General features: G+C 64.7%; 48 protein-coding genes, 1 tRNA gene and 1 pseudogene (2 of these 50 cut by a window edge). 20 read left to right on the forward strand and 30 right to left on the reverse strand.

Going from position 1 to position 57,671, the window contains the following annotated elements; all coding sequences use genetic code 11:
- The 7 genes from M4J39_RS14935 to htpX form a co-directional block, all read right to left on the reverse strand.
- Window positions 1–581, reverse strand: the 5' portion of a protein-coding gene (locus M4J39_RS14935; RefSeq protein ID WP_251729200.1) for a response regulator transcription factor. Its footprint begins 121 nt before the window's first position; 581 of the gene's 702 nt are visible here — the first part of the coding sequence; its start codon is at window positions 579–581; its stop codon lies off the left edge, out of view.
- Complete coding sequence (locus M4J39_RS14940; RefSeq protein ID WP_251729201.1) at window positions 581–1,126, reverse strand: cytochrome b/b6 domain-containing protein; 546 nt, start codon at window positions 1,124–1,126, stop codon at window positions 581–583. The genes M4J39_RS14935 and M4J39_RS14940 overlap by 1 nt, the downstream gene beginning before the upstream one ends.
- Window positions 1,127–1,130: 4 nt before the next feature.
- Window positions 1,131–1,415 carry a PepSY domain-containing protein gene (locus tag M4J39_RS14945; protein ID WP_251729202.1) on the reverse strand — a complete coding sequence of 95 codons (285 nt, stop codon included), beginning with the start codon at window positions 1,413–1,415 and terminating at the stop codon, window positions 1,131–1,133.
- A gap of 100 nt (window positions 1,416–1,515) precedes the next feature.
- Window positions 1,516–3,105 (reverse strand): bifunctional phosphoribosylaminoimidazolecarboxamide formyltransferase/IMP cyclohydrolase, encoded by a 1,590-nt coding sequence (gene purH, locus M4J39_RS14950; RefSeq protein WP_251729203.1) that lies wholly within the window; start codon window positions 3,103–3,105, stop codon window positions 1,516–1,518.
- A 116-nt stretch (window positions 3,106–3,221) separates the two neighbouring features.
- Entirely contained in the window at window positions 3,222–4,967 is a 1,746-nt protein-coding gene (locus M4J39_RS14955; RefSeq protein WP_251729204.1) for a heparinase II/III family protein, read from the reverse strand.
- Between the two features lie 148 nt (window positions 4,968–5,115).
- Window positions 5,116–6,411 carry an RsmB/NOP family class I SAM-dependent RNA methyltransferase gene (locus M4J39_RS14960; RefSeq protein WP_251729267.1) on the reverse strand — a complete coding sequence of 432 codons (1,296 nt, stop codon included), beginning with the start codon at window positions 6,409–6,411 and terminating at the stop codon, window positions 5,116–5,118.
- A 143-nt stretch (window positions 6,412–6,554) separates the two neighbouring features.
- Window positions 6,555–7,535 carry a zinc metalloprotease HtpX gene (gene htpX, locus M4J39_RS14965; RefSeq protein WP_251729205.1) on the reverse strand — a complete coding sequence of 327 codons (981 nt, stop codon included), beginning with the start codon at window positions 7,533–7,535 and terminating at the stop codon, window positions 6,555–6,557.
- Between the two features lie 89 nt (window positions 7,536–7,624).
- Between htpX and M4J39_RS14970 the strand changes: the two genes are divergently transcribed.
- The 8 genes from M4J39_RS14970 to M4J39_RS15005 all read left to right on the forward strand — a co-directional run bounded on the left by M4J39_RS14970 (window position 7,625) and on the right by M4J39_RS15005 (window position 14,468).
- Window positions 7,625–7,822: a DUF1674 domain-containing protein gene (locus M4J39_RS14970; protein WP_251729206.1), complete on the forward strand. Its 198-nt coding sequence runs from the start codon at window positions 7,625–7,627 to the stop codon at window positions 7,820–7,822.
- Between the two features lie 293 nt (window positions 7,823–8,115).
- On the forward strand, window positions 8,116–8,616 hold the full coding sequence (locus tag M4J39_RS14975) for a disulfide bond formation protein B (RefSeq protein ID WP_251729207.1): 501 nt from the start codon (window positions 8,116–8,118) through the stop codon (window positions 8,614–8,616).
- A 91-nt stretch (window positions 8,617–8,707) separates the two neighbouring features.
- Window positions 8,708–9,307: an SCO family protein gene (locus M4J39_RS14980; RefSeq protein ID WP_251729208.1), complete on the forward strand. Its 600-nt coding sequence runs from the start codon at window positions 8,708–8,710 to the stop codon at window positions 9,305–9,307.
- A 4-nt stretch (window positions 9,308–9,311) separates the two neighbouring features.
- Window positions 9,312–9,482: a hypothetical protein gene (locus M4J39_RS14985; protein WP_251729209.1), complete on the forward strand. Its 171-nt coding sequence runs from the start codon at window positions 9,312–9,314 to the stop codon at window positions 9,480–9,482.
- Window positions 9,483–9,484: 2 nt separating this feature from the next.
- The gene (locus M4J39_RS14990; protein ID WP_251729210.1) at window positions 9,485–9,715 is read left to right on the forward strand and encodes a sulfurtransferase TusA family protein; all 231 of its coding nucleotides are present in this window, start codon (window positions 9,485–9,487) and stop codon (window positions 9,713–9,715) included.
- A 143-nt stretch (window positions 9,716–9,858) separates the two neighbouring features.
- A complete protein-coding gene (locus tag M4J39_RS14995) occupies window positions 9,859–10,788 on the forward strand; it encodes a metal ABC transporter substrate-binding protein (protein WP_251729211.1) in 930 nt (309 codons plus the stop codon).
- A 203-nt stretch (window positions 10,789–10,991) separates the two neighbouring features.
- Window positions 10,992–13,079, forward strand: a complete 2,088-nt coding sequence (locus M4J39_RS15000) for an alpha-galactosidase (protein ID WP_251729212.1) — start codon at window positions 10,992–10,994, stop codon at window positions 13,077–13,079.
- 123 nt (window positions 13,080–13,202) lie between these two features.
- Entirely contained in the window at window positions 13,203–14,468 is a 1,266-nt protein-coding gene (locus M4J39_RS15005; protein WP_251729213.1) for an AGE family epimerase/isomerase, read from the forward strand.
- A gap of 53 nt (window positions 14,469–14,521) precedes the next feature.
- On the opposite strand, the gene M4J39_RS15010 is transcribed toward M4J39_RS15005, so the two are convergent.
- The 3 genes from M4J39_RS15010 to M4J39_RS15020 are packed head-to-tail and all read right to left on the reverse strand — an operon-like array spanning window position 14,522 to window position 18,000.
- The gene (locus M4J39_RS15010) at window positions 14,522–15,472 is read right to left on the reverse strand and encodes an ABC transporter permease (RefSeq protein WP_251729214.1); all 951 of its coding nucleotides are present in this window, start codon (window positions 15,470–15,472) and stop codon (window positions 14,522–14,524) included.
- An 11-nt stretch (window positions 15,473–15,483) separates the two neighbouring features.
- On the reverse strand, window positions 15,484–17,013 hold the full coding sequence (locus M4J39_RS15015; RefSeq protein ID WP_251729215.1) for a sugar ABC transporter ATP-binding protein: 1,530 nt from the start codon (window positions 17,011–17,013) through the stop codon (window positions 15,484–15,486).
- A gap of 54 nt (window positions 17,014–17,067) precedes the next feature.
- Window positions 17,068–18,000, reverse strand: coding sequence for a substrate-binding domain-containing protein (locus M4J39_RS15020; RefSeq protein ID WP_251729216.1), 933 nt, complete (start codon window positions 17,998–18,000; stop codon window positions 17,068–17,070).
- 262 nt (window positions 18,001–18,262) lie between these two features.
- Here M4J39_RS15020 and M4J39_RS15025 point away from each other — a divergent pair, with 262 nt between their 5' ends.
- Complete coding sequence (locus M4J39_RS15025) at window positions 18,263–19,735, forward strand: FGGY-family carbohydrate kinase (RefSeq protein WP_251729217.1); 1,473 nt, start codon at window positions 18,263–18,265, stop codon at window positions 19,733–19,735.
- 48 nt (window positions 19,736–19,783) lie between these two features.
- On the opposite strand, the gene M4J39_RS15030 is transcribed toward M4J39_RS15025, so the two are convergent.
- Both M4J39_RS15030 and M4J39_RS15035 read right to left on the reverse strand, forming a co-directional pair.
- Entirely contained in the window at window positions 19,784–20,800 is a 1,017-nt protein-coding gene (locus M4J39_RS15030) for a carbohydrate kinase family protein (RefSeq protein ID WP_251729218.1), read from the reverse strand.
- Between the two features lie 2 nt (window positions 20,801–20,802).
- On the reverse strand, window positions 20,803–21,831 hold the full coding sequence (locus M4J39_RS15035; RefSeq protein ID WP_251729219.1) for a hypothetical protein: 1,029 nt from the start codon (window positions 21,829–21,831) through the stop codon (window positions 20,803–20,805).
- Between the two features lie 347 nt (window positions 21,832–22,178).
- On the opposite strand from M4J39_RS15035, the gene M4J39_RS15040 reads away from it, so the two are divergent.
- Window positions 22,179–23,390 carry an NAD(P)/FAD-dependent oxidoreductase gene (locus M4J39_RS15040; RefSeq protein ID WP_251729220.1) on the forward strand — a complete coding sequence of 404 codons (1,212 nt, stop codon included), beginning with the start codon at window positions 22,179–22,181 and terminating at the stop codon, window positions 23,388–23,390.
- A 256-nt stretch (window positions 23,391–23,646) separates the two neighbouring features.
- Here M4J39_RS15040 and M4J39_RS15045 read toward each other — a convergent pair whose 3' ends face one another.
- Together M4J39_RS15045 and tsaD are read right to left on the reverse strand one after the other, a co-directional pair.
- Window positions 23,647–24,630, reverse strand: coding sequence for an NAD(P)H-dependent glycerol-3-phosphate dehydrogenase (locus M4J39_RS15045; protein WP_251729221.1), 984 nt, complete (start codon window positions 24,628–24,630; stop codon window positions 23,647–23,649).
- Window positions 24,627–25,706: a tRNA (adenosine(37)-N6)-threonylcarbamoyltransferase complex transferase subunit TsaD gene (gene tsaD / locus M4J39_RS15050; protein ID WP_251729268.1), complete on the reverse strand. Its 1,080-nt coding sequence runs from the start codon at window positions 25,704–25,706 to the stop codon at window positions 24,627–24,629. Before tsaD ends, M4J39_RS15045 begins: the two co-directional genes overlap by 4 nt.
- A gap of 211 nt (window positions 25,707–25,917) precedes the next feature.
- On the opposite strand from tsaD, the gene hemC reads away from it, so the two are divergent.
- From hemC to M4J39_RS15080, 6 genes are all read left to right on the forward strand, one after another.
- On the forward strand, window positions 25,918–26,838 hold the full coding sequence (gene hemC / locus M4J39_RS15055) for a hydroxymethylbilane synthase (protein ID WP_251729269.1): 921 nt from the start codon (window positions 25,918–25,920) through the stop codon (window positions 26,836–26,838).
- A 3-nt stretch (window positions 26,839–26,841) separates the two neighbouring features.
- On the forward strand, window positions 26,842–28,947 hold the full coding sequence (locus M4J39_RS15060; protein WP_251729222.1) for a uroporphyrinogen-III synthase: 2,106 nt from the start codon (window positions 26,842–26,844) through the stop codon (window positions 28,945–28,947).
- 30 nt (window positions 28,948–28,977) lie between these two features.
- Window positions 28,978–30,648 carry a heme biosynthesis protein HemY gene (locus M4J39_RS15065; RefSeq protein ID WP_251729223.1) on the forward strand — a complete coding sequence of 557 codons (1,671 nt, stop codon included), beginning with the start codon at window positions 28,978–28,980 and terminating at the stop codon, window positions 30,646–30,648.
- A gap of 103 nt (window positions 30,649–30,751) precedes the next feature.
- A tRNA-Thr gene (locus M4J39_RS15070) sits at window positions 30,752–30,827 on the forward strand.
- 302 nt (window positions 30,828–31,129) lie between these two features.
- Complete coding sequence (locus tag M4J39_RS15075; RefSeq protein WP_256469776.1) at window positions 31,130–31,492, forward strand: type II toxin-antitoxin system RelE/ParE family toxin; 363 nt, start codon at window positions 31,130–31,132, stop codon at window positions 31,490–31,492.
- Complete coding sequence (locus M4J39_RS15080; RefSeq protein ID WP_251729225.1) at window positions 31,489–31,812, forward strand: DNA-binding transcriptional regulator; 324 nt, start codon at window positions 31,489–31,491, stop codon at window positions 31,810–31,812. Before M4J39_RS15075 ends, M4J39_RS15080 begins: the two co-directional genes overlap by 4 nt.
- Before the next feature lie 1,430 nt (window positions 31,813–33,242).
- Here the strand turns inward: M4J39_RS15080 and M4J39_RS15085 are convergent.
- From M4J39_RS15085 to M4J39_RS15155, 16 genes and pseudogenes are all read right to left on the reverse strand, one after another.
- Window positions 33,243–36,569: a hypothetical protein gene (locus M4J39_RS15085; protein ID WP_251729226.1), complete on the reverse strand. Its 3,327-nt coding sequence runs from the start codon at window positions 36,567–36,569 to the stop codon at window positions 33,243–33,245.
- Between the two features lie 9 nt (window positions 36,570–36,578).
- Entirely contained in the window at window positions 36,579–39,335 is a 2,757-nt protein-coding gene (locus M4J39_RS15090; protein ID WP_251729227.1) for a glycoside hydrolase family protein, read from the reverse strand.
- A gap of 53 nt (window positions 39,336–39,388) precedes the next feature.
- On the reverse strand, window positions 39,389–39,649 hold the full coding sequence (locus tag M4J39_RS15095; protein ID WP_251729228.1) for a hypothetical protein: 261 nt from the start codon (window positions 39,647–39,649) through the stop codon (window positions 39,389–39,391).
- 104 nt (window positions 39,650–39,753) lie between these two features.
- Window positions 39,754–40,407, reverse strand: a complete 654-nt coding sequence (locus tag M4J39_RS15100) for a class I SAM-dependent methyltransferase (protein WP_251729229.1) — start codon at window positions 40,405–40,407, stop codon at window positions 39,754–39,756.
- Entirely contained in the window at window positions 40,397–41,137 is a 741-nt protein-coding gene (locus M4J39_RS15105) for a hypothetical protein (RefSeq protein ID WP_251729230.1), read from the reverse strand. Before M4J39_RS15105 ends, M4J39_RS15100 begins: the two co-directional genes overlap by 11 nt.
- A gap of 75 nt (window positions 41,138–41,212) precedes the next feature.
- A complete protein-coding gene (locus M4J39_RS15110) occupies window positions 41,213–41,398 on the reverse strand; it encodes a hypothetical protein (RefSeq protein WP_251729231.1) in 186 nt (61 codons plus the stop codon).
- Between the two features lie 119 nt (window positions 41,399–41,517).
- Window positions 41,518–43,032 carry a YfjI family protein gene (locus tag M4J39_RS15115; RefSeq protein ID WP_371875459.1) on the reverse strand — a complete coding sequence of 505 codons (1,515 nt, stop codon included), beginning with the start codon at window positions 43,030–43,032 and terminating at the stop codon, window positions 41,518–41,520.
- A 150-nt stretch (window positions 43,033–43,182) separates the two neighbouring features.
- A pseudogene (locus M4J39_RS23095) lies at window positions 43,183–43,692 on the reverse strand (hypothetical protein); the annotation flags it as partial.
- Window positions 43,682–44,005 (reverse strand): hypothetical protein, encoded by a 324-nt coding sequence (locus M4J39_RS15120; RefSeq protein ID WP_251729233.1) that lies wholly within the window; start codon window positions 44,003–44,005, stop codon window positions 43,682–43,684. The gene M4J39_RS15120 and the pseudogene M4J39_RS23095, both read right to left, overlap by 11 nt.
- Before the next feature lie 7 nt (window positions 44,006–44,012).
- Window positions 44,013–44,222: an AlpA family transcriptional regulator gene (locus M4J39_RS15125; protein WP_251729234.1), complete on the reverse strand. Its 210-nt coding sequence runs from the start codon at window positions 44,220–44,222 to the stop codon at window positions 44,013–44,015.
- Window positions 44,223–44,383: 161 nt separating this feature from the next.
- Window positions 44,384–45,580: a site-specific integrase gene (locus tag M4J39_RS15130; RefSeq protein WP_251729235.1), complete on the reverse strand. Its 1,197-nt coding sequence runs from the start codon at window positions 45,578–45,580 to the stop codon at window positions 44,384–44,386.
- A 294-nt stretch (window positions 45,581–45,874) separates the two neighbouring features.
- Window positions 45,875–46,378, reverse strand: coding sequence for a rubrerythrin family protein (locus M4J39_RS15135; protein ID WP_251729236.1), 504 nt, complete (start codon window positions 46,376–46,378; stop codon window positions 45,875–45,877).
- A gap of 190 nt (window positions 46,379–46,568) precedes the next feature.
- The gene (secD, locus tag M4J39_RS15140; RefSeq protein ID WP_251729237.1) at window positions 46,569–49,103 is read right to left on the reverse strand and encodes a protein translocase subunit SecD; all 2,535 of its coding nucleotides are present in this window, start codon (window positions 49,101–49,103) and stop codon (window positions 46,569–46,571) included.
- 78 nt (window positions 49,104–49,181) lie between these two features.
- On the reverse strand, window positions 49,182–49,580 hold the full coding sequence (locus M4J39_RS15145) for a hypothetical protein (protein ID WP_251729238.1): 399 nt from the start codon (window positions 49,578–49,580) through the stop codon (window positions 49,182–49,184).
- Window positions 49,577–51,427, reverse strand: coding sequence for a YbaL family putative K(+) efflux transporter (ybaL, locus tag M4J39_RS15150; protein WP_251729239.1), 1,851 nt, complete (start codon window positions 51,425–51,427; stop codon window positions 49,577–49,579). Before ybaL ends, M4J39_RS15145 begins: the two co-directional genes overlap by 4 nt.
- 205 nt (window positions 51,428–51,632) lie before the next feature.
- The gene (locus M4J39_RS15155; RefSeq protein ID WP_251729240.1) at window positions 51,633–52,676 is read right to left on the reverse strand and encodes a LacI family DNA-binding transcriptional regulator; all 1,044 of its coding nucleotides are present in this window, start codon (window positions 52,674–52,676) and stop codon (window positions 51,633–51,635) included.
- Between the two features lie 301 nt (window positions 52,677–52,977).
- Between M4J39_RS15155 and M4J39_RS15160 the strand changes: the two genes are divergently transcribed.
- The 4 genes from M4J39_RS15160 to M4J39_RS15175 all read left to right on the forward strand — a co-directional run.
- Window positions 52,978–54,306 (forward strand): ABC transporter substrate-binding protein, encoded by a 1,329-nt coding sequence (locus tag M4J39_RS15160; protein WP_251729241.1) that lies wholly within the window; start codon window positions 52,978–52,980, stop codon window positions 54,304–54,306.
- A gap of 159 nt (window positions 54,307–54,465) precedes the next feature.
- The gene (locus tag M4J39_RS15165; RefSeq protein WP_251729242.1) at window positions 54,466–55,344 is read left to right on the forward strand and encodes a carbohydrate ABC transporter permease; all 879 of its coding nucleotides are present in this window, start codon (window positions 54,466–54,468) and stop codon (window positions 55,342–55,344) included.
- An 11-nt stretch (window positions 55,345–55,355) separates the two neighbouring features.
- The gene (locus M4J39_RS15170) at window positions 55,356–56,174 is read left to right on the forward strand and encodes a carbohydrate ABC transporter permease (RefSeq protein WP_251729243.1); all 819 of its coding nucleotides are present in this window, start codon (window positions 55,356–55,358) and stop codon (window positions 56,172–56,174) included.
- A 50-nt stretch (window positions 56,175–56,224) separates the two neighbouring features.
- Window positions 56,225–57,671, forward strand: the 5' portion of a protein-coding gene (locus tag M4J39_RS15175) for a TIM-barrel domain-containing protein (protein WP_251729244.1). 1,118 nt of this gene lie beyond the right edge of the window; only the first 1,447 of its 2,565 coding nucleotides appear in the window; it begins with the start codon at window positions 56,225–56,227; its stop codon lies beyond the right edge, outside the window.

Consider the following 57,671-nt stretch of genomic DNA (forward strand, 5'->3'; position numbering starts at 1 on the left):
ACCGCCAGATCGAGCGCATTGGCGGAAAGCTCGCTGTCATAGTCGGACAGCGTCGTCTCCAACCGGCGGCGCGGCACCACGTGGCCAACATCGCGCATGAGCGCTTCGCAAAGCGCCCTCTCGCGCGGAGGCAGCGCAACGGTTTCCTCGCCCGCGGTCAGAACGGCCGTGGCCGGATCATAGGCAAGACGGCCGGCAACCAGGACCGGCTGAAGCGCTGTCGGCGACCGCCGCAGCATGGCCCGGCAACGCGCCAGGAACTCGCGGTGATGGAATGGTTTGACCAGATAGTCGTCGGCGCCGGCGTCGAGGCCGGCGATGCGCTCCTCGACCGTGCCGCGCGCGGTGAGGATCAGCACGGGGGTCGCATCGACGGCCCGGCGGATGGCACGCAGCAGATCGAGCCCATCACCGTCCGGCAGGCCGAGATCGAGAAGGATCAGGTCGAAGCTTGTGGTGGCAATGGCGGCCTCCGCCTCGGCCAGCGAGCCGACCGCATCGAGGCGCCAGCCCGCCTCGCGCACGGCTTCCCCGAGCAAGGCGACAAGGCGGGCACTGTCTTCGACGAGAAGAAGACGCATCAGGCGCGCTTTCTGCCCGTAACCATCGACCAGACCAGATTCTCGCGGTGGCGCAGGCTTTCAACGATGGCAGCGGCCGCATGGACCAGCGCCAGCACCATGATGGCGTTGGCAAAGCCCTCATGCAACTCCTCCAACCACTCTTCTCCCCAGAAGGCGTCCAGTGTCATCATCCAGCCCGTTGCTCCGACGGCGAGCAGCAGAACCATCAGTGCCAGCATCATCACCGCTGCCGCTGGATTATGCCCGAGGAAGCGCGGCTCCTGACCGCGAAACAGCGCCTTGAGATAGCAAGCGAGGCGGCGAGGCGTCGGGAAGAAGTCTGCAAAGCGGGCATGGCGGGTACCGACGAAGCCCCAGACGAGCCGGATCAGCACGGCGCCGATCACCACATAGCCGGCATAGCGATGATAGAGGCGGCCCGGTTTCAGGACGAAGAGATTGAGAACGACGGCAATGACCACCGTCCAGTGAAACAAGCGGACGACCGGATCCCAGACCCGGACCGTCCGCGGCGGATTGCCGCCGGCGGACGTCTCGGACATGGGATCACTCAGCCGCTTCGTCGCCGGACTTCTCGCCGGTCGACGGATTGAACAGTACCTCGGCCTTGTTGCCGGCCTTGTCGAAGGCGTAGACCTCGTAGCAAGTCCCTTCGACCTTTACCTTCTTGATATCCTTGTAGCCGGCGGCCTCGGCCTTGGCCTTGACGGTGTCGATGCTGAGCCAGGTATCCTTGGCGGCGTCGGTGCACTTGGCATTCTCGTCGTCGGCCAAGGCGGCGACCGGCGTGAGAACGAGAGCGAAGGCGGCGGCGATCAGGGTGGTCTTCATGCTGGGTTCCTCGAAAAACGGGCCGACGCGTCGATCGCGCCGGCCCGCTCACCTTGGCTCGTGGAACCTGTCGGATACCTGTCGGGAGGGTAGATTACCCTCAGTGCCGGAAGTGGCGCATGCCGGTGAACACCATGGCGATGCCCGCCTTGTCGGCGGCGGCGATCACCTCGGCGTCATGGATGGAGCCACCCGGCTGGATGGCGGCGGTGGCACCGGCGGCGATCGCCGATTCAAGACCATCGGCAAAGGGGAAGAAGGCGTCGGACGCGACCACCGATCCCTTGGCGAGCGACTCCTTGAAGCCGGCCGTCACGGCCGCCTCGGCAGCGCGAATGGCGGCGATGCGAGATGAGTCGACGCGGTTCATCTGCCCCGCACCGATGCCGGCGGTGGCGCCATCCTTCACATAGACGATGGCGTTGGACTTGACGTGCTTGCAGACCTTGAAGGCGAACAGGAGGTCGGCGAGCTCGGCGTCGGTCGGCGCGCGCTTGGTGACCACCTTGAGGTCTGCGGCCGTGACGACGCCGTTGTCGCGCGACTGGACGAGCAGACCGCCGGCCACCGTCTTGGCGGTGATGCCGGGCGCCTTGGGGTCGGGCAGGCCGCCGGTGACCAGGAGACGCAGGTTCTTCTTGGCGCCGACGATGGCGATCGCCTCGTCGGTCGCCGACGGGGCGATGATCACCTCCGTGAAGATCTCGACGATCTTCTTCGCCGTGTCGGCGTCGAGCGTGCCGTTCAGCGCCACGATGCCGCCATAGGCCGACACCGGATCGCAGCGATGCGCCTTGACATAGGCCTCGAGCAGCGTCGCGCCGGTGGCAACGCCGCAGGGATTGGCGTGCTTGATGATGGCGACGGCCGGCACCGCACGGTCGAACTCGGCCACCAGCTCGAAGGCGGCGTCGGTATCGTTGATGTTGTTGTAGGAGAGCACCTTGCCCTGCAGCTGCGTCGCCGTGGAAACGCCGGGCCGGATTTCGGTCGAGCGATAAAAACGCGCCCACTGGTGCGGGTTCTCGCCGTAGCGCATGTCCTCGGCGAGCTTGCCGCCGACGGCGACGAAGTCGCCGGTCTTGCCGCCGAGCACGCCGGCGAACCAGCCGGAAATCGCCGCGTCATAGGCGCCGGTGCGCGCATAGGCCTTGGCGGCGAAGCGCTTGCGGGTCTCGAAGGTGACGCCGCCCTGATCCATCTCGTCGATCACCGACTGATAGTCGGCCGGCTCGACCAGAACCGTCACGTAGGCATGGTTCTTGGAGGCGGCGCGGATCATGGCGGGACCACCGATGTCGATGTTCTCGATGGTCTCCTCGTAACCGGCGCCACGCGCCACCGTTTCCTCGAAGGGGTAGAGGTTGACCACCAGGATGTCGATCGGCTGAATGCCGTGGTCGGCCATCGCCTGCTTGTGGCCGGCATCGTCGCGGACGGCGAGAAGTCCGCCGTGCACCTTGGGATGCAGCGTCTTGACGCGACCATCCATGATTTCCGGGAAGCCGGTGAAATCGGCGACTTCCGTGACGGGAATGCCGGCCTCGCTCAGGAGCTTCTTCGAGCCGCCGGTGGTGAGCAGCTCGACGCCGCGGTCCGCGAGGGCGCGAGCGAACTCGACGAGGCCCGTCTTGTCGGAAACGGAAAGCAGCGCGCGCTTGGGAGCGACGCGATCGGGATGGCCAGCCATGGGGATGTCTCCGGGAGTGGGGATGGCGGCGCGATAGCACGAATGGTCGCCGCGCGGAACCCGCGCCCAATCGATTTGGGTCGACAATCGCCGCTTTCTCCGCCGAAATCCGGCCCTCATCCCCCAGCGAAGAGATCCGGTCCCAGCCTGGGGTCGCGCCCGCGCGACCGACCGCGTTGTCCGTCGGCGGTACGGGTCATCGCCCAGGCCACTTCCGGCGTCACCCGCGCCCGTCCCGGCAGCACGATCTGCAGGCTCTTGCGACGGCCGAGCGTGTCGGACAGGAACACGCTGTCCTCCAGTTCGGGCGCGATCAGACCGCAGGTAAAGGTCCAGGCTTCGCCATCGGGAGCGACGAGCAGCACGTCGCCACCAGCGGTGCGGCTCGCCCGGATCAGCGGATGCAGGTGGAAGCGGATGGCGAACCGATCCTGGCGCGGCTTGCGGCCACCGAAACTCAAGCGGTCCGAGCCAACGATTTCGCCACCATCGATGCGGAGGACGAGACGCCGCTCGTGAATGGCGCCGAACCGACCCGAATAGCCGTCATGGCTTGCCACCAGGGCGATGACGTCGTCACGGTCCTCGCGGACCACCGGCACGTTACGCGGACCGTCGATCATCACCGAACCGAGCCGACGAACGAGGCGGGGCGTGTCGAGGAAGGCGCCCGAAGATACGTCCTCGAGCGACAGCGTCGAATGGGCGGGCGTCGAGCGAGCGGCCGAATGCCAGCGCGGATCGTCTGCCGCTCCGCAGTTGACGATGAAGCGGTTGGGACCGCTCGACATCTCGAACGACAGACAGCCGGCATGCGCCTTCTGGCTGACCCCGACCGGCGGAATGGGGCCGGCGTCCATCAGGATCACCGTGCCGCCCGCTTCGAGCCGCTGATAGCCGGAATGGCTGGCGTTCTCCACCGGACGGCCATGGGTATCGTCATAGGCGTTCAGCGTTGCCAGCTGGCCGGCGTGGCTGGCGCTCATGCCGTTGAAGTGCGGCAGGCTGCCGTCGGAATGACGGAAGAAGCGCAGCATCGGCATCATGCGGTCGATGGCGACGATCAGCGCCTGGGGCGGGTTGACGCCGCGATTGGAATAGGCCTGCCGCAACGGCAAGAGATCGGTCAGGAGGTCGGCGATCACCGACGGGTCGCGGCTGATATGACCGCCGTCCGGCAGGATCTGCCGGCGGAGTTCCTGCTCCAGACGCAGGCCGGCCTGGCGGGCGAGCCGCCCCTGATTGTCGGCGGACAGCGCGAAGACGCCGACGGCAACGGCGGCGAGAAGGCGCGGATACCCATCCACGGCGTCGCTCTGGCGGCCGCGCAGCCGGCGCACCTGCCGCACCAGCGACCGCAGGAAGCGACGATAGAAGGCACGATCGGCATCCCTCAGGATCAGCGGCGACTGGGTGATCCAGGCAATGACCCGCCGGGCCATGTTCTCCGTCTCGAAAGCTTCCGGCGGCGCATGCGCCTCCTGGGCGATCCAGTCGGCGACGAGAGCCCGGGCATTCTGGCGAGCCAGCGCATTCTCGGCGGCCCTGAGGTGCCTCAGCCAGGAGAAACCGTGCAGCGCCCGCGTCCATTCGGCCGACGGCGATGGCATGTCGAAGGGCGAGCGGCCGCCCGTCTCCACCATCTTGCCGGCAAATGCGTAGAGACCGGCATAGATGTCGGCAGCGATCGTCGGGTCGGTGGTGCGAATATCCTGCGGCGCAATCACCAACCGTTCGGGTGTCGATCCGGGCCAGCGCCAGCGCGAGAAGGGGCCGCGCTCTAGCGCCGTCACGGCGCGACGGAGGGCCAGTTCACCGGCGAACAGCACCAGCCGGGCCGTGCCGGCGACTTGTGCGCGCATCGTCAGGCCCCCTTTCAGTGCTGGAGCAAGAATCATTCGCCCTCCGGAAAACCGGAGGCGCTCATCACGGCATGAGACGCCCAGCTTGGTTACCAAGTGGTGAGCGGAGCCGATCAAATTTTCCGATGGCCGGGCCGACGGTCCGCCGTCACTGACGGCGGAGGCGGGCGGCGAAGAAGCCGTCGAGGCCGGAAAGCCGGGCATCGTCCAGCCTGAGGTGTGACGGCAGGGTACGAATGAACCCCTCGGGCGTGACGATCTCCGACAGACCGAACACCTCGTCCGCCGTCACCGGCACCAGGTCAAGCGGCGCCTCGATCAGCCTGAGGCGGCGAATCTGGTCCTGCCCTTCCTCCGGCTCCAGCGAGCAGGTGGAGTAGACAAGGAGACCGCCCGGCCGGAGCATGCGGATCGCCTGATCGATCAGGCGGCGCTGTACGGCGGCCAGCGTCGGCACGTCGGCAGGCTTCTTGCCAACCGCCCCGTCGGGATGGCGGCGCAAGGTGCCGGTGGCCGTGCAAGGCGCGTCGAGCAACACCATGTCGAAGGTGCCGCCAAGCCATTCGGTGGCGTCGGCCTTGACGAGGTTGGCCTTGAGACCGAGCCGATAGAGATTGCGCTCAAGGCGCTGCAGACGGTGGTAGGACACATCAATGGCGGTCACGTCGGCACCGAGCGCCGCCAGCTGGGCGGTCTTGCCGCCGGGCGCCGCGCAGAGATCGACCACCTTCTTGCCCTTGACGTCACCCAGAAGCTGGACCGGCAGCGTGGCGGCGGCGTCCTGCACCCACCAGCCGCCCTCCTCATAGCCGTCGATCTTCTCGACGGCACCGGTGACGGGAAGCCGCACCGACCCGTTGGGAAGCTTGACCCCACCCAACCGGGCGGCCCAGCCTTCCGGATCGGACTTCACGGTGAGGTCGAGCGTCGGCTCCAGGGCATTCATCGCTGCGATATCGCGGGCGGTATCGGCCCCATAGTTGGCGCTCCAGCGCTCCATCAGCCAGGCAGGGGTATTGAGCGTGATGGCGTCCTGTTCGGCCAGGATCGCCGCCTTGTTCTCGGACACGCGGCGCAGGACCGCGTTGACCACGCCCTTGAAGGGCGCGGACGCCTTGTCGGCGCCGGCAAGCTCGACCCCGAGCGCCACGGCGGCGTGATCGGCAACGTCCATGAACATGATCTGGGCGGCGGAAACGGCAATCACCGCCTTCAACGTGCCGGCATCGTCGGGGAGCGGCCGGGTCAGGAAGCGGCCGACCGCGTCATCAATCTGGCCGTGGCGGCGCAGCGCATAGCCGACGATGGCACGAGCAAGACCACGATCGCGCGGGTCGAGGCGCTGGTAGCGTTCGGCGGTCGCCCCCTTGTCGAGAAGCGCATCCAGGAGACGGCCCTTCTGCACCCCGTCGACAAGACCGACCGCGACGGCGCGGGCCTCCATGCCCTGCGGCCGTGGCGGCCGACGGCCGCCCTGGGGCGGACGCCCACCCTTGAACGCCGCACCCTTCTGGCCGTCATGAGGGCGTGCCGGCCTGAAGGTGCTGCCGGCTTTCCCGCCGCCCTTGCGGCCATTGTTGTCTGCGGTCATCCCCACGGTCCACGGTTCGAAGGCCGTCCGGCAGAGCCGCCCCCACCCCACGGCCCGCCCCGAGCGCCGCGCGGCGAGGTCCAGGGACCATCAGCCACAGGTTCGGAACTGCGCCGCCCGAAACCGCCGCCATCCGCCATCGCCATCAGGGCGCGGATGCGGTTGCCGGTATCCGGGTGGGTCGAAAACAGGTTGTCCATCCTGGCGCCGGACAGCGGATTGATGATGAACAGATGCGCCGTAGCAGGATTTTGCTCCGCTGTCATGTTCGGCACGCGATGCGCCGCGCCTGCGATCTTGTCGAGAGCCGAGGCAAGCGCCAGCGGATTGCCGGAAATCTCGGCGCCGCGGCGGTCGGCGGCATACTCGCGCGTCCGCGAGATGGCCATTTGCACCAGCATGGCGGCAAGCGGCGCCACGATCGCGGCCAGAAGTAAGCCGATGCCGCCAAGCGGGCTGCGGTTCTCGCTGTCGCGGCTCATCGAGCCGAAGAACAGGCCGAAGTTGGCGAGCATCGAGATGGCGCCGGCAATCGTCGCCGTCACCGTCATGGTCAGCGTGTCGCGATTCTGCACGTGGGCGAGCTCGTGCGCCATGACGCCTGCGATCTCCTCGCGATCGAGCATCTGCAGAAGACCGGTTGTGGCGGCGACGGCGGCGTGCTCGGGATCGCGACCGGTGGCGAAGGCGTTGGGCTGCGGATTGTCGATGACATAGACGGCAGGCATCGGCAGGCCGGCGTTGGCGGCGAGACGCTCGACGATACCATAGTACTCGGGCGCACTGGCCCGGTCGACACGGCGGGCGCGGTGCATCGCCAGCACCATCTTGTCGGCGTTCCAATAGGAGATGAGGTTCATGCCGGCAGCGACCACCAGCGCGATCAGCATGCCGCCCTGGCCGCCGATCAGGTAGCCGACGCCCATGAAGATCGCCGTCATCGCGGCGAGGAGGAGGGAGGTCTTGAAGAAATTCATCTGTCCTTCCGGTCTCCGGCTGATATGCTGCTCCGGATTTTGCCAAAGAGAAGATGGTACGCCATCCACCCGCCATCAAGGACGCGTCCATGGCCGACACTGAAAGCAATCCCAACGCGGCAACCGAGAAAAAACTGTCGCCCGCGGCCCGCCGCGCGCTGGCCGAAGCCGAGGAACGTCGCCGCGCGGCCGGCGAAAGCCGTCCGAAGGAGATCGGCGGCCGGGGCGGCCTTGAACCCGCCCGCTATGGCGACTGGGAAGTGAAGGGCATCGCGGCCGATTTCTAGCTTCATCACGAAGCCCTGATCGTCTTTCACAGTTTGGCCCCATTCCCGCCTTGGCCCTGCCAAGGGAAGCAAGCAGGATGCACTCGTCCCCCGGCAATGACGCTGCGGACGGGTTCCGGCTCAATCCAGCCCCCCAGCCCCCCGGAATTCGTTTCTGCCTGCGTTGCGCCTTACGAGGCGCGGCCGGGGGCGCTTTTCGACCGGCGGCTGCCCCCGAACAACCCAATCGTCGATTGCGTGGCTCGTTCCAAGCTGTTAGGCCGGAACCGCCGCAGTCGTCGTTCAGGTGTTCCATGTCCGCTCCCGCCGCCATTCGTGCTCCCGGTCTAGCCTTCCTGGCCGGCCTCTTCGCCATCATCGCCGCTTGGGGCTTCGAGATCATCGGCGGCTACCTGCCCTGCAAGCTCTGCCTGCAGGAGCGCGTTCCCTATTACGTCGGCCTGCCGATCCTGCTGGTCGGCCTGCTGCTGTCGCATCGAATGCCGCGCCTCGCGCGCCTCCTCTACTTCGTCGGCGGCGCCATCTTCTTCGTCGGCTCGGCGCTCGCCGGCTATCATGTCGGCGCCGAGTGGAAACTGTGGGAAGGTCCGTCCGACTGTGGCGGAGCGCCGACTGTCATCACCAGCGCCACGGACCTGATGGCGGCCGTGAAGGGTACCCGCCTCGTCTCTTGCTCCGAAGCGCCAATCAACCTCTTCGGCCTGTCGTTCGCCGGCTGGGACGTGCTGTCCACGCTGTTCGTCGGCATCATGAGCTGGCGCGGAATCTTCGCCCGGCGCGACGCTCTGATCTGACACTCACCCACGCCAGAAATTGGTTGTTTCGCGCGAAGTCGTTCTTCGCTAGGCTCGACGCGATCCGATGCCATCGACGTTGGGAGAAGAAGTGAAAGCTCTGCGCATCATCGTCTGGCTGCTCGTCGCGGTGCTGTTCGGCGCCACCGGCTGGCTCGTGTTCGGGGGTCGACTTCCCTTCATGGAAAACGCCAGCGTCGCGGCGAGCGACATCGGCGGCCCCTTCAGCCTTGTCGACATGAACGGCCGACCCGTCACCGACAAGACCTTTGCCGGCCGGCCGCATGTCATCTTCTTCGGCTACACGCACTGTCCTGACGTCTGCCCCACCACGCTCGGTGAGTATGCGGCACTGAAGGAACAGCTCGGGCAGGATGCGGGCAAGGTCGATCTGTTGTTCGTCACCGTGGACCCTGAGCGCGACACGCCGGAGGTGCTGAAGGACTACCTGTCGTCCTTCGGCGACATCGTGCTTGGCCTGTCCGGCAGCCGAGAACAGGTCGATGCCGCCATCAAGGCCTTCCGCGTCTACGCCCGCAAGGTACCCGGCACCGACGGCGACTATGGCATGGATCATACGGCGTCGAGCTTCATGTTCGATGCCGACGGTCGCTTCCGCGGCACCATCGCCTACATGGAAGAACAGGACGCCGCTCTCAAGAAGCTGAAGACCTTGATCTCCGGGAGCTAAGCTGATGTCCAGCCAACCCGACACCGAGAAGAACGCCACCAAGCGCACCCGACTGTCCGACCATCTGGCCTCGCTCGCCTTGCCGTTGGCGGTCATAGCCTTGGGGGTCGCCCTGTCGGCCGGGTCGGACGGCGTCCAAGCCTTTGTCGATCTTTGTCGCACCGCCCTGCCGTGACCATGGCCGAACCGCTGCGTCTTGACGTCAGGGGGCTCAACTGCCCGCTGCCCGTACTGAGAGCCGGCAAGGCGTTGCGTGGAATGGCGCCCGGCGACGTGCTGATCGTCGAGGCAACCGATCCGATGGCCGCGATCGACATCCCCCACTTTTGCCGAGAACAGGGCCACCGCCTGACGGCCGAAGAAAGAGACGGATCCATCCTGCGCTTCGCCATCGCCAAGGGCGATTGATTTCATTCGGGAATTTTGACAGGCGGTCCTGACTTTACGCTCCGGCAGGGCGCGCGGCGGGTCGGGCCATCGCGCTTTCGCCTTGACAGTTTGCGCGGCTCGGTCCAACCATGGTTATGTTATAATATAACATAGAGAACTCCATGAACCGCCTCCTGCTTGCCTCCGTCCTCGCCATGCTGACCGCTGGCCCCGCCTTCGCCGCCGACCGCATGCCGGTGGTCGCCTCGTTTTCCATCCTTGGCGACATGGTGAGCCGCGTGGGCGGCGACCGCGTTTCGGTCACCACACTCGTCGGGCCCGACAGCGACGCCCACGTCTACGAACCGACACCGGACGACGTCAAGGCCGTCGCCGGAGCCAAGCTCCTCATCGTCAACGGTCTCGGCTTCGAGGGATGGATGGACCGTCTTGCCGAAGCGTCCGGCTATGCCGGACCGGTGACCGTGGCGTCACAGGGCGTCGCGCCCCATGAAATGGCCGAGGAAGAGGATCACCACGATCACGCCGAGGCAGACCACGCCGAGCATGATCACCACGGCGTCGACCCGCATGCCTGGCAAGACGTCGCCAACGCCGTCATCTATATCAAGAACATCGCCGCCGGCCTCAACGCCGCCGATCCCGAGGGCAAGGCAACCTACGACGCCAATGCCGCCGCCTATGTCGCCGAACTCGAAGCGCTCGACGCCGAAGTCCGTACGGCCATGGCAGCCCTGCCGGCCGATCGGCGCAAGATCATCACCAGTCACGATGCCTTTGACTATTTCGGCGCCGCCTATGGGCTCGAGCTCCTGGCCCCGGAGGGCATCAGTACTGAGTCCGAAGCCACGGCCGCCGACGTCGCGGACATCATTCGCCAGATCCGCGAGGATGCCGTTCCCGCCATCTTCGTCGAGAACATCAAGGATCGCCGGCTGATCGACCAGATTGCCGCCGAAACCAACGCCGTGGTCGGCGGCGAACTCTACACCGACGCACTGTCGGCAAAGGATGGCCCCGCGCCGACTTACGTCGACATGATCCGGCACAACATCGGCACGCTTACCGAAGCCTTGGCGTCCAAGCGGTGACGGCGCTCATGCGGATTGCAACAGGGAAAGGAATTTTGTGCTAACGACAGGGAATCTCGGCTCAAAAGGTCTGTTTTCACAAAAAACCCTTGGAATGGCGGCCTAAGGACGATCTATATCGGCAGAAAGGTTGCGATGGGAGCGGCAAGGGGAATCCTGTGCCGCCCCTTCGCCCTCTCCTTGTTCACCAGCCGAGGCCGTCCATGCCGTCCACCGTCACTCTCACCGCCGGTCCGCTTTCGCTCTCGATCGGCCTGCCCGACCGGGGCATGCCGGAGATCCTCGGCTTCGGGCGCGGCGCGGCGACCCCCGATTTCTGGCCGAACGTGCCGCGTTCGAGCCGCATCAACGGCATGGACGTCGACGTCCCCTCGGCGGTGCTCTTGCCGGTGGCCGGACTTGGCGCCTTTGGATGGCCGGCCATCCTCGGCCATCGCGACGGCCGTGATTTTCTCCTCGATTTTTCCAGCTGGACCAGCCGACGTGACGGCGCGATCACCGTGCTCGCAGCTAGCGACGCAGTGGCCGGCATCGACATCGAGATTTCCATCCTGGCGAGCAAGACGGGCGTATTCGGCCTGTCAACTCGCCTGACCTCGGTCAAGGACGGTGTCTACACGCTCGATCGCTGCATGGCCGGCAGCTTCCTTCTGCCGGCAGGCGAGGCGACCGCCACCCGCTTCACCGGCATGTGGGGACGGGAGTTTCAGATCCAGCGCCACCGCCTCGCACCCGGCATCACGCTGCAGGAGAACCGCCGCGGCCGCACCAGCCACGACCGGCAACCCTACCTCGGCGTCACCGTTGGCGACGCCCGCTTTGCCTTCCATCTCGGCTGGAGCGGCAACCACCTGGTCGCCATCGACACGCTCGACGACGGCCGCCGCCTCGTCCACCTCGGCGCTCTGTTCGAGCCGGGCGAGATCCGCCTTTCGCGGGGAGACAGTTACCAGAGCCCAGTGGTCTATGCCGCCGAGGACGCGGCGGCGCTGCAGGCCTTCGTGCGATCGGAGATCCTGTCCTGGACAGGCGGTGCCATGAGCCCGCGTCCGGTGACACTCAACACCTGGGAAGGCAACTATTTCGACCACCGCCTCGAATCGCTGAAGGCGCAAGCCGATGCCGCCGCCGCCCTGGGCATCGAGCGCTTCGTTCTCGACGACGGCTGGTTCGGCCGCCGCGACGACGACACCACGTCGCTCGGCGACTGGATCGTCGACCGTCGCAAGTATCCCGACGGCCTGAAGCCACTCGTCGACCACGTCGTCTCGCTCGGCATGCAGTTCGGCATCTGGTTCGAACCGGAGATGGTCAACGAGGAGTCCGACCTCTATCGCGCCCACCCCGATTGGGCGCTGAAGGTGGACGGTCGCCCCTTCCTGCGGTCGCGCAACCAGCAGGTTCTCGACCTCACGCGCCCCGAGGTGTCAGACTATCTGTTCGAGAAGCTGTCGGCCGTGCTGTCCTCGCATGCCATTTCCTACATCAAGTGGGACATGAACCGCGACCTCACGCACGTTGGCGGCGTCGACGGCCGGGCCGTGACCACCCGCCAGACCCGCGCCGTCTATGCCCTGATGGCTCGCGTTCGCAGCGCCTTCCCCCATGTCGAGATCGAAAGCTGCGCCTCGGGCGGCGGTCGCACCGACTATGGCGCGCTCGCCAATACCCAGCGCGTCTGGACGTCGGACTGCACCGACGCCCTCGACCGTCTTGAAATCCAGCGCGGCGCCAGCCTGTTCCTGCCGCCGGAGATCATGGGCGCCCACGTCTCGGCCAATCCCAGCCACCAATCCGGGCGGACGTTGTCACTGACGTTCCGCGCCATGGTGGCGCTGGCCTACCATCTCGGCGTCGAACTGAACCCGCTCGACATGAGCCCGGCCGAACGGACGGAGCTGGCCGGCTTCATTGCCCTTCACAAGCGCCTCAGGCCACTGCTCCACGCGCCGGGCGCCAACTTCAATCTCGACCCGCGCGACGGTCGTTACGTCTGGGGCGCCATGACGTCCGAGCAAGCCGCCGTCTTCGTGGCGCAAGGGCCGACCATGGTCTCGGAACAGCCGGAACCGCTCGTCCTCCGCCTGCCGGGCTCACCCGAGCGGATGTGGCGGATCGCCGCCGCCCACGGCGACTGCCCTTCGGGCTTCATTCGCATGAGCGACGGCCAGAAAAAACTGCTGTCCGGGGAAATGGTCTTCAGCGCTGCGGCACTGGCAAGCGCCGGCCTGCCGTTGCCCATGCAGCGGCCGGAAACGGCCCTTCTGCTCGAACTGACGCCGGCCGGGTAAATCAACCATTTCAGTCGAAAGGCCGCGTTCGGTGATCTCCTGAGATTGTCCCCACGGCGGGCAGTGCTAAAAAAGAAAAGGAGGCTGGAGGGCCGACGCACCGCCGCCCAGGGAGGGAAAACAATGCTCAGGCAACTGAAATCCGCCGCGCGCAGCCGCTGGGTGGAGCGCGCGCCTCATCGCCTTTGGCTGCTCGGACGCGCCGACGCGCTGTTTTCCTTCTTCGAGGCGGGTTGCCGCAACCCGCTGGGCGGCTATTTCGAGCTCGACGAAGCCGGGCGGCCGATGGCGCCGGGTGCCGACGGAGGTCTGCCGCCGTCGCGCAATCTTCACATCACGACCCGCCTCGTGCATGCCTTCGGCATCGCCTCTCTGATGGGACGGCCGGGCGCCGCCAACATCGTCGACCAGGGCATGAACTTTCTCTGGAACGGCCACAGGGACGCTTCGAATGGCGGCTATCACTGGGGCGTCGGTTATGGAACCCTGAGCGACCCGACCAAGCAGGCCTACGGCCATGCCCATGTCCTTCTGGCCGGTGCCACCGCCAAGGCGGCCGGCCATCCCAACGCCGACCGGCTGATCGCCGATGTGACCGACATCCTGATGTCGCGGTTCTGGGAAGCGCAGCCAGGCGCCGTCGCCGAGGAGTTCACAGCCGACTGGCAGCCGATCGGAGATTATCGCGGCCAGAACTCCAACATGCACCTTACAGAAGCGCTGATGGCGGCCTTCGAGGTGACCGACGACGCGGAGTATCTCCGCAGGGCCGAAAGCATCGCCGAGCTGATCATCGATCGCTTCGCCTCACGCAACGGCTGGCGCCTGCCTGAACATTTCGACGCCCAATGGAACGTCACGCTCGACTATGTCGGCAACCCGATGTTCAAGCCTTATGGCTCGACGCCCGGTCATTGGCTGGAATGGGCGCGCCTGCTGCTTCAATTGTGGGAGCTCGGCGGCCGCAAGCTGCTCTGGCTGCCGGAAGCCGCGCAAAGCCTCTTCCGCCTCGCCGTCACCGAAGGTTGGGACAGCGAACGCGGCGGCTTCTACTATACGGTCGGCTGGGACGGCAAACCCTCGGTGCCCGACCGCTTCTGGTGGCCGTGCTGCGAAGGCATCGGCGCCGCCCACTTCCTGGCGTCGATCACCGGCGATCCATTCTATGAGAACTGGTATCGCCGCATCTGGGACTTTACCACGGATCACCTGATCGACCGGGCGACTGGCGCCTTCATACCGCAACTCGATGCCGAGAACAGGTCCGCCACCAACCCCTTCTACGGTCGGCCCGACATCTACCATTCGGTTCAGGCTTGCCTCATTCCGCTGCTGCCGACCTCCGGCAGCCTCGTGAACGGACTGATGAACGAAGGCATCCGGATCTGACGATTTCAAAATAACTGCGAACGCCGCCGGCCGTGCTGGCGGCGTTTTCCTGTTCAGCCCTTGGTCTTGCCCAGCGATGACGAGGCGACCGCGAGCACGATGATCGAGCCGATCAGCACCTCGCGCACGTAGCTGTCGATGCTCATCTGGGTAAGGCCATTGCCGAGCACACCGAGGATCAGCACGCCGATCAGGGTTGCCGCCACGTGAGGCTCCCCTTCCTCGCTCATGGTCATGCCGAGGAAGACGGCGGCGATCGCGTCGAGCATCAGGCCCGAGCCCTGCGTCGGATTGGCCGAGGCAACCCGGCTCGCATACATCAGGCCGGCCGTCGCCGCGCCGAGCCCGCTGAGACCGAAGGCGAGGAAGCGCAACCGTCTGACGCGGATGCCGGCAAGACGCGCCGCCTCCTTGTTGCCACCGATCGCATAAAGCCGGCGGCCAAAGGTCGTCTGCTCCAGCGTGAACCAGACGACCAGCAGCACCAGCGCCGCGACGATTGTCAGGCTCGGCAGACTCACCGTATCCGTTAGCGAGATGCCCGAGCGGGCAAAGCCGGAGAAGGCCGTGGGAATGTCGCGGCCGAAGATGGTCTTGCCGCCCGACACCAGGAAAGCAAGGCCGCTGTAGACGGTCAGCGTGCCGAGCGTCGCGACGAAGGGCAGAATGCCGACATAGGCCACGAGCGCGCCGTTGAGAAGGCCACCAACCAATCCGACGGCGAGCGCCAGTGCGACACCGACCCACACCCCGTGCCCGTCGCGAAAGGCCAGCGCCGCCACAATGCCGGCCAGAGACGCCATCGAACCGACGGAAAGATCGAAGTCGCCCATGACCATGACGATGGTCATCGTGAAGGCGACCACCGCCAGCATCGACACCTGCTGACTGATGTTCAGCCAGTTCTTCGCCGTCATGAACGTGTCGGGAATCTCGATCCAGAAGAACAGGACGACAAGGACGAAGCCGATCAACGTGCCGTAAGTCTTGAGCGCGGAAGCCACGAGTATTTCCTTCAGGCGGAGGGCGCGGTCGGCGTCCCGAAGCAAAGGGCGGCAAGACCGGCTTGGTCGAGGCCCTCGGTGGAAACGGTGGTCGCCACCTTGCCGTCCCGGAAGACGATGATGCGGTCGGCCATATAGACGAGTTCGGGCAGGTCGGAGGAGGCGAGCACAACCGCTTTTCCCTCAGCCGTCAGCTCGCGAAGCAGGGCGTGGATGTCATAGCGGGCGCCGACGTCGACGCCGCGCGTCGGCTCATCGAGCAGCAGCACGTCTGGAGAACCGGCGATCGCCCGAGCAAACACCACCTTCTGCTGGTTGCCACCGGAAAGCTCGCGAACCTTCTGCCTCGGCCCCTTGGACTTCAGCTTGACCTTCCGGCCAAGATCAACCGCCTGCTCCGCCTCCGCAGCCCGGTCGAGGACCAGCCCGAAGCGAACGAGATCGTCGAGATGCGGCAGCGACACGTTGCCGGCGATCGATGCCGACGAAACCAACCCCTCCTGACGCCGTTCGCGCGGCAGGAAGGCGAGCCCCTTGGCCCAGGCGGAGACCGGTTCCTCGATCTTGACCGGCCGTCCGGCAAGGCTGACGGCGCCATCATGGCCGCCGTCGGCGCCAACGATCGCCCGGATGACCTCGCTCTGGCCGGCGCCCTCAAGGCCGGCGAGACCAAGGATCTCGCCCTTGCGGACCTCGAACGTCACATCCTGTAGATAAGCTGTGGACAATCCCTCGACGTTGAGGGCCACTTCGCTCGAAACCGGCGCGAGGCGTGGCGGATATCCTTCGGCAAATCGCCGCCCGATCATCAGTTCGATCACTTCGAGCTTCTGAAGCCCGGCGATGTCGCGCGTCGCCACCGTGGCGCCATCGCGCAAAACGGTGAGACGATCAGCAAGCTCCATCACCTCGTCGAGCCGGTGCGACACGTAGATGATGCCGGCTCCCGCCGCGCGCAGACGCCGGATGACGGCGAAAAGACGTTGCGATTCCTCGGCCGACAGCGCCGCCGTCGGCTCGTCCATCACGTAGAGACGGGCCGGCGCGCCACCTTCGACGCTGGCGTCCTGGAAGGCGGTGGCAATCTTCACCAGCATCTGGTCGCCCACCGAGAGGCGAGCCATCTTGCGGCCAGGCGGAATATGGTTGACGCCGAGGCCGGCGAGCACCGCAGCAGCGCGGCGGTTGAGACCGTCCCAGTCGATCATGACGCCCCAACGACGGGGATAGTCACGGCCGAGGAAGATGTTCTCGGCTACCGAAAGGTGCGGCACCACCGAGAGTTCCTGGTGGATGAACCGTAGGCCGAGGCGGAGCGAATCGGCCGGCGAACCGATGGTGACCGACGCGCCGTCAATGGCGATCGCCCCGGCGTCCGGCTTCACCACGCCGGCCAGCACCTTGATCAGCGTCGATTTGCCGGCACCATTCTCGCCCATTAGGGCGTGCACCTCGCCGGCCCGTACCTCAAGCGAGGCACCGCCGAGCGCCCGAGCGCCCGCAAAGCTCTTGTCGAGGCCGTTAATCGAAAGCAGCGTCATGTCGGAAACCCGGTCGGGAGGGCGGCAGCGCCGCCCATCCATTGCGAAACGCCGTCACTCCTTGACGTTGTCGATGGTGATCAGCTTGGTCGGCACGTAGGTGACCGACGACTTCGGCGGCTTGCCGGAGAGCGTCTGGGCGACGGCCTCGGCCGCGGCAGCGCCGATGCCATGGAAGTCCTGCGCCATCGACGCCTCGAAGTTGCCGCCGGCGGCGATCGCCTCGCGCGCCTGCGGATTGGCGTCGATGCCGGTGATGACGATACCCTCGTCCTGCCGTCCTGCCGCCTCGATGGCCTGCAACGCACCGAGCGCCGGCTGGTCCCAGGCCGCCCAAACGGCCGAGATCGAGCCCTTGTCCGGGTTGGCGGCGAGGATCGCCTCCATCTTGGCGCGGCTGTCGGCGATGCCACCGTCGGACACGTCGGGCGTCACGCGGTCCAGCACCTTGATGTCGGGATTGTTGCCGAAGACGGCATCGGCGATCACGCCGCGCACCTGCACCGGCGGGAAGGCGTCGAACACGAACATGACGACGCTGCCCTTGCCCTCGATCCGATTGGCGACATAGGCGGCGGTGTCGGCCGCCATGGCATAGCCGTTCGACGTGACGTTGGTGACGAGATAGGGGCTGGCGCCCGCATCCATGCCGACCACCGGAATGCCCGCGTCCTTGACGGCGGCGAGCCCCGCCTCGACCTGTGCCGGATCGACGTTGATCACCACCGCGTCGACCTTCTGCGTCGCAGCGTCCTCGAGGCGGGAAATGACGGCGGCGACATCGCCCTTGGTGTCGATGACGTTGACGTCCCAGGCCTTGTCCTTGGCGGCCGCCTGGAAAGCTTCGACGTAGAACTGGGTGCCCGGCTGGGCGAGATAGGGCGTGATCACCGCGATCTTGCCGGCCGCCACGGCGGCGCCGGTGGCGAACACGGCGGAAAGAAACAGCGCGGCGGCCGGAAGCCGCATGCGGAGCGTAGCAGTCATGTGTGCGTTCCCCATTTTTCTCTGAGGCCGGTCGTCGGAGGCACGCGTCCCCCTTCTCCCCGCCGGCCTCAAAACAGTTATCAGCCGGATGGAGGCCATTCAACACGAAGCCTGCCGATGGCCCTCGATTCATGACGCGAAGACAAGGCCAAGCCACTCGCCAAGCGAGCTTTTTCGGACGAGAAATGACAAACCGCGATGGACAGGCCGCAGCCGGCGTGGTGATCTCGGCAGCGAACTATCTGCCTCCCGGACCTCTTACATGATGACGCCTCTTCTCGTCGGCATCGATGTCGGCACCACCTCCGTCAAGGCCACGCTGTTCGATGACAGCGGCACGGCGATCCGGACCTTCGCCGACCCCTACCCCATGAAGCGACCAGCACCGGGATTGGCCGAACAGGACCCCGCCGACTGGACGAGCCGCGTCGCAGCGGCGTTGAGGCTGCTGTCGGACGGTCTGCCGGAGGGAGCGGTCGCCGCCGTCGGGTTGACCAGCCAGGTCAACACCCACGTTTTCATCGGCATGGACGGCGCGCCATTGATGCCCGCCATCACCTGGCAGGACGGCCGCGCCGGCGCAGAGGCGGCCGAACTCGATGCACTGATCTCCGCCGAAGAGCGCATTGGCTGGTGGGGCGCCCCTCTGCCGATCGATGCCAGCCATCCACTGGCGCGCGCTCTCTGGCTGCAGCGACACCACCCCGACCTCTGGGCGCGCACGCGCTGGCTGATGGCGCCCAAGGATTATAGCATCCTTCAACTCACCGGCGAGGCCACCGCCGACCCGATGGCCGCTTTCGGCGTCATCGACCAGTCGCTGACCTACGTGCCGCGCCTCCTCGACCTCGTTCCGGGCGTTGCCGACCGTCTGCCGCCGCTTCGAGGCTTCACCCAGACGGCCGGCCGCATCCGGTCGGGCTTGCCGCTTGCCGGCGCTCCGATGGTCACCGGCGCCATGGACGCCTGGGCCGGCCTCATCGGCACCGGTGTCCTGCGCGACGGCGAATGCATGTATCTCTCGGGTACGTCGGAGATCGTTGGCCTGGTATCGAGCCTGCGCCATCCGGCCGCCGGCGTCATCGCTTTCCCGACCTGTGAGGGCATCACCATGCATGCCGGTCCGACACAGGCCGGCGGCGCCTCGCTCGCCTGGCTGTCGAACCTCACGGGACGCGCGCCGTCGGAATTATCGGCCCTCGTCGCTGCCGGCGATCCCCACCGCCCCACGCCCTTATTCCTGCCCCATCTCCAGGGCGAACGCGCCCCCATCTGGGACATTGGCGCACGCGGTGCCTGCATTGGCCTTGATGGGTCCATGGGGCCGGCCGAGCTGACGCGCGCCGTCTTCGAGGGCGTGGCGTCATCGGTGCGTTGGCTGCTGGAGGCGCTGGAGGCATCGGCCGGGCGGGCGGCGACGGGCTTTTCCATGGCCGGCGGCGGGGCTGCTTCCGACCCGTGGTGCCAGATCCGCGCCGACATGCTGGGCCGACCGATCCGCCGCCTCAAGACGCTCGATGCCGGGGTGCTGGGAGCGGCCATCCTGGCCGGCGTCGGCGCCGGTCGCTTTTCGTCCATCGGCGAAGCGGCGAACCGGCTGGTGGTGACCGACCGCATGTTCGAGCCCGACCCGTCGCGGCGCGAGCGGATGGACTTTCTCTACGGCGAGTACCGTACACTCTATTCGGCGCTGAAGCCGTTCAACGCCGCGCGCACCGCCTTCACCGCCTGGTAGCGGCAGCGGAAATCCCCCGGCAGGTCAATGCCCCGCCGGGGAGTATCGTCAGGTGCGCCAGCCCCAGCTAGCGGCCAATCGCAGCGTTTCCTGCCAGCCAACCACCGAACCGGAGGTGGTGACCGACCGCAAGGAACAAGCCGCCGTGGCGTGCGCCAGCGCCAGCGACTTCTCGAGCGGCCAGTCCTCATGAACGCCATAGATCATGCCGGCGGCAAAGGCGTCGCCGGCCCCGTTGGCGCCGACGACCAACTCGGCCGGGATGGAGACCGACGCCTTCCGGGCAACCGTACCATCGCGCGTCACGGCGATAGCGAGCTTCGGCCAGTGAACCACCACCAGTTCCATGGCGCCATCGTCGAGCACCTTCCGCGCCGCCGCTTCACAGAGATCGGCGTCGGTCATGCCATGGCTGACAGTGGGAAGCCCGGCCAGTGCGCCGATCTCCGCGTCGTTGACCACGACATAGTCGAGATGGCCGAGGCAGGGCATGACCGTGTCGGCGAGGATGCGCGGTTCGAGGCTGGCCAGCTCGATGTTGGTCTTGAGGCCAGCCGCATGCGCCTTCTTGAGGACCGTTACCCAGCCATTTTCGCCATCCGCCCAGACGCCGTCGAGCTGCTTGTGGAAGCCCGGCAACCCCAGGTGCAGGATGCGCCCGGTCGTCGCCGCGAGATCGAAATGATCGGGCGTGAGCGCCGCCGCCACCGCCTTGGCGAACAGGTGCGTACGGCGGTGGGTCGCCGCCGAGGCATAGGCGTCGGTGAACTGCGTCGGCAGCGAACCGTCGACGTGCATTTGTCGGTGATCGATGCCAGCTTCCTCGGCGATGCCGCGCAGAAACCGCCCGCCCTCGTCGTCACCGACGATGGCGATGGTCTCGACAGGCATGTTCGGATCGAGATGGCGGATATCGACCGCAAGGTTGCAGCCGGAACCGCCGCCGGCCAATTCCTGGGAGAGGATTTCGACAATGCCGTCTTCCTCGGGCCAGAAGCTGACCAAGCGGTTGTTATCGACGCACCAGGTCCCTCCGGTGACGATGCCGCGTCTTGCCGCTGCCATGGTCAGGCAAGCCCGGCCTTGAGCGGCTTCTCGGTCACTTCAAGGTCGGCGGCAAGCTCTCGGCTCGGCTTGATGCCGGCCTTGGCGAGATCGCCGTGATAGGACTTCACGGCCTCGGACGGCGAGAGATCGCCACTCGCCACCGCCCGCATGTGCTTGACCATGCTGAGCGGATCTTCGGCGAGGTTGATCTTGCGACCGAACAGGGCGACACGGGCGCCGTATTTCTCGGACTGGAAGAGCAGCTCGTAGCAATCGCGCGTCGTGCCCGCGCCACCGCCAAGCACGCCGACGATGATCGTCGGATCGTAGGAGGCCAGTTCCTCCATCGCCTTCGGACCGTTGTAGGCGATCTTAAGGAACTCCGGCCGGTCGGCCTTCGTCACGCCGGCTAGGCAGCGGGCGATGCAGTCGTTGATGTAGTGCGGCACGAGATCGGCGTCGATGCCGGTGTCGACATTGGGATTGAACACCTCAAGGAAGTACTTGAAGCCGTTCAGCGAGGCTTCATAGCGGAACTCGGCGAACGCCTCGAGAGAGGCGTAGTCGTGATCGAGGTCGTTGTTGAAGGTCATCGAATAGAGGCCGAGATCGGTGCCGACCAGCGGCGCGCCGGGCGCCGGATCGACAGTGCCGGTCGTCACGCGCGACAGCGACGCGGTACGGAACGGCCGCGACGGCTTCTTGGGGTAGACGCCACCACGCACGAACCAGATGTCGGTCGTGTCGTTGGCGCGGATGGCCGGCTTCACCTTCGAATTCTTGTAGACGCCCTGCTCGTTGAGCAGCTCGAAACTGGAGGCCGACGTCAACATGATGTCGACGATGTCCTGCTCGACGATCGCCTGAACGTTCTTCAGGAACTCCGGGCGCGTCTGGTAGCGGCCGAGCGTTCCATCCTTGGCCCTGAGCGGGCCGGCGCCGGGGATCGACGGCCCCATGTCCGGATCCTTGGCATCGGCGATGATGAAATCGGCGCGCGTATAGGCGCCCGCCCGGATGCGGGCAAGCTTCTCGTCAAGACGGAACATCGATCACTCCAATCCGCCGGTGCCAGGCCTCCCCGGCCGCTCGGCTCCACGTTTCCTCCCGCCATCCCGCCCAACGGCTGGGAGACGGCTCGTTTTCTTGCGTTCGGGCCACGCTTCGGTCCGGAGACCGTCGTACGCCCAATGCGCATGTTGTGACGGTTCAATGCAGGTGACAAGCCCCCGTCACGATCGCAAGGCGGCTTTCGAGCAGAGCTTGGCGGCCGATGCGACCAAAGACGGAAGACGCCCTCCTCGCGCCCAACCGCCTCCGCTTCCGCATAGGGCGCGATCCCGATATAGCTTGCCCCACAGCCCCGAAGCAGGCTCGGTCGAAGCGGGAGAAAACAATGAGCGATCCCATAGTCATCATTGGCGCCGGCCAGGCGGCCGCGGCCTTCGCAGGCAAGCTCCGCGCGCTTGGATCGGACCGCCCCGTGACGATCGTCGGCGAGGAGCCGGTGCTGCCCTACCAGCGGCCACCGCTGTCCAAGAAATACCTCGTCGGCGAGGCGACCTTCGACCGTTTGCTTCTTAAGCCGCCGGCCTGGTACGAGACCAACGCCGTGACGGTGCTGACCGGTCGCAAGGCCACAGCGATCGACAGGACGCGGCGGATCGTTACGCTCGATGGCGGCGAGGAGATTTCCTACGCCACCCTGGTTCTGGCGACCGGTGCCACGCCACGCCGCTTGCCGGCCGTGATCGGCGGCGACCTGCAAGGCGTTTACACCCTGCGGGACAAGGCCGACGCCGACGCGCTGATGGCGGATTTCCAACCCGGACGTCGCCTGCTGGTGATCGGTGGCGGCTATGTCGGCCTCGAAACGGCGGCCGTTGCCAGAACGCGCGGTCTCGACGTCACGGTCATCGAGCTCGCAGACCGCATCCTGAAGCGCGTCGCCGCGGCCGGGACGGCGGATCTGGTTCGTGAACTCCATCGAAGCCATGGCGTCGACATCCTCGAGAGCACCGCCATCGTTCGCCTCGTCGGCACTGAAGGTCGCCTTGCCGGCGCCGAGCTTATGGATGGCCGGACGATTGCCGCCGATCTCGCCGTTGTCGGCATTGGTGTCGCCCCGAACGCCGGGCTCGCCGAGGCATCGGGCCTAACCGTTGACGACGGCATTGTCGTCGACGAGTGCGCGCGCACGTCCGACCCGGACATTCTCGCCATCGGCGACTGTGCTCGCTTTCCCTATGGCGGCCGCCAGATTCGTCTCGAATCGGTGCAGAACGCCTTCGATCAGGGAGAGGCCGCAGGCGCAGCCCTCGTCGGCATGGACGGCGCCTATGCGCCGCAGCCTTGGTTTTGGTCCGACCAGTACGACGCCAAGCTGCAGATCGCCGGCCTGCACCACGGCTACGACGACACGCTGACGGTGGACGGCCCGCGCCCAGGCAGTCATGCCGTCTGGTATTTCGCAGAAGGGGCGATGATTGCCGTCGACGCCCTCAACTTCCCCGCCGCCTTCGTGACGGCGAAAAAGCTTCTGGAAGCGGGCAAGAGCATCTCCAGGCTCGACATCGAGACGAAGCCGCTCAAGGAGCTCTTGGGATAATCAGGGGATGGGGCTCGGGCCGCCCTCTACGCAAGAACATTACGAGGGCGGACCCGGTGTCCATTCGGACCGGCCGGCTACGCGCGACCTGATGCCGACGCAGAGGAGTTTCGTCGATCATGGTTGCGATTCGGTTTCCGGGCGCGATTTCACCGGCATCAACATGCAGCGCCGCTACAGACCACAAAAATCTATATGTTGATCATCCCGGCAGCACGGCTCCGCTCGCGTTGCAAAATGCAACGACCGGCCGATTTCAGATGATGTTTTCCCGCTTGAGCGGGCGCGCCATCAGCCGATCGACCGCATCCTCGACCGAAAGGTGGCCAGCGAGCACCTCGGCGACCGCTTCCATGATCGGCACTTCGACCGAAAAGTCGGTCGCCTTTTGAACGGCGATCCCGACGGTAGCAGCGCCTTCGGCCAGCTTGCCGAAGCTTGCCGGCGGCTCTCCCCGGCCGATGCCAAGCCCGAAAGAATAGTTTCGTGACTGGGTGGACGAGCAGGTCAACACCAGATCGCCGAAGCCGGAGAGGCCCATCAGCGTTTCGGCCTCGGCGCCGAAAGCGGCCGCGAGCCGGCGCATTTCGACAAAGCCGCGCGTAATGACGGCCGCCTGCGCCGAAGCGCCGAGCGCACGGCCGGCGACGATGCCGGCAGCGATCGCCAACACGTTCTTCAACGCGCCGCCCATCTCGACACCGGCGATGTCGGTGGCGGCATAGGGCCGGAACGTGGGACCGGCGAGCCGGCGGCAAATGGCGTCGGCGAGTGCCGCGTCCTCGGCGGCGATGGTCACCGCCGTCGGCAGGCCCCGCGCCACGTCATCGGCGAACCCAGGTCCCGACAACACGGCGACCGGTCGGCCGGGAAGTGCCGCCGCGATCGCGACTGACGGCCGCGCACCGGTCGCCTGTTCGATGCCCTTGGCACAGGACACCACCGTCGTTTTCAACCCGACGACATTGGCAAGCGTCGTCGCCGCACGTCGGCAGGATTGAGCGGGTACGGCAAGGAGCAGCAGATCAGTATCTGCCAAAGAGGCCGGATCGGCGTAAGCCGTTACCGATGGCGGAAACACGGCGTCCTGAAGATGCGAGCTGCGCCGCGTCGCGTTCAGTCTCTCGGCCTCTTCGGCGTCCCGGCCACAGAGGATCACCTCCGCCCCCGTCCGCGCCGCCGTCAAGGCCAGCGCCGAGCCCCAGGCGCCGGCGCCATAAATGCCGATCCTGTCGCTCATACCTTCGCCCCCAGCCGACCGTGACCGACCAGCGGCGCGGCAACGTCGTCGAGCGGCCAGCGCGGCCGCGCCGCCACGTCAAACCCGTCGGCGTAGCCAAGCGTCAGCCGTTCGGCGCCGGCCCAGGCGATCATGGCGCCATTGTCCGTGCAGAGGTTGCCGGGCGGTACGACGAGACGACCATCGAGACCGGTCATCAAAGCGTCCAGTCGGCTGCGGATCGCCTTGTTGGCCGCAACGCCACCGGCCACCACCAGCACCGGCGCATGACCGTCGGGGAGTGTTTCGGCAAACCGTCGCACCGCAAGGCCGACCCGATCGGCGACCACATCCGAAACCGCTGCCTGGAAAGAGGCGCAGATGTCTGCAACATCCTGGCGGGACAGCGGAGCCAAGGCTTCCGCTTCATGACGGACCGCCGTCTTGAGGCCGGAGAAGGAGAAATTCGGCTCGTCACGACCGATGAGCGGTCTCGGCAAGGCAATGCGGCGAGGATCGCCGTCGGCCGCCATCCGCTCGACGGCCGGCCCACCGGGATAACCGAGCTGCAACAGCTTGGCCGTCTTGTCGAACGCCTCGCCGAGCGCATCGTCGATGGTGGTGCCGATGCGCGTGTATCGGCCGACGCCATCGACCCTCAGGATCTGGCTATGTCCGCCGGAGACCAGCAGCAGCAGGTAGGGAAACGCGACGCCGTGGGTGAGGCGGGCGGTCAGCGCATGCCCTTCGAGGTGATTGACGGCGACGAGCGGCTTTCTCGCCGCATAGGCCAGCGCCTTGGCCGTGGTGAGGCCGATCAGCAAGCCGCCGATCAGGCCGGGTCCGGCCGTCGCCGCAACCGCGTCCATGTCGGCGAGTGCATACCCCGCCTCGGCGAGCGCCGCCTCCACAAGGCCATCCATCACCTCGACATGGGCGCGGGCGGCGATTTCCGGCACCACGCCGCCAAAGGCCGCATGTTCCTCGATCTGCGAGAAGACCACATTGGAGAGGATCTCGCCCGTACCATCGGCGCGGCGCCGCACGACGGCGGCGGCGGTCTCGTCGCAGGAGCTTTCGAGGCCGAGAACGACGATATCCCCAAGGTCGCCCATCCTGGTCAATCCCTCTTCGCCGATGTCGACGCGATCTCGAAAGACGAGACCCAAGAACACGTTGCCTCGCGCCGCCCCATGGTCCAAGTGTTGCCATGACAAGGCGAGACGTTTGGGACGATTCGCCGCCGTCTTCGACCGTCGGCCGGCCGACGCCTTCGTTTCACGGCTCTATCACACGGGGAGCGAACCGGTGCAACCAAAACCCATCCGCCTCGGCACGCGCGGCAGCCCGCTCGCTCTCGCCCAGGCCCATGAGGTCCGCGACCGCTTGATCGCCGCTTGGGGAGCTCGTGCGCCGGAAGTGGAGATCGTGCCGATCAGCACGGCCGGCGACCGCATCCAGGATCGACCGCTGGCCGAGGTGGGCGGCAAGGGCCTGTTCACCGAGGAGATCGAGGCCGCCATGCTGAGCGGAGCGCTCGACATCGCCGTCCACTCCTCCAAGGACATGCCGACGGTTCTGCCCGACGGCCTGGTGCTGGGGCACTTCCTGGAGCGCGAGGACCCGCGTGACGCCTTCGTTTCGCTGAAATACCGCTCGCTCTCCGAACTGCCCGAGGGGGCCGTGGTCGGCACGGCTTCGCTTCGACGCGCCGCGATCGTCCGCCGTCTCCGTCCCGATGTAGTCGTGATCCCCTATCGTGGCAACGTCCAGACACGGCTTCGCAAGCTGGGTGAAGGCGTCGCCGACGCGACGCTGCTCGCCATCGCCGGCCTGAAGCGCCTGGGCATGCCCGGCGTTGCAACCGAGATTCTCGATAGCGAGACCTTTCCCCCGGCGGTCGGTCAGGGCGCAATCTGCATCGAGAGCCGGATCGACGACGCGCGGGTGGCCGAACTGCTGGCACCGATCCATCATGCACCAACGGCCACCGCGCTTGCCTGCGAGCGAGCCTATCTCGCCCGGCTCGACGGATCCTGCCGCACGCCCATCGCCGGCTATGCCGTAGTGACGGACGGACGCGTCGATCTCCATGGCTTGATCCTGACGCCGGATGGGAGCGTTGCCCACGAGGGGCGGGAGAGTGGCACCGATCCCGAAGGTGTCGGAGACCGTCTGGGCGCCCGCCTTGCCGCGTTGGCCGGCCCCGGTTTCTTCAGCGGGAGCTGAGCCATGGTTCTACTCGTCCTTCGTCCGGAACCGCAGGCGAGCGACATGGTGGCCGCCCTCGCTGGCCGAGGTGTTCCGGCCCTTGCGGAACCGATGCTGAGCATCGAACCGGCGACCGATCCTGTCGATCGCGTCCGGGCGGCCGACCCCGACGCCGAAGCACTGATCCTGACCTCGCGCCAGACGGTGGCGATCCTGAAGGGCGCGGACGGCCTCGATACGCTCACCCGGCTGCCGGTGATCGCCGTCGGCGGCGGCACCGCCCACGACGCCCGCGCCGCCGGTTTCACCGATGTTCGGTCGGCCGACGGCAATGCCGATGATCTCGTCGACCTCGTCGCCCGCGCCGGGTTCCACCGGCTGGTCCACGCCGGTGGACGCGACAAGGCCGGCGACATCGCCGGACGGTTGGCGACGCTCGGCGTCACGGTCTCCGAAGCGGAACTCTACCGTGCCGAACCGCGACAAACGCTCGCGCCCGAAGTCGCCGACGCTTTTGCCCAGGAGCGCATTACCGGACTGATCGTCGCCTCGCGCCGCTCCGCGCAAGCTTTCCTTGATCTCATGGACACGATGGGCTGGACGCCGCGCCTCGCCCGTCTCGGCGTCGTGGCATTATCGGAGGCCGCCGCGGCGCCGCTAGCCGGCCGCGTCGCCGAACTCGTGGTGGCGGCGGAACCGACAGGCCCGGCTCTGGTTGACGCCAGCGTTGCGCTCGCCGCCCGGCTGCGCGAAACTGTCGGCGGCGAGCAAGAAGCGGAGGGACTTGAGACCATGACATCCGAAGACCACCGCAAGGACGCTGCCGGCCGGCGCAATCGCCCGAAAGCTCCGGTCATCGACCTTGAAGCGAAGGAGGTGGCAAAGGCTGCCCAGCCGCCCAAGCCACCCCAGGAACCGCCTCGCGAACCACCCGTTCCCGAGCCGCCAGCTCCCCAACCTCCGGAACCGGAGAAGCCGATCATCGAACCGCCCGGGCCGGACGTTCCTCCGATCGAGCCGCCACCGGGAGATCAGCCACCCATCGGCGATCCTCCGCAGCCGGACAGACCGATGATGGATTCGGAGGACACCGGAGCGAATGCGGCGACGGAAGCCGCCGCGCCACCGCGCACCGACCGTCCCAGCCAGATGAAGACGCTGCTGCCTCTTCTGGGCGCCGGTCTCGTCGGCGGCTGTGCGGCAGCCCTGGTACTGCTTGCCATTCTGCCGGTTGGCGGCAGCGGCGAGGACGCAGGCAGCATCGACCCGGCGACGCTGGAAACGCGCCTGGGCGAGGTCGCCGACAGGCTGGCGGCCGGACAGGCGGCAATGGAAACACTCGGCGACCGCATCGCCACTCTTGAAGGGCGCGAAACCCCGGCCGTCGACCTCGCCCCGCTCGGCGCTCGCGTTGACGAGCTTGCCGCCCGCTTGGATGCGGCCGAGAAAGCCACGGCCGACAGGCCGACCGTCGATCCCGCTGCGATCGCCACGCTGGAAGGCCGCCTCGCCGAGCTGACCACGGAGGCGGAAGGGCTGAAGGCCGAAAGCGCCGCACTGGCGCCTCGGCTCGCAGCCATCGAAGAGCGCCTCGCCAACGCACCGAAGGGCGGCGAGATCGCTGCCCTGTCGCTCGCCCTTACCTCACTGTCCGGCAAGATCGACGCCGGTCTGCCGTTTTCAGCCGACCTTGCCGTGATCGCGGCGGCCGCCCCCGATCTCCCCGGCCTCGACGATCTCAGGGCGGTGGCCGACCAGGGAGTGCCGACGCGCGACCGGCTTCTGGCCACGCTGCCGGTCGATGCCATGCTGGCCCGGCGACCGGTCGAGCCCGGCAAGGGCTGGATGGAGGGGGTCTTCGACAGCGCCAAGTCCCTGGTCAACTATCGCGAGACCGGGCCGGCCGCGACGGACCCGGCGTCCGGAGCCGTCGAAGCGATCCGTGACGCCCTGAAGCGCGGCGACGCGGCCGCGGCAAAAGCGGCCGCCGACACCCTGCCCGCCTGGGCCCGCCCTCCGGCCGAGAGCTGGCTCGCCGAGCTCGATGCGCGCGTTCGCGTCGACGCCGGCATCAAGGCCATCTCCGCCCGTATCGTCGACCGTCTGTCGGTGCCCGCCGCCGACTGACCCCGCCGCCCGCTTCGGAAAGGCTCCGAGATGATCCGCATTCTTCTGTCGGTCGCCGCGCTGTTTCTCGCCGTTCTTGCCTTCGACTGGCTGGGTGGCGTGCCGGTAGCCGTCTCGGTCAGCTGGCCGGGCGGCGCCGCAGCGCCGCCCTTGCGCGTCGTCGTGGTCGCGCTGCTGGTTCTCGCGGTTGCCCTTCTTGTCATCTGGAAGATTTCGTCCGGCCTTTGGCGTGCCCCACGCGGCCTTCGCACCTATTTCGCCGGCCGTCGGCGCGACCGTGGCTACCGCGCGCTGTCGCGGGGCATGATCGCCGTCGGCTCGGGTGACTATCGTCTTGCCCAGCGCGAAGCCACCGAAGCCAATCGTTTTCTGGAGAGCGAGCCGTTGGTGTTGCTGCTGGCCGCTCAGGCCGCCCAGCTCGAAGGCCGAAGCGATTCGGCCCGGCAGGCCTTCACGCGCATGCTGAAAGCGCCGGAGACGCGCCTGCTCGGTCTCCGAGGCCTCTATATCGAAGCGACGCGCGCCGGTGAGGTCGCGGCCGCCCGTCAGTTCGCCGCCGAGGCGCAGAAGGAAAACCCCGCCCTGCCGTGGGCCGGCGCCGCCATGATGGACTATCTCTCCGCCGACCGGAACTGGAGCGAGGCGCTGTCCGTGCTCGACCAGAGTGTCGCGGGGCGCCTGGTCGGCAAGGGAGACGCCAACCGCACGCGCGCGGTGCTGCTTACGGCACGCGCCCTGGAAATCGAGGATGGCGAGCCGGAAAAGGCGCGCGCCTTCTCCCTCGAAGCGCACAAGATCGCGCCCGATTTCGTGCCGGCAGCCACCGTTGCCGCCCGCACGTTGGCGCGCCAGCTTGATACGCGCCGGGCGGCCAAGGTCCTGGAGGCCACATGGAAGCTGAACCCGCATCCGGATCTTGCCATCGCTTATCTGCATCTGCGCCCGGGCGACTCGGCGCGCGATCGCCTGAAGCGCGCCCACATGCTGGAGAACCTGAAGCCGGTTCACCCCGAAGGCGCCGTGACCGTGGCCCGTGCCGCCCTTGACGCACGCGAGTTCACATTGGCCCGCGAAGCGCTTGCCAAGGCGCTCCGCCAGTCACCGACCGAGCGCGTCTGCCTGATGATGGCGGAACTGGAGGAAAGTGAGAGCGGCGACGTCGGTCGTGTCCGCGAATGGCTGGCGCGCGCCGTTCGCGCGCCGCGCGACGCGGCCTGGACAGCCGATGGTCTGGTGCTCGACGCATGGCAGCCTCTCTCCCCGCTGTCCGGCCGGCTCGACGCGGTGGAATGGCGTGTGCCCGCCGAGCGCGAAATCGGCGAGGCGATCGACGGCAACGACCTTGCCGTCATCGCGGCAACGCCGCACCCGCCAGCGCCCCCCGAGGCGCTACCGGTCACGGAAGCGAAGGAAACGCCCGAAGATCCATCCTCGGTCGTGGAGATCGAAGAGCGGTCGCCGGAACCGGACGCCGAACCCAAGGACGAGCCGGCCGTCGTGGCGGAAAAGGCCGAGGCTCCCCCTCTCCCGATCGTTTCCAAAGAGCAGGCGAAGCCGGCAGCGGTTGTCACACCACCCCCGGCAGCCGGCAGTGTCGCGGTCGATCCTCTGGCAGTATTGCCGCCGCCGCCCGACGATCCGGGACCGGCCAACGGAAAGGGCCTGGCGCGCAGCCTGACGCCGGAATCGCCCTTCTCGTGAGGCGATCGGCACCAGCTTCATTTTCTTCCGAAGCGGTGCTTGAAATTAGCCGGGGATGCCGGTATCAACGCCCCGTCGCGCGGGGGTCAACTCCCGCGCCGGCGCCGCACTAGCTCAGTTGGTAGAGCACGTCATTCGTAATGATGGGGTCGGCGGTTCGAATCCGTCGTGCGGCACCATTTTTATCAAGTAAATCTAGATAAAACAATAGATTGGCGGTGCTTTCGCCACTTGCCTCCCTCTTTTGCTCCACCTTTCGCTCTACGCTCAGATACCGCAAGAAAAGTGCTTCATACACACCGACCGCGAGCCGGGCGGCTCGGGATCTGGGGCGGGCGGTTTGAATTGTGCCGGCGCATTTCGCGAGAAGGCTCGCGGAACACCTCTTTGCGGCGGTTCCGCGCGTTTACGTGATATCAGCCATGTGCCACAAAATGTCGCCCTTCGGTTGACAGACTACGTAACTTGCGTATTTATATCCATGCACACGATCTGTGAAACCCATGCATTTCGGCGCGCAGCCGATCAAGCCGGGATGACTGAGGAAGAAAGATCAGAGCTGATCTCCTTTCTGGCCGACAATCCCATGGCTGGCGACGAGATCGTCGGGACTGGCGGATGTCGCAAGCTCCGCGTGGCAGGTCGTGGGAAGGGAAAGAGCGGCGGGTACCGCACGATCACGTTCTTTTCCGGGAACATGTTGCCGGTATTTCTTATTACGGTCTTTTCAAAAGGCGAGAGGGCTAACCTCTCTGCTAAAGAGAGGAACGAATTGAAGAAAGTGACGGCATTGATCGTCGAACAGTATGATGGCCGGATGGCGAGAGTAGGAGAGAACCGATGAGCAAAAAGGCATTCGACAAGATCAGTGAGGGTCTTACCGAAGCGCTGGCCATTGCGCGCGGTGAGGCCTCCCCGGCTAAGCTGCATGTCCCCGCCGAGATCAACGTGCGCGCAATCCGCCGCGCGATCGGAATGTCGCAGGACGATTTTGCGTCGGCTTTCGGGTTTTCTGTCAACCAAATCCGGGATTGGGAGCAGGGCCGGTCGCGCCCGCTGGGCGGCGTCCGCGCCTATCTGCTTCTCATAAAGAGCTGCCCGGATGATGTGCGCAAATTGCTGGTCGTTGCCGCCAAGGATGCCGAGGTAGAGGCTGCGGCATAAACGCCTGCGCACGCTCGACTGATCCACAAACCCCGCTTTGGCGGGGTTTCTATTTGCCTTCACGGCAGTCCCGCGCCGTGGGCTATGCGATCGATTGGCCGAAATATAGCAAAGGGCGATACACCGACGAGCAGGGCAGGGCACGCGTGGGCCGGCTTGGAATGTGGGCGATACTGTTCGATATGCCGTGTAAGTTCAGGCGTAGGGCTTGTTGAGTATAGACGGTTTTAATAGCATTCGAAATTTCGTGCTTGGTTTCGGATTATTTGGCGGAGAGAGGGCTTCATAATGAAGGTAAGATGTATTACAAATGTGTAGCAGTCTACAGCATCGTGTGTCTCTGCGCTTCGTCTTCGGCGATGGCTCAAGATACGCACGCTTTTGGCGGCGGCATAATGGCTGAGTATTGCAAAATCCTTATAAAAGATATGAAAGACTCGACAACGCCGACTAACAATGTGGTCGCGAGTTGGATGCTAACGTGGACCGAAGGCTATATAACCGGCATGAACGTCGAGCGGTCCGACAAAGGCGAGCCACTATACGACTTAGGCTCTCGGACAAGAATGGAACTATGGGCCTCAATATTCGGCGCCTGTAAACGGAACCCAGATCAGACAGGCGTGATTGCGGCAGTCGAAGCATCATCGACGCTTTCCATCCGACCACGCAATGAATGAGCTTTCCTTAGGCCTTCAGTAATGCAGCTACAACGAAAGCCACCTCACTGTGTTGTCTGCGGGACGTCGGGCGGCAGTTTATTTCCCGAGCAACTTATACCGTTTCCGTCGGGTTTCGACCTTTCGGGCGGAACCTGACAGAAGCGGAAGCGCCCGACTGGGCGCCGGCCGGTCAGGCCGAAACCCGCTTGAGCCGGATGAGTCCGGATCAAGCGGAACGCGTATTATTGGAAGCCATCAGTCCAGCTCGCCCATGTCTCCTACCGACAGCCGTCCGTTTGAAATAGCTGGTTTTCCGCAAAGAACTCCATTTTCTTATAAGGACGGAAGTGGGCTCGGAAAGTCGGCCCGTTATCAATGGTAAGGCCAACAACAACAAACCGTGTTGCCGTGTTCTCGATGGCCAAAACGCGATATTGAGTGTCATTCGAGAAGAGAGTCTTGGCTACATCGTCAAAATGGACGACATACTCCCGTCGTGGGTTCTCGCAAATCATCTTCATTTGGGAAGCGGTCGCGACATCCGCCCCCCAAATTGCTGCGAAGCAGAAGACAAACGAGGCAATCGACGGTCGGAAAAAGCACTTAGCTAACACCTAGACCATCCTTCAAGTCGCGCGCCATCCATAAAGCCGCGCGCGAGCACCCCAGCGGTCGGTTGCAGCAGATCGGAAACGTAGGGAATCTAGCGGCCCCTAATCGTTGCGGCAACAGGGCGCAGCAATTGCGGTGGAGTCGCTATTGATTTCTTCACCGCTTCTGCGGCTCCGGATCTATCACATGCGCGAACAGTGGCCGAACGAACCAAAGTCCGATGAACGGCGCCAAGCGCTTGGCGAGCACATAGTCGGAGTGCGTCGCCGGGTTTCCCTTCATGATGTTGGCGATCGTCGCGGGTACCGAAGCTATATCCCGCGCCGTGCCGGCTGTCGGACCTAGCAGGCTGTCGACCACGCCACGCGAAGCAAACCGGCTCGCCGGTGCTCGCTGGCTGCGGCCGGGGAAGGCCGCCGCCGCGCCGGTATAGATGCCCGGCAACCCCATTTTCTCGAACGTGTTGTTCGCCTCGAACAGCACCGAGAAGACGCCGCTGCGGTCAAGCCCTTCGGCGAGCCACGTTCCCGGATTGTCGGAAACGTCCGTGCCGAAAGCGACGTGGCGCAGCCAATAGATGAACATGCCGATCGTCGCCATGCCGGTTACGCCGCCGATGAAACGCGTCTGCCCTTCCTGAAGGCCGCGAATGAGCACGCGTTGATTTGCGGCGATGGCGAAGCTCTTGAACTGGAGCAGCGACTTGCCGATCGGCGTGGTTGCCAGCAAGGGCACATCGCCAACGCCCTTGGTCACGATGATCGAGCCGACATCCTTGGCGACGGCTGCACGGAACGCCTGGCGCAAGGCGTCGCCGGCCGCCTCAGTGCCCCAGGCCTCGGTATTGGCGACATGAACGCCGTCGACCGTCTCGCCGTGCTTGATGAACAGCTCGCCGATCCGTTCGGCGCGCTCCTGGCCTATGCCGAGATAGCCCATGTAGGCGCGTTCGCGCTCCGGCAGCGAAGCAAAGCCGTCCTTCGCCGCCTTCATCACATTGTCGAAAATGCGGTTCTGCGTCATGCGAGAGGCAAAGGTCCGATTGAAATCGTCCCAGAGATCGAGGCCGGTCATTCTGGAAAACCGCGTCGACAGGTTTTCCATCAGTCGCTCAATGACGGTGCCGTGCCGGTATGGATCGGTGATTTCCGACAGCGCCGCCATGCGGGAATGAAGAATGGTCTCGCCCAGGGCGCCGGCATGCCGGGCCTCCTTGGCGCTCATCCTGACGCCCTGGAGCCCATGGAGCAGCGGGGCGAGACCGTCCTTCACGTAGGAGCGCAGCCCGTGCACCATGGCCGGCCGGGCGGCATCGGCAAGCGAGCCGATGACAACCCCGCCCATCATCCGCGTGTAGTTGAAGACGCGCGCCGCCGCGAGCGTCCGCGCCCATGGCTCGCCGGCCGACTGCATGCCATAGACGCCGCGCAACATGTCGCGCACCGCCTCGATGTCGCGGATGTCGGCGCGCTCGCGGGCGCCCAGCTTCTTCCGGTCTGCCCCTGGCACCTCTCGAAGGCGGGCATACTCGTCGCGGATCTCCGCTATCTGGTCCTTGAGCGTTGGCGAGCCGTAGCGTTTGGCGAGCTCGATGTCGGCGGCCATGATCCGGGCATAGCGCCGGCCGACCAACTCGATATCGCTCTCCAGGAAGTCTTCGACGAGGTGATCGGGGATGTTGAACGTCCGTTCCTTCAGCGGGCCGCGCGCCGCCATGACCGGCTGGAAGTTGGTCGACGCGCCGCCGCGCCCGGTGAGTTGGGCGAAAATGTCGTCGACAATCCCGTTGATGTAGTCGGCCCGGTCGGCAGCGTTCACGAATTCAACGCTTCTGCCACGGCCCCCGTCCGCCGCCTTGGCATCGAGCGCGGCGATGCGTGCCCGGTCCATGTCGCTGAGCACGCGCCGCACCGCCCTGGCGGTCTTCACGACCGCTGCCAAGTCCTGCCCTTTGGGCAGCTTCTCACCGGCATTGACGCGCGCCATCAGGTTCGCAACGTCGTCATCGGGTTGGGATCGGCCTTTCCGTCGCGAGGCTTTTGCGCGGCGTGCGATATCGGTCTCGATGCGCGCTCTCTCCTCTGCCAAGCGGGCGCGGGTGGCGTCTGCCTCCTTGGTCGTCTTTGCCTCGATCTCGTCCATGGTGTCCGAGACCCACCGCCGCACGATGTCGCGGAATTCGCCTTCGCGCGCTTCCAGCACCGGCCGGCGCCACATGCGGCTGAAATAGCTCTCGGCCGTTTTCACATCGACATCGGCAGGCAAAAGGTCGGCGTCGATCGCCTGTTGCTTCAAAGGATCGAATACCTTTGAGCGCCAAGCCTCGGCCGCTTCGGTGGCGCCGGCAACGCTGCTCGCATCACCGCGCCGCATGGCCCGGCCGGCCTCGGCGTTGAAGTCGTCGAGGCTCATGGCGAGCCCGGCCTTTCGGGCGTCGGCGTAGGCGGCGCGGTTCGCCTCGATGGCGTCGGCGGCGGCGCCGATCGACCATTGCCGCATGGCGCTTTCCGCCGCCGCGTCGCCCGCGCCGTCGAGGTTCTTGGTGAGATAAACCGGGTTCTCCATCAGCCCGGCGGCGACCTGGCGCACGGTGAGAGCCGGGCTCTGGAGTGTGCGCAGCAGCGGGTTGAGTTGCGCCGTCGCCTTGGCCGTCGCCCGTGCCGCCTTGCCGGCGATGTCGTAATCGGCGAGCCTTTCAGGGGCGACGCCTTGGGCGCCGATACCCTGCGGCATGGGCTGGTTGCCGCCGAGCTCGTTGGCATAGGCCGCCATTTCCCGGTGAAGAGCATCGGTCGCCGCGTCGGCGTCAGGCGCCTTCACCTTGTCGATGGCCGCCGATCCCTTGAAATAGTCGATCGCCGACAGCGCGCCATACTTGGCGCCTCCCAGGATGCCGCCGAGCAGTGCCGAGCCGCCGACGTTGGAGAGGCTATCCTCGACCGTCCGCGTCTCCTGGGTCGCGTGGAGCCCAAACTCCTGAACCACGGCGCCGCCACCGGCGGCGATCCCCGCATCGAGCGCGGCGCGAGCAAGGCCAACGGCGGCCCGTCCGCCACGCAGGCCGACGCCGCCGGGAAGAAGAGTGGGCAGATCGACGATGCCGGCGCCGATGTCGAACGCAGTGCCGACCCAGCCCGACTTTGCGCGTGTCGCCTTGTCGCGCCGCTCCATGTCGATCTGAGCCTTCAGCTGGGCGTTCGCGCCCGGATTCCAGATATTGAGGAACCGCTCGCTTTCGTCCTCATATCCTTTCATGTTCTCGGGCGTGAACGGCGTGTAGCCTGGAATGTGGTCGTAGAAATCGCCCGTCGCCTTGTCGTAGAGGGTCTTGTTCGTCAGGGTCGATATGACCGTATTATTCTGCCTGAGAGAGGCGGCGGCGGACTCCGCAAGGCTAGGGTCGGTTTCGGGGGCGGGGCCGATCTTCTGGTTCAAGCCGTAGTCGGCAACCGGGCCAACAATGCTGGTCTCGTCAAATGGCATATCGGAACCTCACTTTAGACGGCGGATGGCTTCGGCCGGCGTCAACTCGCCAGACAACACATCGGAGAGAACCGCATGGGCATGTTGCGGGTCGACGTAGACTTGCTGCTCGATACGCTGCCGTAGATCAGCGACGGCTTCCGGCGAGGCGGACCCGGCTTCAGCGATTGCCTTTGCGAGCTCTTGGCGAGCGGCATGACCGGACTCGACAAACTGCCTTTGCCCTTGTTCGGTCAGCCCCTGGTAATCGAGCACAGGCGGCTTGGCGAAGAAGCGCGTGGGGGCGAGGTGATATATCTCGTCCCTGTCCGTGTACCAGGCCTGATAGCGCGGCGCGCGGCCGGCGCGAACGTCGGCCTCGGTCGTCTCATCGGGGACAAGGAAAACGGCCTTCGGCTGAATGCCATCGGCGGTGAGATCGGCAAGCGCCTGCTCGCGGATGTAGTCGTGGCTTCCCTTGGGGTCGGCCGGATAGGTCTTCTCCGGCGGCAGGAACATCACGGCAGCGGGTCCATCCATCGACAGGGCGGACGTGCCGTAGCGGCGTTGGAACCGATCGTTGGCGAGCTTCGTCCCCGCGTCGATGTAGCCGCCGGCATCGAAGACGGCTTCGGTCAGCGTCTCGCGGTAGTCGCTGACGATCGCCGCCGATTGCGCGGCCGTCTTGCCAAGCGTTGGCGGACTGGAAAACCAGCCGCCGCCGAACAGCGAGCGAACGTTGCTTTCGGTGGCTGCCGCGTCGATCGCCTTTTTCATCGGTTCGGTGTTCATCAGCGCGGCGCGCTGGCGGACCTTGTCCGGATCTTGGGCATCGAGAATGCGCCGCGTGGCCTCGGCCGGAGAGAGCCCGACCGACGACGTGTAGTGATCGAACAGCGCGACTTGATCGGCCAGCGCGCCGCCCGACGGCGAGCGGGCCAGCGCCCCCGGATCGACGGAGCGGAGGTGCGAGCCAAGTTGAAGCGCCGCTTGGGCGTTCTCGGTGTTGCCGCTGGAAAGGTTGTAGCGCATCGCATTGATGACGGGCGTCGGAACCACGCCGGTTTGACCGATGAGCGCATCGAGGAGCTTCGGCCGCTGCTCTGGCGGGGCGCTTGCCGACACGGCTTGCCAAACCGCATCGTTCTTCTTTCGCCCTGACTCGCTGTAGCCGTCGACAACCAAGCGGCCGGCGGCGAAGGCGTCCACGTCTTGGCGCGTCTCGACGATGTCCTTGTTCTTCGCGTTCAGCGAGTTGGTGAGCTTCGCCCGCTGTCCGTCATCAAGCCGAGGGTCGCCCTGGATCTCGTCGATCGTCAGCGAGCCGTCGCCCAGGGCAATGCGGTTCTCGTACCGATCTTCCTGAGCCTTGCTCATCGCCTTGAACGCCGTCTGCTGCTGGCCGATCTGCTCATAGATCGCCTTGCGCGTCAGCGCCGCTTCATCGGGGTTGGCGATGGTGGAAACGAATGCCTCCACATCCGGAGCCGTGCCGCCGTCCGAAAGCTGGGTGGCGCCAATGCCGGCCGCGCCGCGAATGATCGCCGCTTCATGCAAACGCCGGTCCTTGTTCACGCCGTCATTGTCGGTCTGAAGCGCCTCGACCTGGCGCGCGATCTCCTCGGGGCTTCCCATGACCACGGCATTGGCGACGCGGAAGGGCAGAGAGCCGTAATTGTAGGCGACGGAGGCGAGAGCCGCTTGCGCGCTCGCCGGCAGTTTCGCCCAAGCCTCCTGGCCGACGCTCTTGATAATGCCCGGCACGAACTCGGTGTTGATCCGGCGCGCCAGGTCGCGCTCCGCGTCCTCGCGCGTCACGGTCATCCCAGGCGCGACTTTGACGATCGAGCCGTCGGCCCTGGTGATGGTGTCGCTCCCGTAGCCGATGCGGTAGGCGTTCACATCCCAATAAGGCTGGGTGCGGAAGCCCTCACTGGCGCGAATGAGGCTCGCCGCATCGGTCGGCGCGGCCTGATCTCCGGCGCCGCCTTTGAAATAGCTCGCCGTGTTCGCCCGCACATTGGCATTGAGCAAGGGCGTCTTCAGCGCCTCGGTGAACTTGTACTGATCTTCGCCGGAAAATTCGGTCTTGTGGGCGTTGAAGTAGGCTTCGGCCGCTTTCGGATCGTCGGTGAGCAAGCGCAGGACGGTGTTATAGCGAACGGTCGAGACGTACTCGCGTTCCTTCATCGCCACCACGTCCGGAGAATAGGCCGGGTTGCTGCGGATCTCGGCTTGTCCCAATGCGATCGCCAGATTGATCGCGTCGGGGTCGGTGTAGTGGGTGAGCGCGTCGTTCTGGAAGCTGTCCAGGCGGGCATTGCCGGTTGCAATGGTCCAGGTCTTCCGTTGGTCCATCGCGTATACGTAGGCGGTCTGAAGTGCCGACTGGATGCGCTGTTCGGCTGCCCTTTGGAACTTCTCCCGCGCATTGAGCGGCAAGCCAGCGGCGCTCTTTTCCGCTGCCTCTCGCAATGCGTCTTCCAAGGGCTTCAGGCCCTCGACCGCCGCCGCGCCCTGCTTGCCGAAATACCCGTTTTCTCCATAGCCGAGATCTCGGACCACGCCTGCGAAGGTGTTGTCGGCTTCCTTGGCGTAGTTGGTGCCGTCGATGTCCCTGACTTGGGCCATGACCTCGCCAACGTCCGTCAGCCCCTTGCCTAGGGTGCCGAGAGCTTGGCCGATCTGAGCGCCGAACATGGCGCCGGTCGCGTGGGTGTTGTCGCGAAAATTCAGCCCCGGTTGAAGCTGAACGCGCGGCTCGCCGTAGGTCGGTACAACAGGCATTGAGCCCCCTGGAAATGTCATGAGATGAGCGTGAGCCGCGCCGGTTCAGCGCGTCACGGATTGTCGTGCGGGTCGGTAGTTGCGGGAGGCGTCGCCGGCTGCGGCCTCGGATATGCCAAGGCGGCGAGCTTGCTCCAGATGTCAGCGGCAAGAGCGATCTGGCCGGCACTTTCGGCCCGCTTGGCGAGGACAATCAGCCGTTCGGCCGGATTGACGCCAGCGCTTTCCAGGAAGGCTCGCACGGACGCCGGCCGGTTCGGTGTGCCTTTCTGCCGTCCGCCCCGCCGCTCTCCAGGTGCCGATCCCCTTGGCATATGTCGCCCTCGTTCACTAACGATTGCTAGTTTAGTGAAGGGGCGATTCCGGGATGGCGCGGCTATTATAGGCGCGTCGGCAGGTGTCTAAGAACAGTATTCAATTAGCGGGCAGTAGCCCACATATAAGCGCTGCCTTCATTTAGCTTGAAGTCCGTGACATGGAATCCCGCTCTCAGCAAAAAGCGGTGTAGTCGCTGAGGAGGAAGAAGCCCATAGAATGAATAGCCCCTGCGAGAGTCAATAATAAACCCGTCAAGCCAAGGTCTTGTGTTCTCCATTCGCATCATTCTAGAGAAATCAGAATTTCTGTATTGAACAACAAAAAGCACTTCTCCGCCCGTAGCTAATTTTCTATGTATGGACTTTACTATTTTCCATCTCCATTCGTAAGACGGAACTGCCGATAGCACATTGATACAAAACCCGCGGTCATATTTGCGCTCAACCAAATCAAACTCTTCTTGGTTGTACACATCAACGACATTTGCTCGCTCGTAGAGCGACCTGATGCTGGTTTTCCTCCCAAATAAATACTGCTCCCTCGATAACTGGCATTCAGAATCCACGACAGTCAAAATGCTGGTCGATTTCAATATATGTTCGGAATAGCGTAGTTTACCGCATCCATAGTCGAATGATGATTCGACGTTTTCCAAATTACTCATGATCGACAAGAGATATTTTGACGGCTGTGACGCAGGTTTTGCCGCGTTTTCCGTTCTTATTTCGACGCCGTCGTAAAGATTATAACGCATCGAAAACGGACTTTACTACTTTTGATGCGTCGGCGTCGGACAGTATGCGTTGAACTTGAGGGGCTGCGTATTTTTTTAGCCGAGAGTGCTGGAGCAAAGCCAAAACAAACGTCACGACGGCAACGCAAGCAAGAATGAACCCGATTTCGCTGTCTCGGAAAAAGATTGAAACGACGCATCCGGCCAGGAAATACGAAACGCCTTCGACAAATATCCAGAACCACGACCAAGCGTTTAGCGCATGCTCAATATCATGTTTGTCTACAAGGGGCTTCTCATTTCTACTTGAAGAAAATCTATAGAAGGCTGAGTGCATAATTTTATGCCTATCAGCTATAATCTTCTGCTTAAGGTCTTCGCCAATATCGAAACCAACGCCTCTGGCCAATGGAAAAATAATGCTCTCTGTGTCGAAAGTCTCCCGTATTCCAACCAAGTCAGATAATCTGTCGTGGAATTCGAACACATATGTCAAGGTGGAGACGGCAAACGCTATAAAAAGGCCGGATATATTGATTACTTCATAATGTGGAATCAGGGATATTAATCGCCCGATCGCACCCCACTTCTCTATTGAGAGGAACAACTCATCAACATGGGGATTGCTCCGGAGGATGAGAGTAATAATATATACTTCATAAAAGGCTGTTCCAGCGAGTTTCTTCAGAACATCTTCGTAGCTTTTAGGTGTTGAAAAGAACGGAAGTATGCGGCTGACGATTTCCTCCATCACGCCCTCATGCCCTGGATCATTCTAGCTTTAACCCGATGTACAATTACTACGTGCGAGTCTCAACAGAGAAATCTACGCGGAAATGGTAGAGGTCGAGCCGAATAGGTCCCTCCGCGCCGTCGCTTCGGCATTTTCCCGCGCAAGCCCTCCATCGAACTCCATGATCGCCGCGCGCTCCTCGTAGAGGTCGCGCCGCCCCTCCTCGGTCCAGTCGGAATAGCGCCTCGCGCCGTCGTCTCGCTGCTCCGAAAAATCCACGTTTCGCCCAGAACCGGCAGTGCCAAAAGTGCCATAAGTCCTCCAAGGAGCATTTTGGCACTTTTGGCGCTCCGTCTCAGGCGCGTTCCCGTGTTTTTTTAGCGCCGTGATCCATCGGTTCATTGGACCGACGCTCCGAGCGTCGGGTTCCACTGGTAGGCGATTGCCGGCCGGCCCATCTGTGTTTCAGTCCGTTTGGTCTCGCGGCAATGGTTCGTCTTGATGAGAAGCTCGATGGCATCCGCCACCGTCTCACCGTCACTAAGGCCGGCCCAATGCTTCCGATAGACATCTCGCGCCGAGAACTCATTGGGAAGCTGGCCGCGCCGCTCGACGATCAGCCGGGCGCCGTCTTCGATCATCGTTCCGCCGGACGCGTAGAGCCGGCGGGCGTGGCTGCGGAGATAGTCGGCCCAGGCGAGCGCCCGCAGCGTTGCTGTTCGGCCAATTTCGAATTTGCCGCCGTCGATCAGCTCGAACAGCAAGGCGAGGCTCGCGACGGTCTTCGGCATCTTGAGCAAGTGCGCTTCCAAGACGGGCGACAGGTTGCCGGCCCTTGCGTCGGACTGGATCTCTTCCATCCACGCCCTGAAAAGGTCTTGTCCATCCGGCGAGAAGCGCAGCACCAACGGTTGATCGGGGCGCCCGAGCGGGAATTCGTGCAGATCTCGAAACACCTTCTCGAAAGCGTCGCGCGCTTCCTTGCTGGGATGGCGATCCACCCACCGCCAGGACGAACGGAGATCCGGCCAGACGGCGAGTTGAAGGCGCTGGATAAGGCCGTCGTTAGAGGTGCCGGTGATGGCGCCGCGCACGATCGGCGCAATCCGAGACGGCTGCACGCCGCCAATAAGGCTCAAGGTGCAGTTGGCAATGTGGACCGTGCCGCGCCCGATGCGGTCATAGGTGAAGCGCCCGGAGCCATTGAAGGCTTCGAGGTAGAATGCGCGCTCGCTGGCGTATTCCTCGCTCTCCATCCTCGCGAGGAAGCCCGGCAACTCGTCGCGCATCAGCAGCAGGCCGCGCGGGTTCTCGTTGAGCAGTTCGCCGAGCTTTTCGACCGTCGCATCATTGACGACGATGCGCGGGCAGGGCGGTTCGTCCTCGTCGTCCTTCTGAAGACCGGCGAGGATCGAGCGAGCCGCTTCCCGGTCGCCGTCCTTGATCGCCTTGGCCGCGCGCTTCTTGGCTTCCTTTTCGTCGAAGCTCGTGAGCAAGTCGTCGATGTCGCCAGCCTCGATGGTGGCTTGCCAAACTCGCCGCATCTCGTCCTGAAGGGCGTAGACCGGGCCTAGCGCCGACTGCATGGCCGGCGACTTCATGGCGGACGGCGGGCCGATGATGGCGCCCCAAAGGTTCGGGACCTCGATCCAGTCGTCGTTTTGTTTCGGTCCGACACGAACCCGGTTGCCGATCATCGCCGCCAGACCACACAGCGCGGCGACGGCGACAAAGTCGGGCACCGACTGCTGACGATCGGCCACGTCGAACACATAGCCGCGCAAGGCTTCCGGCAGCATTTCCGGATCGAACGGATCGACAGGCGGCAGGCTCGATGTGATGGCGACGGGAGCGGCCCAGGCGGCGGGCCGGCCCGCCGCTTCCAGCAAGCGAGCGAGATCCGCGTCGTTCATTCCGGCCGGTAGCTCGTCGGCGACATCCCAGCCTTTGGGAAGGCCAGCGGGTAGCTTGACGGTCTCCACCGACACGGCGCCGGCCGCCTTGGCGAGTTCGGCAACGTCGGCAGCATAGGCAGCGCCTGGCGCGTCGGCATCCGGCCAGATGATGACGCGCCGACCCTTGAGCGGCGACCAGTCGGCTTTGCGCGCTGCCTTGGAGCCGCCGGGCGACGTAGTGGCGACATAGTCCGCAAAGCGCTTGCCGGCCGCTGCGGCCGTCTTCTCGCCTTCCACCACGATAACCGGCGCGTCGGGCCGGCCGGCGAGCAAGTCCAGGGCGAACAATGGACGCGGTGCCAGGAACCCCTTGGCGCGCCACTCGCCCCGGCCGCCGACACCCTGGCAATAGGTGATCGGCAGCACTTGCTTTGCCGGTGCGTTGCCGGGCCGATCGAAGCGCGCGACAGCGCCGAGCATTCGTCCCTCGGCGTCGACATACTTCCAGGCGCCGGCCCGTTGGAAACCGCGCGGGGCGAACTGGTCGAGCAAGGCGCCCGTCAGCGACGGGGCGGTATCGGGAACCGGCATGACCGGGCGCCACTCTTCGGCGCTTGCCGCGTCGGCCGGAATGCTGCCTCGCTCGTCTGCGGTGAGGGGCGACAGATCAATGTTCATGGATGTCGACCCCTACGATACCGGCCAGTGTGCAGGCCGCATCGGCTTGATTTTCGCCAGTGAGATAGGCCAGCAGCGAGACCACATCGCCGCCCTTGTCTTCCGTTGCGAAGTCCGCCCATTTCCCTGTTTTCAGGTTGATGCGGAAGCTGCCGGCGCGCTGATCCGCCCGCTGGGGATTGCGGGCGGTCCACTCGTGACCGATCCGCCGACCGTCGGGGAGCCAGCGCGCAAGAAGGGCCGGGAGACAGCGCAACGCCGCCCGGTTGATGCCGTCGAAGTCGATTTTCGAAGTGCTGTTCCGGGATTGCATAAAGCCCTCATTGCCGCTTGGCTTTGAGGTCTTCCAACGCCTGGAAGATTTCGGACTGCGGCCAGCGAACAAACCCGCCGAGACGAACGGGCTTAGGGAACCGCCCAGCCACGACGCCGCGTCTGAAGGTTGTTCGGCTGATGCCAATAAGCGCGGCGGCTTCGGCGTCAGAAAGCCACGGGTCTGGATGAGCCGTATTGACCATGACCTGATTCATTTTCACCTCATCGGGTTGGTTTGATCCGATGTGGCTAGGCTTGCATCAGGTGGTTTGCGCCGTGCCCATTGATGGGAAATGGACCAGTGTCGGAGTTCACGAACCGGTAGCCGGCGAGCGGTTACGGCCCGTCGCCGGCTGATCTTGTCGGTTCCCGCGAATCAAGCCGCATCGGCAACGGAGCTTTCGGCAATGGTCTTGCCCGTCACGACCGACGCCCATTGCTCCATGATGGCGCGCCGCTGAGCAAGAAAGTCGGTGCGGCGATAGGCGCGCTCGACAGATCCGCCGACGCTGTGGCCAAGCATGGTCTCCGCGATGTCGTGCGGTGTGGTGGTCGCTTCCGCCATCCAATCGCGCAAAGACGATCGGAAACCGTGCGGCCGCTCTTTCATGCCGCGACGCTCCATCAGGCGAGACATGGTCGCGTCGGAAATGACGCCCTTCCTCACCGACGGAAACAGCCATCCATCTCGGGCGAGCGGCTTCGCCTGCTCGATGACGCGCAACGCTTCTGCCGAAAGTGGAACGCGGAAATCCTCGGTCTTTCCCTCTCGTCCCTTCATGTTCTGCGCCGGAATGGTCCAGACGTCCCCCTCGATCTGGTCTAGCCGGATGAAGCGCAAAGGCGCGGAACGAACGCCGGTCAGGATGAGGAGACGGAGAGCGAGGTGCGTTACCGTGCCGTCGCCGATCGAAGCATAGAAGTCCGCCACCTCAGGCCACGGCACGGCGGGGATATGCTCCCATTTGTGTCCTTGTGCGCCGAGTAGCGCCCTGGCTTTTGCCGGCGCTTGAAGATCTACATCGAGGCCGAGTGCTGCGGCATGTTTGAAAACGACGCTGATGCGATTGAGCGCCTTTCTTGCCGGGTCCGGCTTCGTCGTCCAAATGCCTTTGAGCGCGTCGCGAATGTCGATCTGCCCGATTTGCGAAACGGGCGTCTTGCCCAGCTTCGGCAGAACGTGAAGATCGAGCGGCGAGCGCCAGCGGCCGGCCTTACCTTCCTTCTTGAGCGACTTTTTCAGCGCCTCGAAACAGTCGTCCGTCAAATCCTTCAGTAGATGCAGATTGCGCGCCGCCTCGCGCGCCAGCCGTTCGCGCTCGACAATAGGATCCAGCCCACTCGCCGCCACGGCTCGCCACTTCGTCGCATCCTCGCGCGCCGCTTTCAGTGAGACAACGGCGATCGAGCCAAGCCCCATCTCCCGGCGCCTGCCGTGAATGGTGAAGCGCAGCACCCAATAGCCGGACTTCTGGTCGGTCTTGACGAGCCAAAGCCCGCCGCCGTCGCTGTGTTTGCCAGAGGGGCGAGTCTGGACCGCTCGCGCGCCCAGCTTGTTCAAAGGCCTCGACATCGCTCCACCCTTCGCTCCACCTTTCGACATGGGCTTGGGCGGCCATCGTTGAACCAGCCTGACTACCGTCGCCTCAATATCTCATTGATATCCGGCAACGTTTTCCGTGCTCGCTCACGGATGAACATGAATGAATTCAAGCGAGTATGGATTCCGATGCCGTCGTGCGGCACCATTTCCTGCCTTTCCGCCCACAGCATTCGTCATCGATCGGAACGCCTCGCGTGTCCGATGGCAATCGCGCGCATTGATGAGGCCAGCGCCGCCGCCCGTCCACGGCGGCGCGGAATGGGATCACTCGATGATCTTGTAGTGTTCACCGGCACAGGCGCAGACCGGGCAGGCGTCGGGCGCATCGCCGATCACCGTATGGCCGCAGTTCGGACAGATGCGGATGACGACGTCGCCGAGATCGCTGCCGGCCTTCACCGCCTCCAGCGCATCGCCGAACAGGCCGTAGTGGATTTTCTCGACTTCCATCGCCTCGGTCATCGAGCGAATGGCGCGCTTGTGACCCTCGGCCTTCGCGGTCGCCACCATCGCCGGATACATGGAGGTGAACTCGTGGCTCTCGCCCTCCATCGCATCGGCGAGGTTGTCGAGCGTGCCCTTGATGGCGCCGAGCGCGCGCAGGTGAGCGTGGGCGTGAATGGTCTCAGCGGCGGCGACGGCGCGGAACAGCTTGGCGACGCCCGGCTTTCCTTCCCGGACGGCGGCTTCGGCATAAGCGAGGTACTTGCGGTTGGCCTGGCTTTCGCCGGCAAAGGCTTCCTTGAGGTTGTCCGTGGTGGTGGGCATGGTGCTTGCCTTTTTTGATTGAGCGACGCGGGGACGTCGCGGGTCCCCAGCCCACGAGACTAGCCCGGCGATCCATGCCCGAGTATCGGGACAACCCCGTGAAATGCCCTACGGACTTGAGATTTTTTCTAAGGAAGGCGGGTCATGTGAGAGGAAAGGAGGCCGGCCGCATCCGGCCTCCCCGTTGGCCTCACGCTTCGGAAGGCGCGCCGCTGGTCGGCACCGGCTGGCTGCGCCGCCGACGCGTCCGCCAGTCGCCGAGGAACAGAAGGATCGGCGCCGCGATGAATACCGACGACGACGCGGCGATCACGATGCCGAAGATCATCGGCACCGCAAAGCTCTCCACCGCACTCCCGCCCCAAATCGCCATCGGGAGCAGCGACAGGAAGGCGGTCACCGAGGTGTAGAGGCTGCGCGCCAGCGTCTCGTTGATCGACTTGTCGATCAGTTCTCTGAGGGGCATCGCCTTGTAAAGCCGCATGTTCTCGCGCATGCGGTCGTAGACGACCACCTTGTCGTTGACCGAATAGCCGACCAGCGTGAGCAGGGCGGCAATGGCCGTCAGGTTGAAGTCGAGCCCCGTCAGCGCGAAGAAGCCGACGGTCTTGGTGACGTCCAGCACCAGCGTGGCGATGGCGCCCACGGCGAATGGCCATTCGAAGCGGACCCAGATGTAGACCAGCATGGCCAGGCTGGCGAAGATCACGGCGAGAACACCGGCCGTCGCGAGCTCGCCCGACACCTTGGGGCCGACCACTTCGGTGCCGATGACCTTGGCCGAGGCATCGATCTTGGTGATCTCCTGCCGGAGCTGCTCGACCGCCACCGTCTGTGCCTCTTCGCCCCCGTCCTGTCGTTCGACGCGAACGAGCAGGTGGTTGTCGTCGCCAAAGGCCTGCAGCGCCACCTCGCCCAACCCCAGGCCATCGAGACCGGAGCGGAAGGCCGCGAGGTCGGCCGGCCCCGTCGTCTCCACCTGCATCTGGATGCCGCCACGGAAGTCGACGCCGTAGTTGAGGCCCGGGTAGATGAAGAGGCCGATCGAGGCGAGCGACAGGAGCGCCGAGAAGCCGATGCCGAAGAAGCGTGCCCGCATGAACGGAATGGCCGTGCCGTCGGGGATGAGCTTGATCGGCAGCAGCGGCCGGATGTCCATCTTCTTGAGTTTGCGGCGCCGGACGATCGCCAGCATCAGCACGCGCACCACCGACACGGCGGTGAACATCGAGATGACAAGACCGATGCCCATGGTGACGGCGAAACCGCGCACCGGGCCGGAGCCGAACCAGAACAGCAGCACCGAGGCGATCAGCGCCGTGACGTTGCCGTCGACGATGGTCGAGTAGGCGCGCTTGAAGCCTGCATCGAGTGCGGCGATGGCGCTCATGCCCTTGCGCGACTCCTCGCGGATGCGTTCGTTGATCAGCACGTTGGCGTCGACGGCGAGACCGATGCCCAGAACGATGCCGGCGATGCCCGGCAGCGTCAGCGTCGCCCCCAGCAAAGTCAGGCCGGCGAAGGTGAGGATGACATTGAGGCCGAGAGCCAGGTTGGCGAGCAATCCCCAGGCGCCGTAGAGCACCAGCATGAAGCCGAACACCAGTGCGAAGCCGATAAGGCCGGTGGCAACGCCCATCTCGATGGCGTCGGCACCGAGATCGGCGCCGACGGTGCGTTCCTCGATCACCGTCAGTTTGGCCGGGAGTGCGCCCGCCCTGAGCATGGCCGCGAGGTCGGTGGCGCTTTGCACCGAGAAATTACCGGAAATCTGACCCGAGCCGGCCGTGATCGGTTCGCGGATCACCGGCGCGCTCAGCACCTTGTCGTCGAGCACGATGGCAAAGGGGCGACCGACGTTGGCGCGGGTGATGTCGGCAAAGCGGGCAGCGCCGGCCGAATCGAAGCGGAAGGAGACGATCGGCTCGTTGGTGTTCTGGTCGAAACCGACGCGCGCGTCTGTCAGGCGGTCGCCGGATAGCTCGACGCGGTCCTCGACCGGATAGGTCCGCCCTTCGTCATCGCGAAGAATGGTCACGCCCGGCGGCATGAAATCGGCGGTCGCCGCGTCGGACAGCAGGTGGAAGCCCATCTTGGCCGTCGAACCGAGCAGTTCCCGGATACGTGCCGGATCCTGCACGCCGGGAAGCTGCACCAGGATGCGGTCGCTGCCCACGCGCTGGATGGTCGGTTCGGCGACACCCACCTGATCGATGCGCTGGCGGATGATTTCAAGGCTCTGCTCGACCGCCGCCGCCGCGCGATCGGTGAGACCGGCGTCGGTGAGAGCAAGTGTCACCGTGCCGTTACTCTGGCGGATGTCGAGATCGCTGGCCGTCACGCCAAGCCCGGGATTGCCGATCGATGCGGCGAGCTTGCCGAGTTCTCCGGCGGCGCGGGCGGTCTGCCCGGGATCGTCGAGGTTGACGGTCACGGCGTTGCCCGCGCGGCGGATCGATGTCGTGTCGATCTTCGCCTCGCGCAACGTTCGGCGCGCATCCTGCGTCAGCGTTTGCAGTCGCTCCTTCACGAGATCGGCGGCATCCACCTCCAGTACGAGATGCGAGCCGCCTCTGAGGTCCAGCCCGAGCGACACCCGGTCGCGCGGCAGCCAAGAGGGAAAGTTGTCGAGGACGGATTGTGGCACCACGTTGGGAAGCGTGACGATGATGCCGAGGGCGATGATGGCCGAGTAGAGCGCCACCAGCCAGCGGGAAGTTTTCATATGCGTGTCCATGCCGAGCGACGTCGCTGCGTCTCCGTGAAGACGAGCGGCCGCGAAACCTGATTTGGGTTCGGAAAATCAGGTGGCGATGGGCGGTGCCCGAGGCCGATGGCCGGGGAAATGGCTGTGGCAGGAAATGGTCCCGGCAACGGCACGCAAAACGCGCCCGCAGACGGGAGCTGCCACGACGACGGCAGCAAGGACCAAAGCTGCCGGCAACCGGGGTGGCGGAGCCGAGGTCCGGTCGCCATGCTCGGCGGCCACGACAGGTCTCAGCCCGTCGCGAAGGAGAGCCGAGTGGCGGACGACAGCTTGATCGCCGGCCCCGAGCGTCGTCGATAGCGATGAGCCGACCTCTGTGCCGAAGCCGAAGTGTAGGGCGGCAACAAAGAGAAGGGCCGACAGAAGGGCGACAGCCGTCTTCGGCGCCGTCAAGCAGCGTTTGAAGAAGGGGACTGGCGCGGCTCCCGAGGTCACGCGGCGGGCTTTCCTTCGTCCGTATCGGGCGGCATCGTCGCATCCGATGGTGGCGTCTCGGCGGCTGCTCCATGCGGCGCGGCGGACTGGTCGTCGAGCATCTTGAGCATGCCGAGCGCGATTTCGCGCTCGCCCATGATCACCCTGTCGGCGCCATGGCGCAACAGGTGCTCCACCTCTTCGTCGGAATGGGCGCGAGCGACGATGAGAAGGCTCGCGTTGATCCGGCGCGCCTGCTCGACCACTTGGCCAGCCTCGAAGCCTTCGGGAATGGCGACCAGCAGGGCCTTTGCCCGTTCCAGACCGGCAAGCGCGAGAACGCGACCGTCGGCAGCGTTGCCGGCGATGGTCTCGACGGCCTTGTCGCGTAGACGGCGCAACCGATCCTCGCCATCTTCGATCACCAGCAAGGGCACGTTCCGCCCGGCGAGATCGTCCGCGATAACGCTGCCGACCCGACCGTAACCGACCACCACGCGATGCCCGGCGAGGGTCGTGGGTTCCACCGCCTCTTCGTCCGGGTCGCCATCGCCTTCCGCCTTCGGAGGATCGCTCTCGGTCGCTGCCGCGGGAACGACGGTGTCGGACACGGACTCCGATCTGGGCTGCAACCAGCTTTCCAATGTGGGGCGCAGCCGGTCGGCCAAGCCAAACATCACCGGGTTGAGAATGATGGAAATCAGAGCGCCCGCCAGGATGAGATCCCGCCCCTCTTCAGGCAGGAAACCGAGGCCGACGCCCATTTCCGCCAGGATGAACGAGAACTCGCCGATCTGGGCAAGGCTGGCCGAAATGGTGAGGGCGGTCTTCACCGGACGCCGGAAAAGCAGGACGATGCCAAAGGCAGCAACCGTCTTGCCGACGAGGATAATGGCCAGTGTGGCGAGAAGTACGAAGGGCTCGTTGACGACAATGCTGGGGTTGAACAGCATGCCGACCGACACGAAGAACAGCACCGAAAAGGCGTCACGCAGCGGCAGACTTTCCTGAGCGGCCCGGTGGCTGAGCTCGCTTTCCGACAGCACCATTCCGGCAAAGAAGGCACCGAGCGCCAGCGAGGCCCCGAACAGCTCCGCCGCGCCGAAGGCGACGCCGAGCGCGATGGCCAGAACCCCCAGTCGGAACAGCTCGCGGGAACCGGTGTGGGCTATGCGGTGCAGGATGGCCGGGATCACGCGCCGGCCGACAACAAGCATCAGCGCGACGAAAATGGCGACTTTGATCAGCGTCGCCGCCACGATGCCGCCGACGCCGAGATCGATCCCGATCAATCGGCTGGCGACCGCGGCGAGTGGGTCGGAATAGGCACTGGCGCCGCCATTGGCCACGCTGGCCGCCGCCGGAATGAGCACCAAGACCAGCACCATGGCCAAGTCTTCGACGATCAGCCAGCCGACGGCGATCTTGCCGCGTTCGCTGTCGACGAGGCGTCGCTCCTGCAAGGCTTTGAGCAGCACCACCGTCGAGGCAACGGACAGGGCGATGCCGAACACCACGCTGCCGCCCGTCGACCAACCCATGCTGTAGCCGAGCCCCCAGCCAAGCAGCGTGGCGATGGCGATCTGGCCGATCGCGCCCGGCACGGCAATGAAGCGGACCGACAAGAGGTCTTTCAGGGCAAAGTGCAGGCCGACGCCGAACATGAGCAAAATGACGCCGAGTTCGGCGAGCTGAGGCGCCAGCTCCTGATCGGCAACGAAACCCGGCGTATGTGGCCCGACCAGCATGCCGGCAACGAGATAGCCGACCAGCGGCGGCAGGCGGAAACGATTGGCGATGGCGCCAAATATGAAGGCGAGGACAAGGCCGCCGACAATCGTCGAAATGAGGGACGTGTCGTGCGGCATTGCAGCCCTCCGTCAAGGTTGAATTTTCAGTGGATGACTCACCTCGCGGGCAGGCCGGGCCGATAGACCTCAGAACAATATGGATGATTTCGAAGGTCGATCAAGTATGGCCCCGCCAGTAAAGCGCAATCACGTCCGTTGAAAGTGCAGGCAACCGGCAGGGGTGGAGCGTCACGCTATCCGCGCCACCTCCGAGAGGCTCGCCTTAACCCTCGCGAAGGCAAACGGGCCCGTCGCTCTCGCCCGGCACCAGCGACAACGGCACCCGGCTTTGCACGATGCCCGAGGGAAAAGCCCTGACCGTCATCGGCATTTGGGCAAGTAGCGCGCGAGCCGCGGCCGTTCCCAGATCCTGAAGCGACATCTGGAAGCACGTCACCTGCGGCATGAGGAATCGGACCGACTCCTCGCGACGGAATCCGATGATCGACAAGTCCCGGCCTGGCTTGAGTCCACGTTCGGCAAGACGCCTGTAGATGCCGATCGCGGTCACTTCATAAAACAGGATGATCGCCGTCGCGGGATCGGGTCTGTCCAGGATGCCATCGACGATGCTGTCACCGTCATCCTCCCGGCGTCGGGTCGGGAAAACCAGTGCTTCATCGAAGTCGAGGCCGTGTCTGGCGAGATTGTCCCGATAGGCCTGCGCAAAAATCGCCCCGTAGTTGGCGTCGTTGGACGGCACCGTCACGGCAATGCGCCGATGACCAAGCCGAACCAGACGTTCGACGGCGGTGGCCATGACACCCTCGAAATCAAGATCGATCCAGGAATAGCCGCTGCCGCTGTCGCTTCGTCCCAGCGTGACGAACGGGATGTCCGACGACTTCAGGAGATCGATACGCCTGTCGATCCGTCGCGTTTCGGCCAGGATCAGGCCGTCGACTGCCCCCCGGGAGACGAAGCGCTGGAGAAAGGTGAAGTTGTCCTGGCTCTTGGCGCAGGGGAGAACAAGGAGATCGAGACCATGGGCGGCCAGAACGGCCTGCATGCCTTCGACGACCCCCATGAAGAAATAGTCGGTGCTGGTGGTGCTCTCCTGGTCGAGCTCAATCATGAAGCCGACGGAGTGCGTGACGCCCTGAGCAAGCGATCGGGCGGCCTGGTTGGCCGCATAGCCGAGGCGTTGCGCCGCTTCCAGAACCTTCTGACGCGTCGCCTCATTGACATTGGGATTGCCGTTGAGAGCGCGGGACACCGTGGCCGTGGACACCCCCAGTTCACGCGCCAGACGGGCGATGCCTCTCATAAATTCCTCCGGCCTTCCGCGTTGCCCATTGACAGACATCCAGCGACGAACTTAGCATTGTAAGCGCTTACAGCAACATGGTGACTATCTCAAGCCTGCCCGGCGAGGAGAAAAAGGCGGGCTCAAGAGAATAGCACACCGATTGTAAGCGCTTACAATCGAGGGAACGAGCCGGAGACCGGGATGATGTCGGCGGCACGCGAAGGAGTCGCGTGCTGCAAGAGGCGACCGCGAAGGTCTTCGGTTCAGGGCCGTCGGAGGACGGAGCAGTCCAGTCGGATCTGCAACGAGGGAGGATTTGATGACAGCGACCTACAGAAACCAATTTCCGACAAGAGGCGTAAAGCGCTTGCTGGCTTTTGCCGGCGCCTCCTGTCTGGCCTTTGCCCTGACCAGCGGCGTCGGGTTCGCGGCGGACAAGGTGACATTGACCTATATGGCGAGCCAGGACTGGGTAAAGGACGCCGAACAGGCGCTCGCCAAGAAGTTCGAGGAGAAGACCGGGATCGCCATCGACTTCCAGATCCTGCCGTCGGGCCAGTACTTCAACGTTCTCCAGGCCAAGCTGAACTCTGGCGAAGGACCCGACCTGTTCGGCGGGCAAAGCGGCGTCACCGATCTCAAGCTTCAGTACAACGTCGAGAAAAACGCCGTCGATCTCACGAACGAGCCTTGGGCCGCCAAGGAAGACCCGCTGGTTGCCGCCCAGTCTTCCGTTGGAGGCAAGCTCTATGGTCTCACCTATTGGGACGTGCTCGGCAATACCTGGGTGATCAGCTACAACAAGACGCTGTTCGCCCAACATGGTCTTTCAGCTCCCAAGAGCTATGCCGACTTCAAGGCCCTGTGCCAGACGCTCGCCGACAACGGCATTCAGCCGCTCTATGAGCCGGTTGCCGACGGCTGGCATCACGTGCTCTGGTTCCCGGAACTGGGACCGCGCTTTGAAGAGGTGACGCCGGGCCTCGCCGACGCTCTCAACGCCAACAAGGCGACCTTCGCGGGCAATCCCACCATGCTCGCCGCCGTCACCCAGCTCAAGGAAGTGTACGACCTCGGTTTCATGGGCAAGAACGCCCTCGCCGACGTCTACACCGGTGCGTCCAAGGCAATGGCCAGCGGCAAGGTGGCGATGGTCCTCGCCAACACTGGCTTCGCCTCGCTGGTGGAGCACGACTATCCCGACATGAAGGCATCCGACATCGGCGTGTTCCTGATACCGCTCGCCGACAACCAGATGGTCAACATCAATCCGGCCGGCCCCACCCACTTCATCTACTCGGGATCGGCCCATATCGACGCGGCCAAGCAGTATCTCGACTTCCTCGCCCAGCCCGAGAACGTCGACTATTTCATCGACAATACGCCAACGGCGATGACGCTGCCCTTCGAGGGGGCGAAGAGCAAGTTCAGCGCCGACGTTCAGGCCCTGTTCGATGCCCATAAGGATGCGCGCGGCACCGTCTACCAGACCGCCGTCACTTACGTGAATCCGCAATGGATGGACATCGGCGCCGACCTGACGGCGATGTTCACCGGGGCGATGGATCCGGAAAAGGTGCTCGCCAACATCGACAAGCGTCGCGGCGATCTCGCCAAGGCCGCCAGGGATCCCGCCTGGAAGAAGTAGTCCGTTCCTGCTTCACCTCGACCCGAACAGTTCCGGCAAAGGTGCGCCGCTATTGTGCAGCCGGACTGCCCCCGCCGAGAGACTGGCGCCCATCCCCGGCCTTCTCCTGGAGCGACGCTCCCGGGCCGGGGGTGCGACCGCGAGCAACCGGAAACCGCAATGAAATCGCACAGCCCCTACCCGCTCTATTTCGTTCTCGCGGCGCTCGCCCTTTACGTAACGTTCTTCATCATTCCGAGCCTCAGCGGTATCGCCTATTCGTTCACGGACTGGAGCAGTTACTCGGAGGAGGTCGAGTTCATCGGTCTCGACAACTACCGGACCATCCTGTCGCCCGACGAGAACTATCTGTCCTTCATCGCGAACACGCTGCTGTTCACCTTCTGGACGATCATCATCAAGACGGTGTTCGGCCTTGCGCTCGCCTTGCTGCTCAATCAGGGCGTCCGCTGGTTCGTCAACGGCTATCGGGTGCTGATCTACCTTCCGGTCATCTTGCCGACGCTGGTCGTCGCCCTGATTTTCCGCTCGATTCTCGATCCCGCCGCCGGGCTCCTCAACAGCTTCCTGCGCGGCATCGGCCTCGACGTCCTCGCCTTGCCCTGGCTCATCGACCCGAACATCGCGCTCTACTCGGTCGTCGGCGTCGATAGCTGGAAGGGCATCGGCTACATCATGGTCATTCTGCTCGCCGGCCTGCAGACCATCCCGAAAGACCTCTACGAGGCTGCCGCAATCGACGGCGCCGGAGCCTGGGCGAAGTTCCGCCACATCACCCTACCCATGCTGATGCCGGCGCTGATGATCGTCACCGTGCTCAACGTCCTCTACGGATTGCGCGTCTTCGACATCGTCTACGCGCTGACCAACGGCGGGCCGGGCTACGCCACCGAGGTGTTGTCGACCGAGATCTTCAAGGCCTTCTCCAAGGGGCAGTTCGGGCTCGGCACCGCCATTTCCAGCATCCTGTTCCTGATCCTGGTCGTCACCGGATACCTGGTCATCCGGGTGATGGAACGCCAGACGGACCGCGACTGAGGAGAACGCCGATGCCTAGGAACCTGCGCGCTCCCGCCGCCCATCTCGCCGCCTTTCTGGCCAGTCTGGTCATGATCCTGCCGGTCTATCTCATCACCCTCAACGCGCTGAAATCGTCCACCGAGGCGAGCACGATGAGCATGGAGCTGCCAACCGAGCTCCACTTCGAGAACTTCCTGATCGCCATCGAGAAGGGAAAGCTGGTCGCCAGCTTCTTCAACAGCCTGCTCTACGCCACGTCGGCCACCGTGATCGCCACGCTGGTGTCGGCCATGGCCGCCTTCGTGATGTCGCGGCACCGGACGCGCTTCAACCGCTTCCTCTACCTGTTCCTGATCATGGGCATCGCGCTGCCCATCAACTTCTTCACGCTGACGACGATGATGCAGGTGACCCACCTCATCAACACCAAGATCGGCGTCATCATCCTCTATGCCGCCTTGCAGGTGCCGTTCTCCATTTTCCTGATCTACGGCTTCGTCGAGACCATCCCCCGCGAACTCGACGAGGCCGCCATCATCGATGGCTGCCGGCCTCTCCAGCTGTTCTTTCTCGTGGTCCTGCCACTGCTGAAACCGGTCCTCGTCACCGCCGGTATCCTGAACTTCCTCAATATCTGGAATGACTTCATGATACCGCTCTACTACCTCAACAGCAGCGCCAACTGGCCGATGACCCTCGCGGTCTACAACTTCTTCGGCCAGTACCAGAGCAGTTGGAATCTCGTCTCCGCCGACATCCTGCTCACCATCATCCCGGTCATCGTCATCTACCTTCTCGGCCAGCGCTTCATCATCGCCGGCATGACGAGCGGCTCGGTCAAGGGATGAACGCCGGTGCCGATCGCCCCCTTCCATCACACGTCAACATTCCGGGCAGCATGACCAAGATCGCTCTTTCCCACGCAGGCAGGACGCCTGACTTCGTCAAAGCCTACGCCGGTGGCGCACTCTGCATTTCGGTGCTGAGCGAGCGGGCCCTGAGGGTTCGCTTCGTACCGGTCGGGCACGAGAGAGCGATGCCGGAAAGCAGGATACTGCTCGGCAACCAGCCGCAGGTGGCCGCCTCCATACAACCCGACAACGGAATCACCCGCCTCGAATTGCCGCATATCGTCTGCGAGGTAGTCGAAGCCACCGGACGTCTGCGTTTCTTCGGGGCGGACGGGGCGCTCTTGCTCTCCGAGTCAGAGAAGGGGCGCAGCCTGTCGCCGGACCGGCTCGGCGACGAACCGATCCACATTGCCGAACAGGCCTTCGACTCCCCGCCCGACGAGCACCTCTACGGAACCGGCTGCTTCCAGGACGGTGCACTCGACCTGCGCGGCCTGCCGCGTCGTCTCACCCAGGTCAACACCCAGATCAGCCTGCCGTTCCTCCTCTCCAGCCGAGGTTATGGTCTTGTTTGGCACCATCGCGGCCGCAGCGAACTGAATCCGCCGCCGAACCGAACGGTTCTGGCGAAGCATTCTATCGGACAGGCACAAACCGCCACCGTCACGACGTCCTCGGGTGGAGCCTCTGTGGAGCGGCGGACGGCCAGGTTCGAGGGCGAAATCGAGATAGCGACCGACGGCCGCCAGGCGATGCTGCTTGATATCGGGCGAAAGATGGGAACGCGCTACCGGGTCGAAATCGATGGCCGGACCTACGCCGACTACGACAACTTCTGGCTTCCACCGACGACGAGTTTCTTTGCCGACCTTGCGCCCGGCTCTCACATGGTGACAGTGGAAGCCGACGAGGCCGACGCTCCGGTTCTCCATCACGGCCCCGTCGGCGATCGCACGGTCTGGCGCTCACCGGTCGCTGATGCCATCGACTATGTGGTGATCGCCGGCCCGAGCGCCTCCGAAGTCATGGTCGGATATCGCCAACTCCTCGGTGCGACGCCCATGCTGCCGATCTGGGCCTTCGGCTACGTCCATTGTCGCGAGCGCTTCCATTCATCGGACGAGATCATCGAGACGCTCGACGAGTTCCGGCGACGCAGCCTGCCGCTCGATGTCATCGTGCAGGACTGGCAATATTGGGGTTCTCACGGCTGGAATGCCATGCGCTTCGACGAGGCCCACTACCCCGACCCGAAACAGCTGATCGACGATGTGCATCGGCGCGACGCGCGCTTCATGCTGTCGGTCTGGGCGCGCATCGATCCGTCGTCCGAGCTCGGCCAGAAGTTTGTCCATCGCGGGTATTTCATCGAGGGTACCGACTGGGTCGACTTCTTCAACCCCGAGGCCGCCACCTTCTACGCCGCCCAGCAGGAAGAACGGCTGAGACGCTTCGGCATCGACGCCTGGTGGCAGGACGCCACCGAGCCCGAGA

Source organism: Pleomorphomonas sp. NRK KF1 (assembly GCF_023721755.1).
Lineage (GTDB): Bacteria > Pseudomonadota > Alphaproteobacteria > Rhizobiales > Pleomorphomonadaceae > Pleomorphomonas.

Coding starts and splice junctions, on each gene's coding strand:
- M4J39_RS14975 (WP_251729207.1), top strand. CDS start 8,116: ATGTCCGCTCCCGCCGCCATTCGTGCTCCCGGTCTAGCCTTCCTGGCC.
- M4J39_RS15165 (WP_251729242.1), top strand. CDS start 54,466: ATGAAATCGCACAGCCCCTACCCGCTCTATTTCGTTCTCGCGGCGCTC.
- M4J39_RS15125 (WP_251729234.1), bottom strand. CDS start 44,222: ATGAATCAGGTCATGGTCAATACGGCTCATCCAGACCCGTGGCTTTCT.
- M4J39_RS15160 (WP_251729241.1), top strand. CDS start 52,978: ATGACAGCGACCTACAGAAACCAATTTCCGACAAGAGGCGTAAAGCGC.
- M4J39_RS15000 (WP_251729212.1), top strand. CDS start 10,992: ATGCCGTCCACCGTCACTCTCACCGCCGGTCCGCTTTCGCTCTCGATC.
- M4J39_RS15075 (WP_256469776.1), top strand. CDS start 31,130: ATGCACACGATCTGTGAAACCCATGCATTTCGGCGCGCAGCCGATCAA.
- M4J39_RS15020 (WP_251729216.1), bottom strand. CDS start 18,000: ATGACTGCTACGCTCCGCATGCGGCTTCCGGCCGCCGCGCTGTTTCTT.
- M4J39_RS15170 (WP_251729243.1), top strand. CDS start 55,356: ATGCCTAGGAACCTGCGCGCTCCCGCCGCCCATCTCGCCGCCTTTCTG.
- M4J39_RS15100 (WP_251729229.1), bottom strand. CDS start 40,407: ATGCGTTATAATCTTTACGACGGCGTCGAAATAAGAACGGAAAACGCG.
- M4J39_RS15040 (WP_251729220.1), top strand. CDS start 22,179: ATGAGCGATCCCATAGTCATCATTGGCGCCGGCCAGGCGGCCGCGGCC.
- M4J39_RS14970 (WP_251729206.1), top strand. CDS start 7,625: ATGGCCGACACTGAAAGCAATCCCAACGCGGCAACCGAGAAAAAACTG.
- M4J39_RS15120 (WP_251729233.1), bottom strand. CDS start 44,005: ATGCAATCCCGGAACAGCACTTCGAAAATCGACTTCGACGGCATCAAC.
- M4J39_RS14945 (WP_251729202.1), bottom strand. CDS start 1,415: ATGAAGACCACCCTGATCGCCGCCGCCTTCGCTCTCGTTCTCACGCCG.
- secD (WP_251729237.1), bottom strand. CDS start 49,103: ATGAAAACTTCCCGCTGGCTGGTGGCGCTCTACTCGGCCATCATCGCC.
- M4J39_RS14955 (WP_251729204.1), bottom strand. CDS start 4,967: ATGCGCGCACAAGTCGCCGGCACGGCCCGGCTGGTGCTGTTCGCCGGT.
- M4J39_RS15015 (WP_251729215.1), bottom strand. CDS start 17,013: ATGACGCTGCTTTCGATTAACGGCCTCGACAAGAGCTTTGCGGGCGCT.
- M4J39_RS15130 (WP_251729235.1), bottom strand. CDS start 45,580: ATGTCGAGGCCTTTGAACAAGCTGGGCGCGCGAGCGGTCCAGACTCGC.
- purH (WP_251729203.1), bottom strand. CDS start 3,105: ATGGCTGGCCATCCCGATCGCGTCGCTCCCAAGCGCGCGCTGCTTTCC.
- M4J39_RS15090 (WP_251729227.1), bottom strand. CDS start 39,335: ATGCCTGTTGTACCGACCTACGGCGAGCCGCGCGTTCAGCTTCAACCG.
- M4J39_RS15095 (WP_251729228.1), bottom strand. CDS start 39,649: ATGCCAAGGGGATCGGCACCTGGAGAGCGGCGGGGCGGACGGCAGAAA.
- M4J39_RS14940 (WP_251729201.1), bottom strand. CDS start 1,126: ATGTCCGAGACGTCCGCCGGCGGCAATCCGCCGCGGACGGTCCGGGTC.
- htpX (WP_251729205.1), bottom strand. CDS start 7,535: ATGAATTTCTTCAAGACCTCCCTCCTCCTCGCCGCGATGACGGCGATC.
- M4J39_RS15045 (WP_251729221.1), bottom strand. CDS start 24,630: ATGAGCGACAGGATCGGCATTTATGGCGCCGGCGCCTGGGGCTCGGCG.
- M4J39_RS14995 (WP_251729211.1), top strand. CDS start 9,859: ATGAACCGCCTCCTGCTTGCCTCCGTCCTCGCCATGCTGACCGCTGGC.
- M4J39_RS15085 (WP_251729226.1), bottom strand. CDS start 36,569: ATGCCATTTGACGAGACCAGCATTGTTGGCCCGGTTGCCGACTACGGC.
- M4J39_RS15115 (WP_371875459.1), bottom strand. CDS start 43,032: ATGAACGACGCGGATCTCGCTCGCTTGCTGGAAGCGGCGGGCCGGCCC.
- ybaL (WP_251729239.1), bottom strand. CDS start 51,427: ATGCCGCACGACACGTCCCTCATTTCGACGATTGTCGGCGGCCTTGTC.
- M4J39_RS15135 (WP_251729236.1), bottom strand. CDS start 46,378: ATGCCCACCACCACGGACAACCTCAAGGAAGCCTTTGCCGGCGAAAGC.
- M4J39_RS15080 (WP_251729225.1), top strand. CDS start 31,489: ATGAGCAAAAAGGCATTCGACAAGATCAGTGAGGGTCTTACCGAAGCG.
- M4J39_RS15065 (WP_251729223.1), top strand. CDS start 28,978: ATGATCCGCATTCTTCTGTCGGTCGCCGCGCTGTTTCTCGCCGTTCTT.
- M4J39_RS14985 (WP_251729209.1), top strand. CDS start 9,312: ATGTCCAGCCAACCCGACACCGAGAAGAACGCCACCAAGCGCACCCGA.
- M4J39_RS15155 (WP_251729240.1), bottom strand. CDS start 52,676: ATGAGAGGCATCGCCCGTCTGGCGCGTGAACTGGGGGTGTCCACGGCC.
- M4J39_RS15005 (WP_251729213.1), top strand. CDS start 13,203: ATGCTCAGGCAACTGAAATCCGCCGCGCGCAGCCGCTGGGTGGAGCGC.
- M4J39_RS15025 (WP_251729217.1), top strand. CDS start 18,263: ATGATGACGCCTCTTCTCGTCGGCATCGATGTCGGCACCACCTCCGTC.
- M4J39_RS15035 (WP_251729219.1), bottom strand. CDS start 21,831: ATGTTCCGTCTTGACGAGAAGCTTGCCCGCATCCGGGCGGGCGCCTAT.
- M4J39_RS14960 (WP_251729267.1), bottom strand. CDS start 6,411: ATGGAGGCCCGCGCCGTCGCGGTCGGTCTTGTCGACGGGGTGCAGAAG.
- M4J39_RS15030 (WP_251729218.1), bottom strand. CDS start 20,800: ATGGCAGCGGCAAGACGCGGCATCGTCACCGGAGGGACCTGGTGCGTC.
- M4J39_RS15060 (WP_251729222.1), top strand. CDS start 26,842: ATGGTTCTACTCGTCCTTCGTCCGGAACCGCAGGCGAGCGACATGGTG.
- M4J39_RS14990 (WP_251729210.1), top strand. CDS start 9,485: ATGGCCGAACCGCTGCGTCTTGACGTCAGGGGGCTCAACTGCCCGCTG.
- M4J39_RS15105 (WP_251729230.1), bottom strand. CDS start 41,137: ATGGAGGAAATCGTCAGCCGCATACTTCCGTTCTTTTCAACACCTAAA.